The organism is Ruminococcus sp. OM06-36AC (genome assembly GCF_003438725.1).
Taxonomy (GTDB): domain Bacteria; phylum Bacillota; class Clostridia; order Oscillospirales; family Ruminococcaceae; genus Ruminococcus_C; species Ruminococcus_C callidus.
Genome location: NZ_QSTT01000015.1, coordinates 1 through 57,671, shown reverse-complemented (window position 1 = coordinate 57,671; position 57,671 = coordinate 1). Strand labels below are relative to the sequence as shown.

Genomic DNA, 57,671 nt, shown 5'->3' with positions numbered 1-57,671 from the left:
TTTTGCGGCTGGGGTTCTTGCCGGCAGCCAGATACACCGTGCAGCCGGCAATCAGCAACTCCCGACAGCGACCAGTATTTTTGACATGTACCCGTTCGGTTTGCCCGTTGACCAGTACCAGTGCAATGAATCGGTTCGGGCGTTCCAGAAAAACGGCAGGGATCACTTCTTGATATCGCATAGTAACTCCTTAGGAAAGCGGAATTTGTACCATAACTTCGCAGCCGGTATCTTCCGATAGTGTCAGTGTACCGTGATAGCTGTTGGCGATCTGTGCGGCAGTATCCAATGGTACAGGCTGGACAGATGCGGGGCCTTTTGGATTCTGCACGCGGAAGCAGAAATTGCCGTTCTCCTCCCAGAGGCGGCAGGTAATGCTTCGCTCTGCCTCTGAAACAGTTTGCACCAGCTGTTCTGCACGCTGCAATGGATTCATCAAAAGACTGCACAGATCCAACTTGGAAAAGGGCAGTGCTTCCGGCAAGTCGCATTCTACAGGAAATGCAATTTGTTTTGCCGCACATTTCGCAGCGGTCTGATGCAGGATCACATTGATGATCTCGTTGTCACAATATTGCAGCTGCAATTCCGGATTCTGAAAGTTCTCCTCCAATTCGGCGGCAAACTGTTTTGCATCGTCGATTGCATTGGAGGTGACCAATCCGAAAAAGACCTGCATCTGGTTGTTAAAGTCGTGACGCAGCTTCGCTGTTTCCCGCGAAACTTCTGCTGCCTGTTCCTGAAATTGCAGGGAAAGGGTTTCGTATTTCTCAAAAAATTGCAGCTTTCTGGTGAGCCGTTCCTCGTTCTGTAATCTTTGTATGAACCGGAACAGAAAAATACTGGAGATCATATCAAGGAAAAATGTGATTCCCACCATAAGCAGAATCAACGGAGAGGACGTGAGAACTTTATGCTGCTGAATAATGATGGTAAATGTAGCAATGATAGCGGCTTGTGCAATCGGAAAAATCAAAAGGATCAGATTTTGCTTTGTGCTTTCAAAAGTGAGATGCAGCCGCCTTTTTTGAAGAACTTTCCGAAAGAAGAATAGAAACGTGAAATAAATAACCGGCGTGGGAATATACCCCAAAAAGGAATACCAGTGGCTCCAACGCTCATCGCTCAAAATCAAAGAACAAAAATCGGTCTTGGCGATAAAATCGAGGGCAGTGAGAAGAATGACGCTGATAATATCGGAAAAAGCCATTGCAATGCCGCAGATGATGCTGTGAAATATCCGCTTGAACAGGGGCTGCTTTCGATACGCAAAGATGTAGTAGAAGAGGATTGCCGTCCAAAAGAGCAGGGAGTACAGCGACCGGGCCTTTTCCAGAATCAGATATTTCACATCGCCATACATGCCGTAAGAAACTGCGAAAAAACAGATCGTCAAAAATGCAGCATAGCCAAGCAGCAGGAGATTTGCCCGTTTGTTCGTCTTTTGGAACGCGACTTTGGCATAGGAAGCAGTAAGCCAGATCACTGCCAAAGCAGACAGCGTCAGATTCACCATTGCCCAGATGGATTCAGTTACGGACATACCACAGCAGCCTCCTCTGCAATTTTTTCTGTGTTGTTCTCTGCCGGCAGATTTAGCTGAATGGTGACTGTGAAAAACTGGTCATCATAGCTGGCGACAGCTATTCCGCCGTAAGTATTGGCAAGATGTTCTATAATTTCAATACCAAATCCGTGCTTTTCCTTGTCCGCTTTTGTAGTCTGTACTTTTCCGTTTTGAGTCTGGATCTGGTGATTTTTCCGGTTGCAGATTCGCAGGAATACCATTTCTCCGTCCTGCCAGATAGTGCAGGAAATTTCTCGTTCTGCCTCCGGAACAGCTTCCGATGCCTGAATGGCGTTTTGCAGCGGATTGATAAGCAGGCTGCACAGATCAACCTTGCGGATTCCGATGTCCTCCGCAAGAGCACAGTCTGTTTTAAATGCAATGTGCTCTTTTGCACAGGTTTCTGCGGTCTGCTGTAAAATTACATTGGTGACAGTGTTTTCACAGAAATACAGCCGTTGCTTCTGCTGCCGGAACTTGCTTTGCAATTCCTCTGCCAGCTGCATGGCATCTTCCACATGGTCAGTCTGCATCAATCCGGAAAAGACCTGCATCTGGTTGTGGAAATCTCGTTTCAGATTTTCCTGTTCGTGAGAAGCCTGTGCGATCTGTTCCTGATATTTTGCCGACAGTTTTTCGTATTCTTCATAAAAACGAACTTTCTGCTTTTCCTGTTCTTTGATGTGCATTCTTTTCATCAGATGCAGCAGCATGATGTTGGAAACAACATTCAGCAGAATCGTAACGATCAGCACCACCAGAATCTTCGGGGAAGTGCTGATCGTGCCGAATTGCTGTAAAATTGCGATCAGGGTGTAAATGGCAAAAAACTGTGTCACCGGAAAAATCAGCAGCCAGAACGTCTTAGCTGAATACAGCTGTGAACGGATCTTGAGAAACAGCTTTTGGAACACAAACGCCAGACCAGCCATAATTAACAGTTCCGGCAGTATGAGAAATGTGCGGTACCAGAGATGCCAGTTTTCATAGTTGCAACCAATGCTGTAGACATTGGTTCCGGCAAGATTGTCTATGGCAGCCATGGCGATGATCTGTATGGTATCTCCCAGAAGGATGAATAAAAATGACATCGTTGCGAGAAAAAAACGAGTCAGGAGTTTTTCTTGGGGAAATCCCGTTAGGAAAAACAAGAGAAAGATGCACCAGTGCAGAGCAGTGAACCCGTTGCGGTGTGTCTGAATGATCCAACAGGAAGCATCTCCGTACAAAACCCACGGGATAATTGCGAAGATCAGATCGATCAGAAGGATGATCAAACCAGTCGCCAATGCCCAGCCTTTTCGGGGCTTTCCCACACAGATGTGGCTATACAGCAGCAAAAAGCCATATAGCAGCAGATTCGACACCGTAAAATTCATGGTGTAAAAAAAATTATCCATTTTCTATAGGACTCCTTTGTGTACGTTTTACGATTGATACAGTTCGCTTTTACGTTGCACCAACTCTGCCCGATTTTCTGCAACAGAGCGGTGCCCATATGCACTGATCGGAATGATCTCCTCCTGAATATGCACTTCCTTGGTGTCGATTCGCTGTACATAGTGCAGATTGATAGCGTAACTTTTATAGCACTGATAGAAGTACTGCGGCAGACTCTCCATGAGCTTGGATAGCTGGTAGTAGCCCTCATAGGAACCGTGAAGGGTGTGTGCTGTAACGCAGCGTCTGTCGCTGGAAAAATACAGCACTTCCGGCAGAGAGAGGTAGACCACCTGTCCCTTTTTTGGTTTGAAAGGGAACAGATCCTGACTGTCTGCCGATGCTGCCCGAATTTTTTGCAGATAATCCTGCACCGCCTTCCGGTCAAAGGGCTTTGGCAGATAGCCGAACGGGTTCACTGTTTTGCTCATAAAAATCTGCTGCAAATATTCCCTGGGGTGTCCTGTCACATAGATAAACTTCGTTTGTGAATGGGACTGTGCAATTTTTTCCGCGAAATCGATGCCGCTGCTGGTGCTTCCCTGAAAGCAGATGTCCATAAATACAGCGTCAATATGTGCATGCTGCGAAAAATAAAATTGCAGGGCATGCCAGTCCTGAAAAAAATCCACAACCAAATCGTCACCAGATTGCTCTAAGAGTTCTTTTAATTGCAGTCCGATGCGTTCCTCATCATCAAAAATCACAATTCTTAACATTTTCCAATTCCTCATAACTCAAAGTATGTTCACAAGCATTTTATGGGAACACGCTTGTGCATTTCACGTAGTTCTTTGTGGTATAATTTTAGTATAGCATAAATACTACGTTAAAAAAAGCATATCCTACGATGAAATTGTTTTGAAAATGTGTATGCAGGAGATTTTCCACAAGAGGAAGTACAAAATTATGACAAAAACAAGCCCGCTTTTGCCATTTTATATTGTCATGATCTGCGTGACATGGTATAATAAATATTCCGGAAAAATCGATAGAAATTGGAAATGTCAAGCGTATTCGGTGTGATATTGCAGAAAAAAGAGGCCGCAGAAATTTTCTGTGACCTCTTTTGCTTTTATGGCAATACCGCACAAAGATTGTGCGACAGATGCGTCGTCAAATTTTTCGTCAGATGAAACAAAAAGCGGAGTGAATACTTGATGTATTCACGAGCATTTTTGTGAAATATGACGGGAAATTTGCAAGCAGATGGCGTGCAAAGTCGCCAGACGCTCTTTGTGCGGTATTGCCTTATGTGTTTATTTCTTAGGAATGAATTTCTTTGACATAATCTACAAGATTTCCGATGCAAGCTTCAAATTCCACACCATACCACGGTGCTTCTTCGCGGGGAAGTGTCCGCAGATCCGGTAAGGTTGCCTGAATGGTGTCGGCTGTAAAGTTGACCGCAATGGAAAGAGCCTGTTCGATCGATGCCCCGCGAACCAGAGCACCGGAGAGTACGCTGGCAAAAATATCACCGGTGCCATGCATTGGCTCGGGAACATGTTCCCGATAGGCGGCGTAGTAGCTGCCGGTGGTACTGTCGTAGGCAATGGCACCGTGCTGGTCGCCGTTTCGGATACCGGTAATGACGGCGATGGGACAGCCGATCTCTGTCAACTGTTTCAGATATGTTTTCACAGTTTCCAGCGGACACTGTTCCGCATAGGGAATGCCCAGCAGCAGGGAAACTTCTGTCATGTTCGGGGCGATAACATCGGCTTTTCCGCAAAGCTTTCGCATTTCCACTGCAAAATCCGGTGTGAAGCCGGCGTACATGCTGCCGGCATCGCCCATGACAGGATCAACCACAATGACCGTATCTTCGCTGCGAAACGCATCGAAAAAGTCTGCCATGATCTGTACCTGTTCTCTGGACCCCAGATAGCCGGTGTAAATGCCGTCGAAATGCAGCTGTAATGTTTTCCAGTGTGCCGCGATCTGCGGAATGTCCGCCGTCAGATCCCGAAAAGTATATCCGGTGAATCCGCCGGTGTGTGTTGACAGAACGGCGGTAGGGATCACGGCAGTTTCCACGCCCATAGCAGAGATCAAAGGCAGGGCAACGGTGGAAGAACATTTTCCAAAGCAGGAAACGTCCTGAATGGTGACGATTCGTTTCAGCATGGTTTTCGCTCCTTACATTTCAGCTTTTGCGGGAATTTCGTTGTTGTCCTGTACATGCTGCTTGATTGCAGCGAAGCTTTCTGAACTGATGACATGTTCCATGCGGCAGGCATCTTCCGCAGCTGTTTTCGGATCTACCCCGAGAGCCACCAGCCAGTTAGAAAGCAGCGTGTGCCGTTCATAGATCGTTTCGGCAATTTTTCTGCCGGATTCCGTCAGTGTGATCTCGTTGTTTTCATTGACGCAGATGTATCCGTTTTCCCGCAGATTTTTCATGGCAACGCTGACACTGGGCTTGGAAAATGCCAGTTCGTTGGCGATGTCAATGGCATGTACTGTGCCGCGGCGGTTGTATAAGATCAGAATGGTTTCCAGATAATCTTCTGCAGATTTTTGAATTTTCAAGTGATTTCCCTCCGTTGAGCAGATTGTACGAAAGCGTGTTCACATAAAAGCAGGACAGTTTATGTGAGCACGCTATACTATTATATAAGTGGTTCTTTGTTCCATTCGCGTGAGAGATGTGAAAACGTGAAAGAAACGCCTCCGCATCAGAATTTACATTTATTATACCATAATCGATAAAAAAAAGCAAGGGCAACACCAAACAAAACTTGTGCGTAAGATGCATCGTCAGATTTTTCGGCAGATTGCATAAAAATTCCGCAGGCAGACAGTGTGTCTGGCAATGGATTTTGTGGGATATGCCCAAGCGGATCCTCTCCTAACATACAGTATTGCCCTAGGAATGGTGATGCAGATTGGCAGCGTCCCTCACCTGTAAAATCGCATTTTTTTCCAGTCGGGAAACCTGTGCCTGTGAAATGCCGATTTCCTTTGCCACTTCTGTCTGGGTTTTCCCCTGAAAGAAGCGGAGGTATAAAATATTCTGTTCCCGTGTTCCCAGCTGTCGTATGGCATTTCGCAGAGAAAGTTCTCCCAGCCAGTTTTCCATAGTATCCCGTTCGCTGATTTGATCCAGCACATACAACGCATCTCCGGATTCGGAATATACCGGCTCATAAATGGAAACCGGTTCGCTGACACTCTCCAGTGCCACCACCACATCTTCCCGCTTTGCCCCGATCTCCGCCGCGATCTCGCTGACAGTTGGCTCTTTCTGGAGATTGGTCGTCAGCCGTTCCTTTGCCTGCATTGCCTGATAAGCCAGATCACGGAGGGAACGGCTGACCTTGATCTGGTTGAAGTCCCGCAGATACCGCCGCAGTTCGCCGCTGATCATAGGCACACAATAGGTGGAGAAGCGGACTTCTTTGGAAAGATCGAAGTTGTTGATCGCTTTGATCAGCCCAACGACACCGATCTGAAACAGATCGTCAATATCTTCTCCCCGACCGGTGAATCTCTGAATCACGCTCAGCACCAGCCGCAGATTGCCCTGAATCAGCTTGTCCTTGGCTGCCTTGCTGCCGGTATCCCGAATTTCCCGCAGCAGTGCCATTTTTTCTTCTTCTTTCAGTACTGTCAGGTCAGCGGTATTGATACCGGAAATCATCACTTTTTGAAATGCCATAACACGACCTCCTTGCTGTATCCATATCTTTCCCCGATTTCCTGTTGCTTAATCTACAGAATAACTGGAAAAAATAACAAGAAAAAGAAATGATCTCTTGACATTTTTCGGCCTATCATCTATAATAAAGATACCAACAATTGATTACAAACATTTGGAGGATTATCATGGATAGACAAGAACCGCCTAAAACGCCGCAGAACGGGCAGCCGCCTGTACCACCGCCAAAAAAGGACAAGGAATTCAATTTCGGCAAGAACTTGCTGGGAATCCTTGCTTCACTGCTGGTGTTCATTGGCATTTTGCTGACGGCATGGGCATCGGGTTCCCGTTGGATACAGTTGTGCGGCATTCTGGCAGCCGGCTTGTTTCTGATGCTGCTTGGCATGCTGGCTTCCCGCAGGAAGTCGGCATACCGGACGTTTTTTCTGTCCGTTTCCGGCTGCGGTGCGGGAATCCTGTATCTGGGCATCATGTTAGGCTACTGGTATTATGAACTGCTCTCCGTGCTGGGCATGTATGCCCTGTTTTTGCTGTGGGCAGGACTGATGTACCTGCTCTCCCGCGGGAAGCTGCAGGTTTTCCAGAATATTGGTCATATCGGCATGGTGGTAGCAGTGTTTTCCCAGCTGGACAATTACACCAAGTTTCAGCTCGTATCGTTTTCAGATCGTTTTTCGGAACAGGCAAATTTTCAGCTGCTGATAATGACGTGTTACGTCTGCATCAGTGCATTGTTCTATCTGCTGACCAACCGGCAGGAACGACCGGAAAAGCACTTGTTCACGCTATATGCAAACGGGATTTGTGTGGGACTGCTTGGCATTCGCATCTTGATTCAGGCAGATCAATTCTATACGCTTTTTCGGAACGGCGTAATGCATGTACAGACAAAGGCACTTTCCATGGCGGTGTGCAGTCTGCTTCTGGCTGGTTTTCTGCTGTTTCAGTATTTCTGGGATATGCACCGCTGGCTGGAACGCCAAAAAGCTTCTGACTCCGTCTGGAGTTTCCGCTGTATTCCAACGCAGCTGTTGCTGTGGCTGTGCATGCTTGGATTCTGGCAGAGCATGCTGTCGTTTCCAGACTGGCTGGAACAGTCCGCATTGCTGCTTGGTGCAGTGTTCTGCATAGGCTTCTGGTATGCGGCACAGAAAGACCGTGTACATACTGCCGCTTACCGTCTGACATTTGGAATCGCGGCACTGACTGCGGCGGCATGCATTCTGTTCTGCGGCGGTGTGCCGCGAATCGTGGGCTGGTGCCTGTACCTGCTCCTGCTGACTGGATTCGGCAGAAGGGCGAAGTTTCCCTTTGCCATGCAGTTTTCCTATGGGCTGTTTTTGCTGGCTTCATGGATCCCGCTGCTGTCTGTGCTGAATGGCTCGTTTTGGCAGAACTTTGTGATGCTGTATAGCTTTTTCTCTCTTTGCAACTGTGTCACGATAGTACTGTGCCGCCGTTTGGAAAATAGCAGGGCATTGTCTGGCATCACGCAAATTGTCAATCTGCTCGCCATTTTTTCAATATTGTTTATGTTCGTGCCGCTTATATTGGAGAAGCTTTTCCTGCCGTGGAAACTTCTGCTCACATTGGCATTGGTTGTAGTTTTCTCTGTCAACAGCGACCGCTATTTTCGGGAACCCCGCTGGAAATCAAACGGCATGGGCGTACTGTTCTGCGGAAAATATCTGCTTCTGACATGTGTCCTGACGATTCTGTATTCTGCCACGGAGGCGGTCCTTTACGGCTGTATCTGTGCAGTAGCATTGGGCTGTGTCATTTTGGGCAGCCGTTTCGCCAATGTTGGCATACGCTACAGCGGCATCGGACTGCTGTTTTTCGTAACGCTGGCGATTTTTTCTTCCGGGACCATTTGGGAAAAACAAGCCGTACTGCTGCTCACGTGCAGTATGGCATATTATGGCGTACTGTTTTGTCATCACCGATTCCCGTTGAAAACCGGAAGTGTTTTTTCTGGGATTTTCCGATGGCTTCTGCCGATTCCGGCAGTGCTTACATTGTTGCAGGGATTGCGGATATTACAGCAGCAATTTCTGCCAGTCGGGGGAATCGTGCTTGTTTTTCTGACCATTGGGCTGCTTCTCTGTGGGCTTGGCTGGTGGGGCATGCACCGGAAGTACTGCCGCCGATTCTTCACCGTGCTGGGTGTTTCCGGCATGGCAGTTCTTTTGCAGTGGATTCTCCTGTGCAAGCAATTGTTTCCGAAAATCAGTATGCTGACCGTGTGCATTCTGCTTCTGGTCTGGGTCGGTCTGAGCAGTTTGTTTGCCAGACCGCGGCCGGACGTGTTCCAGCCGTTGACCGCGGCAGGGCTGTTCCTTTCGGTTACGCTGGGAACTGCTTTGTCGGAGGCGGACGGCGTTTGCCTGACCGCATATATTCTGCTGGGATTCGCCTTGTTGGCATGGTCGGTGCAAAAAACGCAGATCCGCTATGCGGTGACAGCAATAATTGCTCATATCCTGACGCTGCTGCCGCTGCTTGAAATTTTGGGGCGGTTGACAAAATATCCCGTTGCAGGCAACGGGACAGTTGCTGCTCCGTGGGATTATGTGCGGTGGGGAATGCTGCTTCTGTCAGTTCTGGTGCAGTTCGCATTGCTGTCCCGTCCGTTCCGCCGGAATCAATGTGCATCAGATAAAGTGCAGGCAATTTTGTATTTTTCGACATTTCTGGAATTGATGATCCTGCTGTGCTTTGGCGTGTACCAATTTGGAACACCAACCATTTCGTTTGATATAACTGTTGGGACTGTACTGCTGTCCAGTCTGCCCTATGTGAGCGGAGCTGTATTGCTTATGGGCTTTTGGTTCGCAGTACAGCGGCGGAGAATGCCGACAGTTCTGTATCAGACACAGTTTTATCTCACCGCTGCTGTTTCGGCGTTGCTCTTGCTGGAAATCCCAGCACTTCCGGTATTTGTACGAACCTGCGGTTCCGGAGCCGCAGTGCCGGCTGTCCTATTGCAGCACGTCCTGTGGTTCGCATTTCTGGCAGTGCTGTTCCTGTTTGGGAAAAAGCAGCGTATGCCTTTTTACGGAAATGCTGCCTATGGCTTGTTCCTGCTCTGTACCGGCTGGATTCTCCGGAATCTGCCCTGTTTTGCAGACCTGTCGCCGCAGCGTGCCGCAGGCTGGATTCTTTCTCTGCTCGGCATGGTCAATGGCGTGGTGCTGCTGTACCAATTGTACCGGGAAACGAGAAATGTCCGCTACTGGATTTCCTATGTGGGGAACTGGGCACTTCTGGGAATCGGCAGCTTGCTGATGCTGTTTTGTGAAACACTGCATCTGCCGGAGCGAATCGCACTGGCTCTGACATTGACACTGCTGTATTTTGCCGGCTCCATGGAACTGCTGAAAAAGAACGAAATCCGTTCCGGTATGACGGGCAGGGAAATGCTGTTCTGCGGAAAGCTGACTGCATGGCTGTTGGTATTGTTCTGCGGGTTCTCTTTGCCGAAGGTGCTGCTGAGCGTTGGCTTGCTGGTGCTGGCGGTTCTGCTGATTCTGTTCGGCTTCTGGAAATCCCGCAAACCGGTTCGCATCTATGGCTTGATATTGGTGCTGGTCAGCATCTGTAAGCTGATCCTGCTGGACATTTCCTACGGCAAGCTGGAACTGCGGGCATTCAGTTTCTTGATTTGCGGCGTGATTTGCTTCGCGATCAGCTTCTTGTACAACTGCATGGATAAGAATAATTCGAAATAGTTTGTGCAGTGTTGCCCTTGCACTTTTGTAAAAGATATGCTATACTATAAGAGCCAGTTCAGTATCTCTTACTGAACTGGCTCTAAGGAAACACTGAATAAAGCTTGTGCGTAAGATGCGTAGTCAGATTTTTCGGCAGATTGCACAGAAATTCCGCAGGCAGACTTGGTGTCTGGCAAGGGATTTCTGGGCAATCTGACGGAAAATCTGCAAGCAGATTGCGTGCAAAGCCGTCAGGCGGGCTTTATTCAGTGTTTCCCTAAGAATACAAGCACATTGCCTGCATGACAGTCGTGCAGCAGAATACGAGGAATATTATGGCAAATAAAAAGAAACCGTCCGAAAAGCAGGAATTTCTGGCACAGCAGCGGAGAGAACAACGCCGAAAAACAGCAAAGGAAGAAAAGAAAAAACACCACAAGAGAAAAATTGTTACCACCGTGGTATGCTGTGCGGCAGCTGTCGCCGTAGTTGCCGGCGGAATCACATGGTTTGTGCGGGAAAAACCGCTGACCCAGATGATTCCGGTGGAAAAGACAGAACATTATTCTGTCAATGCGGCAGAAGTATCGTTCTACGCATGGCAGATCTACAACAGCTATATCAACAGCAGCACCGGTTCTGATTCGGCGAACCTGCCGGATACAGAAAAGCCGCTGGCTGACCAGAACTACGATAACGATACCACTTGGGAAGCCTATTTCACCGATGCGGCACAGAAATACGCGGAAAACGTACTGGCGTACTGTGAAGCGGCAGACAAGGAAAATTACGAATTTCCGGAGAATATCTCCGCTATGGTGAAAGCTGCAAAGGAACAGATGGACTTCAGCACACTGCCGAGCAGCGTGACACAGGACAACGTCACCCATGCACTGGAACTGTATTTCAAGGCTCAGAGTTTCAGCACCAGCGTGGAGGAGAACATGTCTTTTACCGATGATGAACTGGAATCCTATTACAAAGAGAACGCCAAGACGATGGACGTTTGCAGTTATATGGAATTCTCTTTTTCCTATGATGATTCCGGCGACAGTACAACGATCAGCCGGAGCGAAGCGGAAGAACTTGCCCGTAGTCTGCGGCGGTGCAATACGAAAGATGAATTCCAGTCATGGGTGTATGACTACTATGCCAAGAATACGTCTTTGACAGAGGAGGACTTGCAGTCCCAATTAAGCACACTCTACAGTCATAACATCTCTTATACAGAGGGTGATGATGTCAGCGAGTGGGCATTTTCCGGCGAAGCAAAGGCAGGGGACTCCAATCTTTTTACAGATACGGATAACAAACGAATCACTGTGTGCCTGCTGTTGGACGAACCGAAGCGGGACGAATCTCACCCTGTCACAATTCGCCAGATCCTGTTCACCACAAACACCTATGAATCCTCTGACGGTGCCCACAGTGCCGCAGAAAAGGCACTGGAGGAATGGAACAGCGGGGAACAGACCGAGTCCGCTTTTGCAGCACTGGCAGACCAGTACACAGAAGATACCACCGTTTCCGGCGGACTGTACCAGAACATCACAGAGGGACAGCTTTCCTCTGCATGGCAGAACTGGTGCTTTGATGCCACACGGAAATCCGGTGATGTGATGATTCTGGACAGCTCTTATGGTTCCTGTCTGGTCTATTATGTAGAAGCCGCAGAACAAGCTGGCTGGGAAATGACTGCCACAAATGCCCTGCAAAATCAACGCTATAATGAGTTACAGGAAACCTATCAGAAAGAAGCAGACCTCAAGTCTTCTGACTGGGGCATGCGTTTTGTCACTGTCAACAATCAAAAGTAAAGGCAACAATCAAAAGTAAAGACAACAGAAAAGCCTGTCCGTGCCATTAGGTGCAGACAGGCTTTTGCTTGTTAGGGCATTAGTTGTTTCTGAAAGATCTGCCCGTTCCACGGCGAAGAAACCGGCTGCTTTGTCACAGGCTCTCGTGTGGCAGTCGCTACCGGCACATTGGTCTGCATGGCACACTGCATCTGAAAATCATGGGTGTACTGTACCACATGTGCCAGATAGACCGCATCGGCGGAATCCACAGTACCGTCAAAATTGGCATCGGCAACCAGCGAATCTGCTATGCGGTTCTGCATCAGCAATTCCACATCAGCACTGGTCAGCTGAAAGTCGCCGTTCAGGTCACCCGCCATTTTCTGTATCTGAAACGGGTGAATTGCTGTGACGAAGTAGCCCTTTTCCAATGTCTTTGCATCACCCAGGTACTCCACATACCACGAGCCGGAGTCCAGCAGATACAGGCGTTTTTGTGTGGTGTCTGCATAATCTGCCAGTACATAGTGGTCGCTGCCGGAGGCGGTCGTCATTTGCAAAATGCAGCACCAACCGGCATTGGAACTATTTTCTGCACAGACTGTGTATGCCTGCTCCATGCGTTCTTCCGTGCTGCCGGACAGCCAGACAGTTTCTTCTCGGGTCAGGTATGCCGAATAGGCATCTGCTACCTGATCCATTTTGGTGCCGCTGCCGGAAAGGATCTGGTTGGTAAAGGCGGTGTAATAGGCATGGGAATCCGAGAGCAGGTTCACGCCGGAAACCGGCAAGTGATAGCGGACGCTCATTTTGGCGAGGGCGTAATTCAGACAGCCGTCTGTATCGATTGCCGGCGTGTGGGTGTCCGGCGAAGCAAACTGCATCCATGATTCATAGGCGGCAATCGCCGGCTGTGCCGCACTGCCGCCGGAAGCAAATTCCTCCGCAGTCGTCGGCGTGGAACAGCCGGGAAAGAGAACCGCTGCGGTCAGGGCAGCGGTGAAAAGGCGATAAAATCGTTGCATAAAGACCTCCTGTTTTTACGTCATGTTTTATACGGCATAGTGCAGTATATGCCGCAATGCATGATTTCAGAACATGTGCAACACCGTATTGCCCTTTGTACAGTGCGATCTATGCTCTATTTCTATCCTACCCAGTTTTCTGGGAATTGTCAATTCAGAAAATCTGGCAGATTTGCAGGAAAATTTTCAGGATACCTTTTCAAACCACAGAAAATATGGTATAATAAAGGCAATACCGCACAAAGATTGTGCGACAGATGCGTCGTCAAATTTTTCGTCAGATGAAACAAAAGGCGGAGTGAATACTTGATGTATTCACGAGCATTTTTGTGAAATATGACGGGAAATTTGCAAGCAGATGGCGTGCAAAGTCGCCAGACGCTCTTTGTGCGGTATTGCCTAAACACATATGCGAATTTGAAATCCCGAAAGTAAGGAGAGAAAGCTATGACAGAAGCAGAGTGCATTGCATTAAAACAGCAGGCATTCCGAAAATATTTTCATTCTCTGAATGAACAACAGCAGCAGGCGGTTTTTTCCGTAAACGGACCGGTTCTGGTGCTCGCCGGTGCCGGCAGCGGCAAGACCACCGCCATTATCAGCCGAATTGTCAACATGATTTATTTCGGTGACGGCTACGCACAGGCAGACGGCTACCTGCCGGAAGAAGATGCCGTCTGGCTGCAAGCCTACATTGACGGAAAAGAACCGGAAGACGTGGAACGCCTGCGGGAGATACTGGCAATTGCTCCGATCCGTCCGTGGAACATTCTGGCGATCACCTTTACCAATAAGGCTGCTGGAGAAATGCGGGCACGTCTGGCAAGCACCCTGGGAGAGGAACTGGCATTTTCCGTGCATGCCTCCACATTCCACTCTGCCTGTGTACAGATCCTGCGGCGAAGCATCGAACGGTTAGGATACGGCAGTGACTTTGCCATTTATGATGCGGACGATTCCCGAAAGCTGATGAAAAGCTGCCTTGCAGACTGCAATGTTTCCGAAAAGCAGTTCCCGCCGCGGGGTATCGTACAGGAGATCAGCAACGCCAAAGATGCGATGATCTCGCCGGAGGAAATGTGGGAAGATGCCGGAGAAGACTACCGCAAGCAGACGGTTGCCAGACTGTATGCGGCGTACCAGCGGCATTTGCGGGAATCCAACGCTCTGGATTTTGACGATATTATTTACCTGACTGTGGAACTGTTCCGGCGGTTTCCGGAGGAACTGGCAAAGTATCAGTACCGTTTTCCCTATGTACTGGTGGACGAGTATCAGGACACGAACCATGCTCAGTATCAGCTGATTTCGCTGCTGACTCATGCCAGCGGAAACCTTTGTGTTGTGGGTGATGATGACCAGAGTATCTACCGGTTCCGCGGAGCGACGATCGAAAATATTCTCGGATTCGAAGAAGAATTTCCGGACTGCACCGTGATTCGTCTGGAACAGAATTATCGTTCCACCCAGAACATTCTGGACGCTGCCAACAGCGTGATTGCCAACAATACCGGCAGAAAGTCCAAGCATCTCTGGACCAATGCCGGAGCGGGGGAGAAGATCACGTGGTACAGAGCAGCAGACGAATTGGACGAGTCTGCCTATGTTTCGGATACTATTCTGAAACAGGTGAAAGCTGGCGAAAAGTACAGCGACCATGCGATTCTGTACCGTATGAACGCCCAGTCCAACATGCTGGAACGGGCACTGGTACATAAGGGAATCCCGTATCGCATTTACGGCGGCACACGATTCTATGACCGCAAGGAAATTAAAGATATTCTCGCCTATATGAGCATCGTGGAAAATCCCAACGACCGTGTGCGGTTTGAACGTATCGTCAACGAGCCTAAGCGGGGCATCGGCAATGCTACCCTTGCCCTGCTGCTGCAAATTTCGCAGGATCTGCACCTTTCTCCGCTGGAGGTCCTGCAGAATGTGGAACAGTATCCGGCACTTTCCAAGAAAAAAACGGCACTGAAAAAGTTTGCAGAACTCTGGGAGGCGTTGATCACCGCAGAACGGGAACAACCGCTGGAACAGTTTCTGGATACGATTCTGGAGAAAACCGGCTACCATGGCATGCTGGAAAGCATGGGTGAGGAGGGCACGTTCCGTCTGGAAAACATCGAGGAATTGAAAACCTCGATCCTGACCTACCAGAACGAAGCTGAAGAAGCTTCTCTCGGCGGATTTCTGGAAGAAATTTCTCTGTACACGGACGTGGACAAATACGAACCGGATCAGGATACGGTGATGCTGATGACAGTGCATTCCGCCAAGGGTCTGGAATTCCGGAATGTTTTTCTGGTGGGTATGGAGCAGGGTGTTTTCCCCGGAAATCGCAGCCTGAGCACACCGCAGGATCTGGAGGAGGAACGCCGTCTGGCTTATGTAGCACTGACCCGTGCCAAGGAGACGCTGACGCTGACTACTGCTGCCAGCCGTATGCTGTTTGGTATGACCATGCGAAATCCACCCTCGCAGTTTCTGGAAGAAATCGACAAGTCACTGCTGGAAGAAAAAACTTCCCGGCGGCAGTCCAAGCGGGGGATTCCGGCAGGCAATGCGGAGTCTGTGCAATCTATTTCTTTGTTGCAGCAGCAAATGGCTGCGTCCAAGAAACGGGTGTATCAGGCACAACCCAAGGAATTTCACGTAGGTGAACGGGTAAGACATGCGGTTTTCGGCGACGGCACCGTGCTTTCAATTACCAAAATGGCAAATGATGCAATGCTGGAAGTCGGATTCGATCAGGTCGGCACCAAACGGTTAATGGCAAGCCACCCAAAAATCAAAAAGCTGGAGGAATGATTCTTGAAAAACGGTTATCGTATCACAGATGCTCATGCCCATGTGTTTCCGGACAAGATCGCGGAAAAGGCAACAGAGGGGATTTCTCATTTTTATGATCTGCCGATGCAGTACCATGGCAGAGTGGCGGAAATGTTAGAGAATGGCACGGCTGCTGGTATCGATCATTTTCTGGTCTGCTCTCCGGCAACTACCGTGACACAGGTGCACTCGATCAACAGCTTTCTGGCATCTTGTGCGGCGGCATACCCCATGTGCACCGCTTTCGGAACGCTGCACCCTTATGCGGAAAACGTGGAGGCAGATTTTCAGCAGCTGCGATCCCTACAGCTTCGCGGTGTCAAGTTGCATCCGGATTTCCAGAATTTTCCCATTGATGATCCGCGGGCATATCCCATGTACGAGATGATCCAGAGTTCCGGTTTGCCGATCCTGATGCATATGGGTGATGCCAAGTCCGACTTTTCCCACCCGTACCGTCTGGCAATGATTTTGCGGCAGTTCCCGAAATTGCGGATCATTGCAGCACATTTCGGCGGCTGGGGGCAGTGGAAAGAGGCAAACGCCATTTTGCAGCCGGATGAACGGCTGCGGTTCGATACCAGCAGCAGCCTGCCGTTTTTGCCGCCGGAGGAGATTCGAAAGCTACTGTCCCACTTCGGGGCAGAGAACTGCTTCTTCGGGGTAGACTACCCCATGTGGGATTATAGAAAGGAACTGGAACGCTTTTTTGCATTGGAACTTTCGGATTCGGAAAATCGTGCAATTCTTTCCGAAAATCTTGAGGCATTTTTGGACGAATCCTACAGCTGATTTGATAATCAAAGAAATTTCAGAGAATGCTTATCTCAGAAAAGAAAAAAGTAGAATACTTTTCGTAAAATTAACTTTTCATTTTCTGTGTTTTGTGGTATACTAATAAAAGATAAGCATATGAAAGAATCTATACAACCAAAAGGATGCGTGAATTACTTATGAGAAAGACAAAGATTGTTTGTACGATCGGACCGGCGACCGATGACGATTCCGTTATGCGGCAAGTTATGCTTTCGGGCATGAACGTCGCTCGTTTTAACTTTTCCCACGGCGACCACGCCACACACGAAAAACGGTTTGAGCAGATCTCCCGCCTGCGGGAAGAACTGGGTCTGCCTATTGCCACACTGATGGACACCAGAGGACCGGAGATTCGGCTGGGCAAATTTGTAGATGATAAGCCAGTCACCATTGAAACCGGCGACACCTACACACTGACTACTGATGATGTTCTCTGTGATGATAAGGTAGGCAGCATTTCTTTCAAGAACCTGCCCCGTGATGTCAAGCCGGGCGTGCACATTCTGGTGAATGACGGCGTAATTGAAATGGTTGTGGAAAAGGTGACCGTCACTACAATTGTCTGCCATGTCATTCACGGCGGTGTTCTTTCGAACAATAAGGGAATCAACGTGCCGGGGGTACAGCTGTCTATGCCATACCTCAGTGAAAGCGATAAAAACGACTTGGAATTCGCAGCGAAAATGGGATTTGACTTTATCGCTGCCAGCTTCGTGCGGACTTCTGCGGATATTGACTATCTGCGGAAGTATACCCAGAGTCTGGGCTGGTTCGATGTCCGCATCATTGCCAAAATCGAAAATGTGGAAGGCGTTCGGAATATCGACGAGATTCTGGAAGCTTCTGACGGCATCATGGTTGCCCGCGGCGATCTGGGCGTAGAAATCCCCTTTGAGCAGATTCCGTCTGTCCAGAAGCAGCTGATTCGCAAGGGCTATCAGGCGGGCAAGCAGGTCATCACTGCAACCCAGATGCTGGAATCTATGATTACCAATCCGCGTCCGACACGTGCCGAGATCACAGACGTTGCCAACGCGATCTATGACGGTACCAGTGCGATCATGCTTTCCGGCGAAACCGCTGCCGGTGCCTTTCCGGTAGAGGTTGTCCGCACCATGGATCTGATTGCACGTACCACCGAAGATGACATCGACTATAAGGGCATGCATTCTGCAAGCCGTACCAAAAAGAACGCGGACATTGCCAATGCGATTGCCCACGCGACAGTTACCACAGCACACGATCTGGACGCAGCTGCCATTCTGACAGTAACCATGTCCGGTGTCACTGCCAGAGAAATTTCCAAGTATCGTCCGTGCTGCCCGATCATCAGCTGTACGGTAAGCGAACGGGTACGCCGGCAGATGAATTTGAGCTGGGGCGTTTATCCGATGCTGGTCGATGAAGTTTCCAATACCGACTCGCTGTTTGATGCATCGATTCACGCTGCCCTCCGTTCCGATTTGGTCAACAAGGGGGATATTGTAGTAATCACTGCCGGTGCACCGGTAGGCGTTTCCAATACCACCAATATGATGAAGGTAGAACGTATCTGATTTCAAAAATCATAAAATGATACAAAAAACCGGCACAAGATGCTTTCACACCATCTTGTGCCGGTTTTGCTTGTTATGGCAATTATCACCGGATATAAAGGCAACATGCAGTTTTACATGCTGTCACCTCAGTTTATCAGTCAGTTTCCTTGTCGTCTGTTGCCGGAAGCACTTCCAGCACGATACAGGTAATATTATCCACGCCACCGTTCTGTAGTGCAGCCTGCACCAGCACTGCGGCTTCATTGAAATAATTTTCGGAGAGAAGCTCTGCAATTTCTTCGTCCGAACACATATTGGTCAGTCCATCGGTGCACAGCACAAACTTTGTGCCGACTTCCAACGGCAAGGGGGGTCTGCTGTCCGCATTTAACCCTGTCTTTTTGCGGTCGGAGCCGATGAACAATGTCAGCCGATGCTGATCGGGACTGTGCTTGGCTTCTTCTTCTGTATAGATCGCAGCTTCTACTTTTTGGTTGGCAACGGTATGGTCGCGGGTGAGCAGCGTCAGCTGATCCGTCTGATAGCGATAGATCCGGCTGTCCCCCAGATAATATAACTTCACCGCGTCTCCCAGAAAATAAAGCATGGAAAAAGTAGTTCCGCCGGTTTGGCAGTGCTTTTCTGTGAGCATGTCGCAAATGGCGTTGTTTGCCTCCGTGGTATAAGAAGAAACCAGCTGATCCAGCATACGTGTCCCGTCTGCGTGTTTCAGCTTTTTCTCGTATTTTCGGAGTGTCTGCACCGCAATTTCCGATGCCACTTCGCCATACGCTGCTCCGCCCATACCATCGAACACCGCAAAACTCATGCCGTCTGCGTAATGAATGGTATAGGAAGCAGAAAAATCGTTCCGGAATATGTCGTTCATATACAACCCTTCCAGATAGAAGTTGTCCTCATGATTGCCCCGCACTTTTCCGATGTGTGTTGCAACAGAAACACGCAGGTTGTAGTTCTTGATTCCGGAATGATAAAAGGGTTCTGATGTTTCTCCGGGATAATTTCCGCCATAGTAAAAAAATGGATTAGAACTTCGCGATTGCTCCGGCTCTGTATTTTTATGATTGAAAAACATCATAGAATCTCCTCATTCTTCAAAGCGGCTGTGGGGGAGCCGCTTCTGAAATTGGTATGACCTCAATTGTCATCATACCATATTCCGCGGGAAAAGTAAACACTTTTCCGTGAAAATTCCGAGAGAAGCCATGATTTTTCTCACATGGTACAGTTTTTTGAAAAAATATTGTGCAATACTTCCAAAATATAAGACCATTTTCTTTGTGTCAGGTACAATTGCAGCAGCAATCCAGAATCAGGTTCAGCAAAATATTTGCCGCACAGCAGCGAACACAGCCGCTGTCATCGAAGCCGCCGCCCATATAAGGCTGCTGCATTTGCTGGTAGGAGAAACCAGGGGATTCCAGCTGCTGTACCAGTTTCTGATATTCATAATTGTTGGGTTCCATTTGTGCAGCGGTTCTGGCATACTGGAGAGCCATAGCGTTGTTGCCGGCACCAGAATGTGCTACAGCAGAAACATAGTACCACTGGGCATTTCGGTTGCTGATGCCTTCCAGTACGCGGACAGCTTCGGTAAATCTGCCGTTGCGAATGAAGTTTACGGCAGCCTGCAAGTGAACGCTGTTCTCGTCGCCAGCTCCCGCAGAGGTGTTCCGGTTGTAGAAGTCGCCATATCCGCCGGAGTTCTTGTGCTGGCGTTCGTCCATGATCGTCTGGTATGCCTGCTGGATCTGCTTGAACTTTTCTTCATACATTTTTGCATTGGGTTTGTCCACGTTGGCATCGGGGTGATATTTCCGGCTAAGGGCACGATAAGCCTTTTTCACTTCCTGATCGGTTGCGGTGCGGGGAATCCCCAGTACTTCATATGGATCCATGTTTTATTTCTCCTGTTCTTTCTTTTTCTGATAAAACTTTGTCCAGACACCGGCATATAAAATATTCCGCAGGATCTCTTCGTAGTGCAGAATGGGCAGCCGTTCAAATGCCGCCGCACAGGAAGACATCATCATTTGCAGCAGAGCCTCGCAGTTCTGCGAAAACTGCGGCTCGGTGGTGTCTGTCTGGTGAAAAGGGTTGTAGCACTGTTTTTTTCGGTCGTGTTCAAGATCGTCATAAGCGTCCAGCAGATAGATGAACTTTCCCAGATAAAATCCCACCTGCCGGAGCGTGTCTGCCCAGATGTCATCTTTCCAGACAAATAATTCGCCCAGCATGGTGCCAAAGCAGCCTGCCGGAATTTCCGGATTGGATTCGTGATTCTGCTCCATTTCGTGCAGCTTTTCCAGTTGTGTACGGACAACGCTGCACTTTTCCGGATACTGCTGTTGGATTTTCCGGTAGCTTCTGGAGAACATGCCGGCGGCGGCACGACGGGAGATCTTTCGCTCGTCGTTCCAGTCGTCCATGCACTTGTCACGAAACAGCAGAATGCTCATATCTGCGGCATAGTCTGTCACGGCACTTTGTATGTGCAGATTCTTGTGAAACGGGTGTGCAATACAGCGTTGTTCCGCCTTGGTTTCTTCCGGTTCATACAGACCGGTCAGCAGCAGGATCAGAAAAGTCATGTCATAGCTTAGCGTCCAGCGTGCCGCTGTACCGTGCCGCCGATGCAGTGCCTCACAAAGTCCGCAGTAACAGCCATGGTAAATGTCATATTCCCGAAACCGCAGTTCCGGCTTGTATGCCCGAATGTATCCGTACATCGCTTAACTCCGTTTGATAAAGTGATTGCGGCAGTTCGGACAGGTGATCTCGATCTTTCCCTTGCCCTTGGGAACACGGACTTTCTGTCCGCACTGGGGGCACTGGAAGATCCGGTGTGTTTTGTCGCCGCTTTTCTTGCCGAAGAAGCCGCGGATCGGGGCAGTCAGTTCCAGAAACTTTGCGTTTTCTGCCTGCCGGCGTGCAATATTCTTGGAAAAGATGCGGAAATAGGAATACACCAGCACTGCAATGGCAAGCAGATTAAAGATGCTGTTTGCCGCACTGCTTTTGCTGGAAAAAATGGCGACCAGCAGGAAAAACAGAAATACCCCGAAAAGGAATTTGTTCAGGGTATCGTTCCCGCCGTATCTGCCACGCATGAATTGCATCAGCCGTTCTCTGAAATTGGACATAGGGAAAACCTCCTTTTGTAAGGAAACAGGGTTGCCAAAAGTGTATTTCATATTATTATACCACACTCTTGCAGGAATGAAAAGCGGATTTTCCAAATTTTCATGCAATTTTCAGAAAAGGCAGTGCAATGCTTGTACGGAAGCTGATGTAAAAAATGCAGATGAAGCGTTTTATCGCAGTAAAGCGACTTTTTTCAAAGAATATTCAGAAATGCTTCTTGAAGCCGGAAAAGATTTCATGTTACAATAGAATTGCAATCAAATGTAAAGCAGCATGATGAAAGGAATGTGGTAAAGCATGGAATGGCTGGATATTTATGATGAGCACGGCAACCGAACCGGAAAAACAGCAGAACGCGGCACCTTTTTGTCTAAAGGGGAATATTTCCTGTGTGCCCATGTGATTCTGGAAAACACGGACGGTCTGTTCCTGATTCAGCAGCGTTCAGACACAAAGGCAACACGCCCCGGACAGTGGGACATTACTGCCGGTGCAGTGGACTGCGGTGAAGTCAGTCTGGACGGTGCTTTGCGGGAGGCGAAAGAGGAGGTCGGACTGACGCTTCCCAGAGAGAAGATGCAGTTCCTGTTTCGGGACAAACGCCGCAGCTGTTACCATGATGTGTACTATATACAGATTCCTTTTTCCCTGCAAGACTGCACCATGCAGGAATCAGAAGTACAGGACCTGCGGCTGGTGACACAGGAGGAACTGCTGGACTTGCTGGAACAAATGTCCCACCGTTCCCCGAATTATAAGCGGCGGCTGACAGAATTCCTGTCCCACCGGAGCTGAAATTGATCTTCTGAAACACCGTGAAAATGGAAAATCCTGATTTGTTCTCATATTTTTTTGAAAATCGAAAAAAATATCCGGATTAGGGTATTGTAAAATGTCAGAAAAGGTGGTATAATAAATAAAGGCGTGCCAAAGGAGAAAAGATTTTAGGAAAATACTGCCATAGTCTGTGCGGTGTTGTCCTGGGGGAACGCCGAATATAACAGCCGATATTTATATGGACGGCTGTGGAACGGAAAGGATCGCTATGAAAAAAATTTCAATTGTGGTACCGTGTTATAATGAACAGGAAGTATTGCCACTTTTTTACATAGAAATTCAGAAAGTGATGCAGCAGATTCAGGAAGAACATGCAGATACCGAATTTGAACTGTTGTTTATCAATGACGGCTCCCGTGACGGAACACTGGCAAAGCTGCGGGAACTGGCGAAGCAGGACGAACGCGTTCGCTACATTTCGTTTTCCCGTAATTTCGGAAAAGAATCTGGTATGTACGCTGGCTTGGAAAATGCCACCGGAGATTATGTGGTCATCATGGACGCGGACTTGCAGCACCCGCCGGCATTCCTGCCGAAAATGTATAACATTGTTTTAAGTGGCGAATATGACTGTGCCACGACCCGCCGCGTCAGCCGAAAAGGGGAGCCGAAATTGCTTTCGTGGTTCTCCCGCAAGTTCTACAAGATCATGAAGCGGATTTCGCAGACGGAAATTGTGGACGGTGCACAGGATTTTCGCTTTATGACACGGCAGATGGTAGACTCCATTCTGGCTATGAAAGAGTATAACCGGTTTTCCAAAGGCATTTTCAGCTGGGTGGGATTCCGCACCAAATATATTGAATACGAGAATGTGGAACGTGCTGCAGGTACCAGCACGTGGTCTTTCTGGAAACTGTTCCGCTATGCACTGGACGGCTTCTTTGCGTTTTCCACGGCACCGCTGACAATTTCTTCGATCCTCGGCGTGGCAAGCTGCCTGATTGCATTTATCATGATTATTGTCATCATCATCAAAAAGCTGGCATTCGGTGATCCGGTACAGGGCTTTGCCACTTTGATCTGTGCAATTTTCTTCATGGGCGGCTTGCAGCTGTTCTGTGTGGGCATTGCTGGTCAGTATCTGGCAAAAACCTATCTGGAAACCAAAAAACGCCCGATCTATCTGGTACAGGAAACTGAAAAAGATGCCCGCAAGGATATGGATACCGCGGCAGGAGAACAGTAAATGAACAAACATACCCGTCTGGCGGTAGGCATTCTCGTATTGGTTCTGGTGCTTCTGATCGTGGCAACTGTCAGCTTTTCGATAAACATCTCCAAAAAGTCTGCCGGCTCTCAGAACAGTACTTTTGACACGGGAACGAATTCCAACGGCAATGTCATTGTAGAGGGGAACGATCATCTCTACGGCGTGTCCGATGCGGCAGGCAACCTGATTCTGGAACCGGAATGGAAAGAACTGCATTTTATCGGTTCGGATTACCTTTCTGCCGTACAGGAAAATGCTGACAGCAATTGTGTTGGCGTGCTGGATCTGGACGGCAACGTGGTCGCTCCTTTCGTCTATGACCATGTGGAGGCGTTGACAGATTCCTATTATCTGGCGGTGCTGGCGGAAAACCAGCAGGTGGTGTTGTATGACCACGATTTCCGTGCAGCAGATGCTATGGTCTGGGACAGCAGCACATGGGAAAAACCATTGCTGACAGTCACCAGTGGGGAAGATTTGTTTCAGTTCTCTCTGGAAAAAGAGATCCTCCAGCTGGTACAGTGTGACCTTGCACGGAAAACGGAAAAGATTTCGTTTTCTGTCCATGCTGAAAAAGTACATGCCGGGCTGCTGCTGCCGGAAGAATGGAGCAGCAGTGCCGATCAGACAGCGGCGTTTCTGGATATGGTGAAAATGCAGGATTTTTCCAAACTGCAGGACCTTACCGGACAGGATCATGAGAATGCTGTTCTGGGCAATATCGCTCCGGCGGATACTAAGGTGACCCGTATGGATTCTGACGTGTATTTGCAGGCAGAACAAAACGAGGCGGGAAAACTGATTCTGACATGGCAGATCGGGCTGACGCTCCGCAATGCGGAAAATACGTCGGAAAATAAGACACTGACGTTCAAGATGGAAAAGAACGGAAAAGAAACATGGGTGATAACAGAGGCGAAGCTTTCTTGATTCGCATTCTGCTTTCATAAACCGGCGGGGCATACTGCCTTGCCGCAACAGCACACCGGCTTGCAACAAGCGGTGTGTAACTCTGATTCAGGAGGAATACATATGTCAAAAAAAGTAGCAGTGATCATGGGCAGTGACAGCGATCTGCCGGTAGTAAAGGGTGCACTGGACGAACTGGACAAGTTCGGGATCCCGTATGAAGTGCATGTCATGTCCGCACACCGGACACCGGCACTGGCTGCGGAATTTGCCGGAAACGCGAAGAAAAACGGCTTCGGCGTGATTTTGTCCGCCGCAGGAAAGGCTGCACATCTGGGCGGCGTTCTGGCAGCACATACCACGCTGCCGGTGATCGGCATTCCGGTCAAGTCTTCTACACTGGACGGGCTGGACGCATTGCTGGCAACCGTACAGATGCCGAAGGGCATTCCGGTGGCAACTGTCGCAATCGACGGGGCAGCCAATGCCGCAATTCTGGCAGCACAGATGCTGGCACTGTCTGATCCAGAAATCGACGCAAAGCTGGAACAGATGAAAGCAGACATGGAACAGGGCGTAAAGGCAAAAGACGCAAAAATTTCAGCAGAATACAGCAATTGCTGATTTCATAATGATATAAATTTAATTTTTTTGGAGGAACAGAAAATGGCTGATTGGAAAAAAACAGAACAGCTCTATGAGGGCAAGGCAAAGAAAGTATTCGCAACCGAGAATCCGGAAGTTGTGATCGTAGACTATAAGGACGATGCAACTGCATTCAACGGCGAGAAGAAGGGCACAATCGTTGGCAAGGGTGTTATCAACAACCGTATGTCCAACTACATCATGAAGCAGCTGGAAAAGGAAGGCGTTCCGACTCATCTGGTAGAGGAACTGAGCGACCGCGAAACTGCTGTAAAGAAAGTTTCTATCGTACCGCTGGAAGTTATTGTCCGCAACGTTGCAGCCGGCAGCTTCTCCAAGCGTATGGGCGTAGAAGAAGGCAAAGATCTGCTGTGCCCGATTCTGGAATTCAGCTACAAGTGCGACGAACTGAACGACCCGTTTATCAATGATGACTATGCACTGGCATTGGGTCTGGCAACACAGGAAGAAATCGACACGATCAAGAATTACACCCGCAAGGTCAACGAAGTTCTGAAGAAGTTCTTCCTGTCTATCGGCATTCGCCTGATCGACTTCAAGATCGAATTCGGTCGTCTGTCTGACGGTACAATCATTCTGGCAGATGAGATCTCTCCGGATACCTGCCGTCTGTGGGACGTAAAGACCAACGAGAAGCTGGATAAGGACCGTTTCCGCAGAGATATGGGCGGTACAGAAGAAGCTTATCAGGAAGTTATGAAGCGGATCTTTGGAGAATAATTCATGGGTGGCTTTTTTGGTGCAGTTTCAGCAAACGACTGCGTTCTCGACGTATTTTATGGGACGGACTATCACTCACATCTGGGGACACGACGCGGTGGTATGACATCCTATTCTGCGGAACTGGGATTCCAGCGGAATATTCACAGCATTGAAAACTCGCCTTTCCGGACAAAGTTCGAAAAGGACGTGGAGAAAATGCGGGGCAATATCTGCATCGGCTGTATCAGTGATACAGATCCCCAGCCGATCATGGTGCGTTCCAAACTGGGGCTTTATGCAGTTTGCTCGATCGGCATTATTCAGAATGCAAAGGCACTTTCCGAAGAACTTCTGGAAAGCGGCTGTGCAAACTTTGAAACCATGAGCAGCGGTAACATCAACTCCGGCGGTCTGATCGGTGCGTTGATCGCACAGAAGCCGACCTTCGTGGAGGGGATCCGCTATGCTCAAAGTAAAATTGAAGGTACCATGTCTTTGGTCATCATGACAGAGGATTCCATTATCTGTGCAAGAGATCGGGCAGGAAAGCTGCCGATCCTGATCGGAAAGCGTTCAGACGGCTACTGCTTCTCGTTCGAATCCTTTGCATACCAGAAACTGGGGTATGAAACCTGCCACGAACTGAAGGCAGGGGAGATCACCTGTCTGACCAAGGACGGCTACGAAGTTCTCTATGAGGGAACGGAGAAGATGAAGATCTGTACCTTCCTCTGGACGTATTACGGGTATCCCACCGCCTGCTACGAGGGCGTGAATGTAGAAGTGATGCGTACCAAAAACGGTGAGATCATGGCGGAGAACGATATGAAAAACGGAAAGCTTCCGGACGTGGATTACGTCTGCGGCATTCCGGATTCCGGTGTTCCTCACGCCATTGGTTACGCCAACCGAAGCGGCATTCCATTTGCAAGACCGTTTATCAAGTATACACCCACATGGCCGAGAAGCTTCATGCCAGCCAATCAGTCCATGCGGAATCGGGTTGCAAAAATGAAGCTGATTCCTGTTCCGGAACTCATTCGGGGCAAGAAACTTCTTTTCGTAGATGACAGCATTGTTAGGGGCACACAGATGCGGGAAACGGTTGAGTTTCTCTATGAAAACGGTGCGAAGGAAGTCCACATGCGGTCTGCCTGTCCGCCGATTATGTACGGCTGTAAATATCTGAACTTCTCCAGAAGCACTTCGGAGATGGAACTGATCGCACGCCAGATCATTGATGAAAATGAGGGCGTTGCCGGTTTGCAGCATATTGACGAGTACAGCAACTCTAACACAGAGCGTGGAAAGCTGCTTCGGGACGAAATCTGTCGGCGTCTGCAACTGACGTCATTGGAATTTCAATCGCTGGAAGGCACGATTCGTGCCGTAGGAAAACCCGACTGTCAGCTCTGTTCGTATTGCTGGAACGGAAGGGAATGATTGTATTGAAGACAGGACTGCATGAGGAATGCGGTGTGTTTGGTGTCTATTCACCGCACACCACAGACGTTGCGGCGATGACATATGTTGCACTGTATGCACTTCAGCACAGAGGGCAGGAAAGCTGCGGGATCGTAGTAAATGATCGTGGCGTTTTCTCGCATCATAAGGATCTGGGATTGGTGCCGGAGGTATTTAACCGCAGTCAGATCGAAAAACTCGGACAAGGGAACATTTCGATCGGACATGTGCGGTATTCCACAACCGGAAAGCCGAGCCGTTCCAATGCACAGCCCATTGTGGTCCGCCATGTAAAAGGTCCCATGTCGATTGCCCATAACGGTAATCTGGTCAATGCACATGAGCTGCGGAGAAAGTATGAACTGCGTGGTGCGATTTTTCACACCACCAACGATACTGAAGTGATCTCCTATGCGGTGACGGAACAAAGACTGGAGCGTTCTTCTATTGAAGAAGCTGTGGAATACGCCATGTATGACCTGAAAGGTGCTTATTCCCTGGTCGTTATGTCCCCGCAGAAGTTGATCGCTGCCAGAGATCCCAACGGCTTCCGTCCTCTCTGTATGGGACTGCGGAAAGACGGCAGTATCGTATTTGCTTCGGAAACCTGTGCACTGGACAGCGTAGAGGCTGAGTTCGAACGGGAACTGGATCCCGGCGAAATTGTTATTGCAGACAGCGACGGCGTTCGTTCTGTCCGGACACACTGCGGACAGAAGCCCTCTTTGTGCGTGTTTGAGTATGTGTACTTTGCTCGTCCGGATTCTGTCATCAATGGCTGTACCGTACACGATGCCCGTATTCGTGCCGGAAAGCTGCTCTGGAAAGAGCATCCGGTAGAAGCGGATGTAGTTATCGGTGTACCGGACAGCGGACTGGATGCCGCACTGGGACTGTCACAGGCTTCTGGAATCCCATATGAAGTCGGCTTTATCAAGAACCGCTATGTCGGCAGAACCTTTATCCAGCCCAATCAGAAGATGCGGACGGATTCCGTGCGGATCAAGCTGAATGTGGTAAAAAGCGTTGTGGCAGGCAAGCGTGTCATTCTGGTAGATGACAGTATTGTCCGCGGCACGACCTGCCAGCGGATCGTCAGTCTGCTGCGGGAAGCTGGTGCAACAGAAGTGCATATGCGGATTTCCTGTCCGCCGTTTACAAATCCGTGCCATTTCGGCGTGGACATTGACAGTAAGGAAAACCTGATCGCATGCCAGATGACCATTCCGGAGATCTGTGAACATATCGGAGCAGATACACTGGGGTATCTGAGCATAGAAGGTGTGCAGTCGCTGGCAACGCCGGACATGACACCGCAGACAGGTTTTTGTACAGCATGTTTCACCGGCAATTATCCTATCGAAGTGCCGAAGGAAATGCCGAAAGATAAATTTGAAAAGAAGATAGGCGAATGATCGGGAAATTGCGAAAGGCGGTTTCCTGCGGCGGTTCCGTATCGGATTCGCCCGACAAACTTTGGAGGTAACACATAAATGGAAAGCTATTCGGAAAGCTATAAAAAGGCAGGCGTAGACGTCACTGCCGGTTACAAGGCAGTGGAGTTGATGAAGTCCCATATTGCCAGAACCATGACAGCAAATGTGCTGACAGACATTGGCGGCTTCGGCGGTCTGTATGCACTGGATGTGGCAGGAATGCAGCAGCCGGTACTGGTTTCCGGTACAGACGGCGTAGGAACAAAGCTGAAAATCGCCTTTCTCATGGATAAGCATACTACCATTGGTATCGACTGTGTGGCAATGTGCGTCAATGATATTATCTGCTGCGGTGCAAAGCCCCAGTTTTTCCTGGACTATATTGCACTGGGCAAGAACGTTCCGGAAAAGGTCGCATCGATCGTTTCCGGTGTGGCAGAGGGCTGCGTACAGTCCGGCTGTGCACTGGTCGGCGGCGAAACTGCCGAGATGCCGGGCTTCTATCCGGAAGATGAATACGATGTTGCCGGTTTTGCCGTTGGTGTCGTAGATAAGAGCAAGATCCTGAACATGGACAGCCAGAAGGAAGGCGATGTGCTGATCGCAATGCAGTCCAGCGGCGTACATTCCAACGGATTCTCTCTGATCCGGAACGTATTCACAGTCAACGAACAGAATCTGGCTCGTCACTTCTCTGATCTGGGCACCACACTGGGCGACTGCCTGCTGACACCGACCAAGATCTATGTCAACGCGATTCAGCAGTTGCTGGCAGAGGTACAGCCGAAGTCTATCGCTCACATCACCGGCGGCGGTTTCTATGAGAACATTCCGCGGGCACTGAAGAAGGGGCTGTCTGCAAAGATCGACCGCAGCGACGTGCAGGTTCTGCCGATCTTTGACCTGATCGCAAAGACTGGTAAGATTCCGGAACACGACATGTTCAACACCTTTAATATGGGTGTCGGCATGATGGTATGCGTGGCTCAGGAAGATGCAGATAAGGCGATCCGCATTCTGAATGCAGCAGGGGAACATGCCTATGTGCTGGGCGAACTGGTTGCATCTGATGAGGGCGTGATCCTCAAGTAATAGAAAGAGGCAGAGCAAAATGAAAAATATTGTTGTGCTGGTTTCCGGCGGCGGAACGAATTTGCAGGCATTGATCGATGCACAGAAAAACGGGAAGATTCCGAACGGAAAAATCACCTGTGTGATTTCCTCCAATCCGGACGCATACGCACTGACCAGAGCCAAAGAAAACGGCATTGGCACCCGCGTTATCGTCCCGAAAGAATTTGCATCTCGTGAAATGTACAGCAAGGCACTGCTGGAAGCACTGTTTCAGGAATATGCCGATCTGATCGTACTGGCAGGCTTCATGACCATTCTGGATCAGTCGATCATTCGGGCATATCATAATCAGATCATCAACGTGCACCCGTCTTTGATCCCATCCTTTTGCGGAGAGGGATTCTACGGACTGCGTGTACACGAGGCAGCTTTGGCACGGGGCGTAAAGTTTACCGGTGCGACGGTGCACTTCGTCAACGAAGTCGCCGATGACGGGCCGATCATTTTACAGCAGCCCGTTGCCGTATTTCCGGACGACACACCGGAAGTGCTGCAAAAGCGTGTCATGGAACAAGCAGAGTGGCAGATTCTGCCGCAGGCAGTGAACCTGTTCTGCAACGGACAGTTAGAAGTTCGAGAGAAAACCGTATTCATTAAGCAGTAAAGGCAATATCAGTAGGAGGAAATTATGAAGATTGCATCATTGCAGCAGAAATTGCAGCAGAATTCTTATCCGGGTCGCGGCATTGTGCTGGGACGTTCGGAGGACGGAGCGTATGCGGTTTCTGCATACTTTATCATGGGAAGAAGTGAAAACAGTCGGAACCGCGTTTTCGTAGAAGACGGTGCAGGTATCCGCACACAGGCATTTGACCCGTCGAAAATGGTAGACCCGAGCCTGATCATCTACGCACCGGTTCGCGTTCTGGGAGATTATACCATTGTGACCAATGGCGACCAGACAGACACTGTGTATGATTTGATGCAGGCTGGGAAAACTTTTGAGGAATCCCTGCGGACCCGTGAGTTCGAACCGGACGCACCGAACTATACTCCGCGTATCTCCGGACTGATCGACCAGAGCAATAATGGCTTTTCCTATGCACTGTCTATTCTGAAGAGTGCAGACGGCGATCCTTCCTCCTGCCAGAGATATACATTCTCCTATTCTAATCCCATTGCCGGCGTTGGACATTTCATTCACACCTATGAGGGTGATGGAAATCCGCTGCCGAGCTTTTCCGGCGAACCGCAGAAAATTGCGGTTTCCGGTGACATCGATGCGTTCACAGAAATGCTGTGGAACAGCCTGAATGCGGAGAACAAGGTTTCTCTGTTCGTTCGGTACATCGACCTCAAGACCAAGAAAACTGAAACCAGAATCGTAAACAAGAATCAGTAAGGAGGCACTTTCATGGCTAGTGAAATGCAATTAAAATACGGCTGTAATCCGAATCAAAAGCCGTCCCGCATCTATATGGAGGACGGCAGCGATCTGCCGATCACTGTACTGAACGGCAAGCCGGGCTATATCAATCTGCTGGACGCTTTCAATGGCTGGCAGCTGGTATCGGAACTGAAAGAAGCAACCGGCATGTGTGCGGCAACTTCTTTCAAGCACGTTTCTCCGGCAGGTGCCGCAGTTGGTGCACCGCTGTCTGATACCCTGAAGAAGATCTATTTCGTAGATGATCTGGGTGAACTCTCTCCGCTGGCGTGTGCTTATGCCCGTGCCCGCGGTGCAGACCGTATGTCTTCTTACGGTGACTTTATCGCTCTGTCTGACGTTTGCGACGTGCCCACTGCAAAGATGATCCAGCGGGAAGTTTCCGACGGTATCATTGCACCGGGCTATGAGCCGGAGGCACTGGAAATCCTCAAGTCCAAGCGGAAGGGTACCTATAATATCATTCAGATCGATCCGGCATACCGTCCGGCAGAACTGGAACGGAAGCAGGTATTTGGCGTTACCTTTGAACAGGGACATAACTTCCTGAAGATCGACAAGGAAATGCTGTCCAATGTTGTTACCGACAACAAGGAAATTCCGGAAAAATATCAGAGAGATCTGCTGATTTCCCTGATTACGCTGAAGTATACCCAGTCTAACTCTGTATGCTATGTCAAGGACGGTCAGGCAATCGGTATCGGTGCCGGACAGCAGTCCCGTATCCACTGCACACGTCTTGCCGGCAATAAGGCAGACATCTGGTGGCTGCGTCAGCATCCCAAGGTTATGGGCTTGCAGTTCGTAGACGGTATCCGCCGTCCGGATCGTGACAATGCAATTGACGTGTACATTTCTGATGAATATATGGACGTGCTGGCAGAAGGTGCATGGCAGAATACATTCAAGGTAAAGCCGGAAGTGTTCACCAAGGAAGAACAGCAGGCATGGCTGGCACAGAACACAGAGGTTTGCCTCGGTTCTGACGCATTCTTCCCCTTCGGCGACAACATCGAACGTGCTCACAAGAGCGGCGTGCAGTATATCGCAGAGCCGGGCGGTTCGATTCGTGATGACCATGTTATTGCAACATGCAATAAGTACAATATGGCACTGGCGTTCACAGGCATTCGTCTGTTCCATCACTGATCGCAGGAGGAAGACAGCATGAAGATTTTAGTGGTTGGCGGCGGCGGACGGGAACACGCCATCGTCATGAAACTGGCAGAGAGCCCGCAGGTCGAGGCACTTTACTGTGCACCGGGCAACGGCGGCATTGCCAAGTATGCGAAGTGTTTTCCGGTAAAGGCAACCGATATTGACGGTATGGTCAAGCTGGCAAAGGAACTGGCAGTGGATCTGGTGTTTGTTGCACCGGACGATCCGCTGGTACTGGGCATGGCAGATGCGATGCAGGCAGAGGGCTTTATGACCTTTGGACCGAAGAAAAACGCAGCGATCCTGGAGGGCAGCAAGGTGTTCTCCAAGGAACTGATGCAGAAGTATCACATTCCGACTGCGGAATATCGTGTATTTGACAAGCCGCAGGAAGCTGAAGCTTACCTGAAAGAGAAGAACGAATATCCCACAGTTATCAAAGCAGACGGTCTTGCACTGGGAAAAGGCGTTGTCATTGCCCAGAATGAACAGGAAGCTTTTGATGCGATCGCATCGATCATGGAAGACAAGATCTTTGGGGAAAGCGGTTCTAAGGTTGTCATCGAAGAATTCCTGACTGGTCCGGAAGTTTCTGTGCTTAGCTTCACAGACGGCAAAACTGTCAAGCCGATGGTTTCTTCCATGGATCACAAGCGTGCACTGGACGGCGATCAGGGTCTGAACACCGGCGGCATGGGCACTGTTGCCCCGAACCCGTACTACACACCGGAAATTGCACAGCAGTGTATGGATACCATTTTCCTGCCCACCATTCGTGCGATGCAGGAGGAGGGCAGACCGTTCACCGGCTGTCTGTATTTCGGACTGATGCTGACACCCAAGGGACCGAAGGTCATCGAGTATAACTGCCGGTTCGGCGATCCGGAAACACAGGTAGTTCTGCCGCTGCTGGATACCGATCTGGTAGACATTATGCTGGCGATCTGGAACGGTACATTGGATCAGCTGGACATTCAGTGGAAAGACGGCTGTGCAGCCTGCGTAGTTATGGCAAGCGGCGGCTATCCGAAAAAGTATGCTACCGGTCTTCCGATCGCTGGTCTGGACGAAAACGGACAGACTGCAAACTGCTTTGTTTACCATGCAGGCACCAAGCTGGACGGGGACACATTCCTGACAGCCGGCGGTCGTGTGCTGGGCGTTACAGCAACTGCGGCAACTCTGCCGGAGGCACTGGACACTGCTTATGCAGGCGTTAAAACCATTTCGTTCCAAGATGCACATTACCGGAAGGACATCGGACAGCGTGCACTGAAGGCACTGTCTTAATACATTATCAATTGTAATGGAAAATCAACACTCGGAGGCGTTGTATGAATTGTCGTTTACCTGTACTGCGGGAAAAAACTGCAAAGTTAACAACGTCGCCGGGTGTTTATTTGATGAAAGATCAGAAGTCTGAGATCATCTATATCGGAAAAGCAAAGAATCTGAAAAATCGTGTGACAAGTTATTTTCGGGAGTCAGCTGACCATACCCCCAAAGTGGCAAGTATGGTGGAGCATGTATATGACTACGATTTTATTGTCACCGACTCGGAATATGAAGCCCTTGTTCTGGAATGCAGCCTGATCAAACAGCATCAGCCGAAATATAACATTCTGCTGAAAGATGACAAGGGGTATACCTATCTCTGCTTTTCCGAGGAGCCATATCCCAGACTGACGGTAGAGAAAAACAAGAAGAAAGCCGGCACCTATCTGGGACCTTATATGAGTGGCTATGTGGCACGGGAAGCTGCCAAAGAGGCAAACCGTGTATTTCAGCTGCCTACGTGCCGCAAACGTTTTCCGGAGGATTTCAAAAAGACACGCCCCTGCCTGAACTATCACATCAAGCAGTGCATGGGCGTTTGCCGCGGCTGCATTTCGCAAAAAGATTACGCAGAAGTGATTCAGCAGGCGAAAGCGTATATCCAGATGGGCAGCACGGATTCCGTAAAGCGAATGCAGGAGGAAATGGAGCGTGCAGCAGAAGCACTGGACTTTGAACGTGCGGCAATGCTGCGGGATCGGATCGCCGCAGTGACCAAAGCCGGAGAAACCCAGAAGATCATGGACGCGGCTCTGGAAGAAGCCGACGTGATCGCCATGGCGGAACATATGGGTACCCAGTGTGTGTCCATTCTGCGGTATCGCGGCAGACGGCTTTTTGATAAGGAAACGTTCTTTTTTCAGGAAAACGCCTCCCGCGAAGAAGTCATGGACTCCTACCTGACACAGTACTACGAACATCACCGCGGAGAGATTCCCAAAAATATCGTGCTGGAATTTGCCATGCCCGATCCGGAGATGTACGAGCAGCTGTTCACCAATTTTGCCGGCAGACGGGTGCATATCACCGTTCCCCAACGTGGAACGCTGTGCCAGTTCGTGCAGCTTTCCCGCAATAATGCCAACGAAGAACTGGCGATTCGTTTCAACCGGACGGGCAGGGAAGTGCAGGCACTGGAGGAACTGGGAGCCGTGCTGGGATTACCCCAGCCGCCGCAGTATATCGAAGCCTACGACATTTCCAATCTCTCCTCCACCTCTATGGTCTGCGGCATGGTGGTATTTGAAAACGGCAGACCGCTGAAAAAAGCCTATAAACGTTTTCGCATGAAAGAGCATGTCACACAGGACGACTATGCCTGTATGAAAGAAGCCCTGACCAGACGGCTGAAACATTATCTGGCACAGGACGAGGAGGGCTTTTCCAGACTGCCGGACTTGATTCTGCTGGACGGCGGACAGGGACATGTGAACACGATTGCACCGGTAATCAGCGGCTTTGGGTTGCACATTCCGGTGTTCGGCATGGTGAAAGACCAGAAGCACCGCACCCGTGCCATTTCCAGTGCCGGCGGGGAGATCTCCCTTTCTGCCAATCGTTCTGCATTCCACCTGCTGACGCAGATACAGGACGAAGTGCACCGTTACTCCGTAGCGTATATGCACAGCATTCACGTCAAGTCCTCATATCAGATGAAACTGACAAAAGTCCGTGGCATCGGGGAGAAAAAGGCACAGAAGCTGCTGCTCCGGTTCAAGACACTGGTGAATCTGAAACAGGCAACACTGGAGGAACTGGAAACCACTGCCGGCATCAATCGGACAACTGCTGAGGAGCTCTACGGCGTGATTCAGGAGATGACCGGCGGAAATTCTACAGGGTAAATAAAGGCAATACCGCACAAAGAGCGTCTGGCGACTTTGCACGCCATCTGCTTGCAAATTTCCCTTCAGAGCCTGTTTCGTATCTTCCCGCACGCATCTTGCGTGTATATTTTCCGAGATATTTCGGGAAAATACTCGAAAATCCACAAAGGATTTTCTCCGTTTTTCCCTTCATCTCTCAAAAAATCTGACGACGCAATCTGCATACGTCAGATACGAAACAGACTCTCATATTTCACAAAAATGCTCGTGAATACATCAAGTATTCACTCCGCTTTTTGTTTCATCTGACGAAAAATTTGACGACGCATCTGTCGCACAATCTTTGTGCGGTATTGCCTAAAAGCGGTATCGTAAGCTTTGCAAAAAAATACTGGACATTTGCCGCATTTCGTTGTATAATAAAAAGAGTGTGTTGCCCTGGGGAACATGCTTTGAGAAAATCACATGTCATGCGGGAAATCCCCATGACATCTGCAAAGGAGAGATCGGTATGCGTGTAATTGCCGGCAGTGCAAGAGGAAGAAGACTGAAAACATTGGAAGGCATGGACGTGCGTCCGACTACCGACAAAGTGAAGGAAGCCATTTTTTCGGCAATTCAGTTTGATTTGCCTGATGCGGCAGTGCTGGACTTGTTTGCAGGCAGCGGGCAGATGGGAATCGAGGCGTTGAGCCGCGGTGCGGCATCAGTGGTATTTGTAGATCGTTCCGCACGTTCCCTACAGGTGACACGGGAAAATCTGGAATCGGTACAGTTTGCAGAACAGGCACAGCTGCACCAGACAGAGGCACAGTCGTTTTTGCAGTCCACTGCTATGCAGTTTGACATTGCCATTCTGGACCCGCCGTATCGAAAGGGCATGCATGAAAAGCTGCTGCCGCTGTTGGCAGAACATATGGCGGATAATGGCATTGTCATCTGCGAACACGAAACCGGTTTGGAAATGCCCCAGTCTGTAGGCGTTCTGGAACAGAAAAAGCAGAAAAAGTACGGTGCTATTACAGTCACCACCTACATTTGCAGAAGGGACTGAAACACATATGGAACGAATTGCGGTTTGTCCGGGAAGCTTTGATCCCGTTACAGTGGGACATCTGGATATTATCACCCGTGCATCGAAGCTGTTCGATCAGGTGATCGTGCTGGTGTCCAAGAACATCATGAAGAATAACGCCTGCTTTTCGCCGCAGGAACGCAGGGACATGATCCTGTGTGTCACACGGGATCTGCCCAATGTGACAGTAGATATTTCTGACGGACTGCTGGCGGATTACGTCAAAGACGCAGGAGCAACGGCGATCGTCAAAGGCTTGCGTGCGGTGAGTGACTTCGAATACGAGTTCCAGATGGCACTGGCGAACCGGAAACTGTACGCCGGAGCCGAAACCGTCTTTCTGACTACAACTTCAGAGAATATGTACCTGAGTTCCAGCGTGGTGAAACAGATTGCTGCATTTGGCGGTGACATCAGCCACTTTGTGCCGCCGGAAATACTGGATATGATTGTAAAACGATTGGTAAAGGAGAAGCTGTCATGAATATAGAAGAAATTTTAGATGATATGGACGACCTGCTGGATCGTTCCCGCCCGATTCCGTTTGCCGCACATAAGGCTGTGATCGATGCAGACCGCATGCGGGAACTGCTGAATTCTGCACATCTGAATATTCCGGCAGAGATCAAGCGTGCAAAGCTGATCGATTCTGACTGCGACCGCATTATCAATGAAGCCAGAGAAAAGGCGGAAGCAATCATACAGGACGCGGAAACCCGTGCAAGCCGCATGATTTCGGAACAGGCGATTTTGCAGGAAGCCAAAAAGCGTGCACTGGATATGCTGACAAAGGCACAGAACGGCTCCAATGACATTAAAGATGCTGCGGAAAAATACGTCAATCGTTTGCTTGATGAAGCACAGGATTATTTCCGGAACAACTTACAGGAAGTACAGCAAACGAAAGACAAGATTAACAGCGTAAAAAAGTAAGAAAATAAAGAAAAATCCGAAAATTTATATTTTCTCTTATAAATAGACATATCTTTTTGCTATACTTAAATTATGAAAATCATGAAGCAAATTTATGCAGAGATGCACCGGAAAAAGTTTGTTTCATAAGGTTTCTTGAAAAGAAAGCCAAAGGAAGGACGGGATAGATTCATGGATAAAATTGATGCCATGTTAATCACATTGTTACAGGAAAATGCCAGAGCACCATTGAAGCTGCTTGCTTCGAAGGTATTTTTGTCGGCTCCGGCGGTTTCTTCCAGAATCGATAAGTTGGAAAAGCAGGGAATCATTCTGGGATATAATACCGTAATTGACAGGCAGAAGCTGGGCTATCATATTACCGCTTTCATCAATCTGGAGCTGTCGGCAGACCAGAAGTCGGAGTTTTATCCGTTCATTAACAGCTGCCCCAACGTGCTGGAGTGCAACTGCATTACCGGTGTGTACTCCATGCTGATCAAGGTGGCATTTCCGTCCACGCAGGAACTGGATACGTTTATCGGAAAGATTCAGCGTTTCGGAAACACCTCCACCCAGATCGTGTTCTCCACGCCGGTGCCGCATCGGGAAATTATCGTGGAACCGAATTCGTGAGGGCATTTGTAAAAATACGTTTTGTACAGCCGCAGTGTGCGTATCACATTGCGGCTTTTTTGCATTTCTTTGCGGAAAAATTGACTTTTTGCGATTTAGCTGGTATAATAGGAGTGACTCTATTTTTCACGAGCGTGAACCACTTTTTCAATTACGGGAGGTGCATGGAATTTGCTGCATATTCTTATTGGCGGTGCCGGCTGCGGAAAGTCCACATGTCTGATTCAGCATTTGCAGAAGCAGCTGAAGGCAGGCGAACAGATTCTGACTTTGGTGCCGGAGCAGTTTTCCTACGAATTTGATCAGAAACTCTACCGGATCCTCGGACCGGTTGCATTTAACCAGCTGGAAACCCACAGCTTCAAATCTCTGGCACGTGCGGTATTCCAGCGGTTCGGCTGCGTGCCGGACGGCAAGACCAACGCGGACGAACTGACAAAAATGGCATTGCTGTATCAGGCGGTGTTGCAGGTTTCGGAACGGGAGAAAAAATTGCAGCTGTTGGGAAAACAGTGCCGGCAGGCTTCGTTTGTCAGTGAATTGGCAATGATGTTTACCCAGTTTCGCCGCAGCGGAATCCCGCCGGAACAGCTGTACAATTCCAGTGCGGAACTGAACGGCAGATTGCAGGAAAAGATGCTGGACGTGTTTGAGATCTATCAGCGGTATGACCAGCTTCTGGAACAGCACCAGCTGAAAGATACAGAAACGGACTTATCCGAAGCGGCTGCGATTGCCAATGGTCATGATGCATTTCTGGGTGATGTGATCTTTCTGGACGAATTCGAGAGCTTCACAGAAGATGAGTACCAGATGCTGTCTGTGCTGCTTTCGTCCGGCAAGGATTTGTATATCGCACTCCGCATGGAGCATACCCGAAAGGAACCGTTCTCGCTGTTTGCCGCCGTGCAGGAAACATTTTGCAAGATTCAGGATATGGCAAAAAAGCTGCGGATTCCGGTGGAAACGGAAGTGTGCGATACCCCGTACCGATTTCAGGCAGCTGAACTCAGCTGGCTGAACCAACACGTTTTCCGGAATACCCAGCCGTTTTCCGGAGAAGCACCGCACCTGCATATTTTGGAAGCACAGTCGCCCACAGAGGAAGTGGACTACGTCTGTGCAACTATTCGGCGGCTGCTGGCGAAAGATCACACGCTCCGCTGTCGGGATATTGCCGTGCTGTCCAACCAGATGACTGATTACCGGAGCATTCTGGAAACGGCAATGGAACGCTATAAACTGCCTTACTACATGGACGAAAAAGAGTCAATGCTGTACACGCCCTTGCTGGTGTATCTGCATACGCTGCTGGGCATTTTGCGGCAAACCCGTCCGGACACAGAATTGCTGATGCGTCTGGGAAAGACCAGTCTGACTTCCTGCTCCGTCGAAGAAATTTCCGATCTGGAAAACTACTGCTATATGTGGCAAATTGACGGAAAAACGTGGAATACGCCCTTTGCTGCGGGGAATTTTGCATCAGCAGAAGCGGTTCGTCTGAAATTATTGACCCCATTGCAGGAACTGCGGGAAAAACTGAAAGGGCAGCATACCGGTGCGGAATTTTGCAGCATGCTGTACCAGTTCCTGACAGAACAGCAGGTGGAGGAGCAGTTAAACCGTCAGCTGAAAATAATTGCAGATGAGCAGAAACGCATGCAGACTTCCGAGGAGTGGGCACTGGTCTGGAATAGCTTTATCGATATTCTGGAACACCTGTCTACGCTGTACCGGACACTGGAAATGGAATTCTCGGAGTTCAGCACAGTGTTTGCGGCGTTGACCGGCAACATTCAGCGTGCTACGCCGCCGCGGACACTGGACGCTGTGCTGATCTCACAGGGCAGCACCGCACGTCTGAATGCTCCGAAAATCGTTTTCCTGCTGGGTGTCTGTGAGGGAACATTTCCTGCATTTCCCGGCGGCAGCATGGTTTTTTCGGAACGGGACTGCGAATTCCTGCCGGAAGACGTGCGGCTGTCTGTGGCAAAGCCGGCGGAAAGCCAGATGGCAGATGCACGTCTTGCTGCGTATAAGCTGCTGTCCTCTGCCTCCCATGCACTGTATCTGACCTATCCTGTGGTAGACGTGACTCATCAGAAGTGTTACCCGTCTGCGGTGATCGCACAGATACAGCGGACGTTTCCGGAGGCGGAAACCCTGCATCAGAATTGTGCATCGCTGGAACCTTCGTATTACAGCGTGACGATGCATGCGGCGTATTATCAGTATGTGCAGAATTATGCGGCACATAACACCGACACAGCCAGCATAGAACAACTGCTGCTGGATGATGCGTCATTTGCCGAGAAACTGAAACGTCTGGGGAAACTTGCCGAGCAGCGTTCAGAAGATGCCCCGCTGTTTTCGATTTCCAGTCCGGAACTGATGCAGCAATATCTGGGCAATACCATGCAGCTTTCCGCATCTTCGCTGGAACGCTATCAGAAGTGTCCGTTCCGGTATTACTGCAATGACATTCTCCGGCTGTACCAGCGGCAGAAGGTGCAGATGAACGCTGCCAACTACGGCAGCATGGTGCACTATTGTCTGGAACAGCTGCTCCGAAAATACGACAAGAAAAGCTTTCTGGCACTCACTGCGGAACAGCTGCAACAGGAGATACAGACATCTGCGGCAGTGTACTGGCAGGAGAACATGGGCGGTGATTTTTCCAAGAGTGAAAGAGAACAGGCGGCATATCACCACGCTGTAGAAGAAGTTCTGCCGGTGTGCCAGCATTTGCAGGAAGAATTCCGGCAGTCTGCATTTGTGCCGTACTGCACAGAACTGCAAATTTCTTCCGAAAATCCGAACTTTCCGCCAATTTGTCTGCACACCGAGGCGGGACAGACGGTAAAGCTGATCGGTAAGATTGACCGTGTGGACATCTGTCAGGACGGCGACCAGCAGTGGGTGCGTGTCGTAGACTATAAGACCAATGGAAAGATCTTTGAACTGGGAAATCTGCTCTATGGACTGGACATGCAGATGCTGATCTATCTGTTTTCCATTTTGTCAGAAGGAACTGCACTGGCGGGGTCAAAGCCGGCAGGCGTGCTGTATCTGCCTGCCGGAAAGGTGAAGTGCAACCTGAAGCGGGAAGATGCTGTATCACCTGCTGCAAAACGCAACCAGTCCTATCAGATGAACGGCGTTCTGCTGCAAGATGCACACCTGCTGCGGCTTATGGAGAAAAACGGCGACGGCGTGTACCTGAACGGAAAGCTGAATGCCACTGGCGGTCTGGAACTCAACAAAGGCATATTCCTGACGACAGGGCAGATGAAAGGTCTGCGGCAGTACGTACTGGATCAGCTGATATACATGGCAGAACGGGTGTACCGCGGGGAGATCGATGCTCTGCCACTGGATATGGGCAGCAAGACGGTATGTGAATACTGCGACTTCTCCAATATCTGCGGTACAAGCAGCCTTTGCCGGAAACGTCTGCGGCTGGGAAGTGCGACCGTTCAGAAAAGTGAAATGATGAGGATTCTGGAAGAACTGGCAGAGGAGGAAAAACACTGATGGATTGGACAGAACAGCAAAAAGAAGCAATCACCCGACGGGACAGCGGTCTGATCGTTTCTGCGGCAGCGGGCAGCGGAAAAACATCGGTGCTGGTGGAACGTCTGCTGCGGATTCTGATGGACGAATCACCGGAGAACAAAGTTCCCGCAGATCATATGATCGTGGTAACATTCACCAATGATGCGGCAGCAGAAATGCGTTCCCGTCTGTATCAGGCACTGGATCAGAAATTGCAGGAACAGCCGGAAAATACGTGGCTGTACCAGCAGCAGATCCGCCTGCAAAACGCCCATATCTGCACGATCAGTTCTTTCTGCTTTGAACTGATTCGGGAAAATCTGGGCGATCAGGGGATCACCGCAGGCTTTCGCATCTTGAGTGAAACCGAAAGCAAAATGATGACTTCCAAAGCGGCGGACGTGGTACTGAACCAGTGGCACACAGACCGTGCAGAAGATATGCAGCTGTTGTGGAACAGTTTCTGTGAAAAAGACGACACCGATCTGGAAAGGCTGCTGCTGGAACTGCACAAGTTTTTGGGCACAGTGCCGTTCCGTGAAAACTGGGTACAGCAGGTGCAGCAGGAACTACAAAAGCCGCTGGAGGATTCTGCCTATTATCAGATGCTGTCGGCAGGCATGGAACAAAATCTGCAAATGATTCTGCGGCTGGCAAATGAAGCGGCAGATACTGCTTCGGAACTCTACGAATCTGTTACGGATAACAAGGCGTTGGCGTGGATCGAAGCAGACGTGCACATGCTGGAGCAGACGCTCCGCATGGTGCAGCAGGAATCAGATGCAGAAAAACTGCTGGAACCTTACGCAAAGCTGAAACAGGAACGGACAGGGAAAAGATTTTCCAGCAGCAAAAAGGGCTTGCTGAACGAAGAAGCCCTTGCACGTGCCAAATCACTCCGCGAAATGTATAAAGGCATGATAGAAGATGTGGCGTTGCAGATAGAAACCATTTACCCCTATACGGCGGAAGATCTGGCACAGACGGCACAGCTGATGCCGCTGCTGCTGGAACTGGAAGAACAGATTTCCGCGGAAATCTGGAAAGAGAAAGTGCGGCAGAATGCCTTGTCCTTTGACGATGCGGAACGCATGGCACTGGAACTTCTCGCAGTGCCGCAAAAAGACGGCAGAATTTTTCCGTCCCCGCTGGCAGAGGAGTTGCAGGCATACTATCAGCTGATCATGATCGATGAATATCAGGATTCCAACAACAAGCAGGACGATATTTTCAAGCTGCTCTCCCGCAATTGCGTTGAACCCCAGACCAGAGCCTTACGTTACGGGGAAAACGTTTTTCTGGTAGGCGATGTCAAGCAGTCGATCTATCGGTTCCGCCTGGCAAATCCGCAGAACTTCAGTGATGCCATTGCCTCTGCCGGAAAGCCGGACAGCGTGTGCAATCCCATTGTACTGAACCAGAATTTCCGAAGCGTTCCTGCGATTCTGAACTTTGTCAACTTCGTCTGCGGCAACCTGATGACGGGATCCTGCGGCGATGTGACCTATAACGAAGCGGAGGCGTTGTATGCCGGCTCTGCTATTTCCGAGATCCTGCCGAAAGAGCAGCAGAAAGTCTGCGTGGCAGTTCTGGAACCGGATAAAGAATACGATGCAGAAATGACTTATGTCGTTCGGAAAATCCGGCAGATGATTGCAGAAAATGCACCGGTGGTGCAAAAGGACGGCACAACTCGCCCCTGTCAGTATCGGGATTTCTGCGTGCTTCTGCGAAATAATGATACCTGTGCGGCATATGCCCACGCTCTGGAAGAAGCCGGCATTCCGGTGCAGAGCCCGGAGGAAAAGGGCTATCTGAAAGCACGGGAGATCAGCATTCTGATCGACATGCTTCGTGTGCTGGACAATCCTACACTGGATACGCCGCTGGCGGCAGTGATGCTTTCTCCGATGTTCTGGTTTACGCCGGAAGAACTGATGCAGATTCGTATGCTTGCCAAAAAGTCCAAGCTGTTTCACGCGGTGCAGATCGCCATTGGTGTGGCAGAAGAGTCCGCATCGGAAAAGCTGGATTCAGTATTGGTGGAGAAGTGCCGGCATCTGTATGACACCGTACAAAAGCTGCGGCAGGACTCCGGCATGATGACGCTGGAATCTCTGATTCGGCGAATCTATGACACCACGGATTTCCTGTCTGTAATGCAGCTGGCAAAAGACGGGGAACGAAAGCGGGCAAATCTGCGTCTGCTGCTGCAATACGCCAAGCAGTATGAGGAGAACACCGATGCATTTCACGGCAGTGTTTCCGGCTTTCTGCGGTATATTGACTGGCTGCTGGAAAATAACGATGACTTTCAGCAGTCGTCCGTTTCCGCCGGTGCGGAAAACGCTGTGGCAGTAAAGACCATGCACGGCTCCAAAGGACTGGAATATCCCTTTGTATTCCTCGGCAATCTGGAAAAGGCTATGAAGCACAGGGACGGCGAAAAGAGTGCCCTGTTTTCCGAGAGAGGGCTTGCCGGATTCTGCGTGAAAGACCCGACGACCTATGTCCGTGCCAAAACTGTGCCGTTTGCAGTTTTGTGCCAGGAAGGTGAAAACGCCTACAAAAGTGAAGAACTGCGTCTGCTGTATGTGGCAATGACACGTGCAAAACAACAGTTGTTCCTGCCGCTGGAATGGAAAAAATCCTATCTGGGGAAAAGCGGCTGTCTGACCAAGTGCAGTGCAATGATCTTGCCGGAGGGGAAACTGCCTGTCTATCTGGTACAGTCAGTGAGCAGCATGGCACAGTGGATCTGGATGTGCCTGTTCCTGCGGCATGATGCGGAATTGGCAGATGCATGTAATTTCCCGCCGCAGTACTGGAAAACGCCGGCGTGGAGCGAAAACCTGCAAATTGCCTATGAATTCGAACTGCCGGAGGAAACTGAAACGGAAGAATTGCAGGCAGAGGTGACGGCTCCGCCGGACGAGGAAACACTGGAAGAATTGCGTCGGATCACGGCGTTCCAGTATGTATCGCCGGACTGCGAACGGGAGTCCCTGCTTAGCGTTTCGGCAATTCAGGAGGCAAGACAAAATCGTGCTCCTGTCTGGAAACGTCCGGATTTCCGGCAGAAAGAGGGCAGGCTTACCGGTGCGGAACGGGGTACAGCAATCCATACCTTTTTCCAGTACGCCGATTTCCGGAAAGCGGAAGCCGATGTTCCTGCGGAAATCCGGCGGCTGCAAACATACGGCTTTTTGACACCGGAGCAGGCGGCTGTCGTAAAGCCGGAGATTCCGGAAGCATTCTTCCGCGACCAGCTGTATCAGCGGCTCCGCCGTTCCCGCATGGTACTGCGGGAAAAGAAATTTCTGGTGCAGTGTCGGGACTTGCAGGCATATCCGGAAGCTGCGGCGATCCTGCACCGCTATGAAAACTCCGACAGTATCCTGAAAGGTATCATAGACCTGGCATTTCAGGAGGAGGACGGCTTCGTGCTGGTGGACTATAAGACCGATACCGTTTCTTCGCCGGAGGAACTGGCGGACAGCTATCGGGAACAGCTGCTGCTGTACCGCGGTGCATTACAGTGCATCACGGGAATGCCGGTGCGACAGTGCTATCTGTACAGCACACATCTTCAGAAAAGTATTGAGGTAAAATCATGATGATCAATTTAACAGATATGAAAACCGTCCGTTCGATTCTGGGACGGCACGGGTTTCACTTTTCCAAGAAGCTGGGGCAGAACTTTCTGATCGACTCCTCTGTCTGCCCGCGAATCGCCGAGGAGGGCAACGCTGCGGCAGGTTATGGTGTGCTGGAGATCGGTCCGGGTATCGGCACCCTGACACAGCAGCTGGCACTGCGTGCCGAAAAGGTGACTTCCGTGGAACTGGACCAGCGGCTGCTGCCGATTCTGGAGGAAACTGTCGGGGAATTCGAAAACCTGCACATTCTGCACGGCGATATTTTGCAGTTCGACGTGCCGCAGCTGCTGGAACAGGAATTCGCTGGTCTGCACGTGGCAGTCTGTGCCAATCTGCCGTATTACATTACCACGCCGATCCTGATGCACCTGCTGGAAAGCGGAGCAAACATTGATTCCATTACGGTAATGGTGCAGAAAGAAGTGGCAGAAAAATTGCAGGCTCCGGTGGGTACCCGCAATTCCGGTGCGATCACTGCCGCGGTGAACTATTATGGAACAGTAGAGATGCTGTTTACTGTGCCGCGGGACAGCTTCCTGCCGCCGCCGAATGTGGATTCTGCTGTCATTCGCATCGATGTGCAGAAACGCTATGCCGACCAGACACGCGATCCCCAGCACTTTTTCTCCATGCTGAAACACGGTTTTTCCCAGCGGCGGAAAACGCTGGTGAATGCACTGTCCGCAACGATGCACTATGAAAAACCGGTTCTGCTGGAAGCCCTGCATGCCATGGAACTGCCGGAAACGGTACGTATGGAGAACCTGACCATGGAGCAGCTGGTGGAGCTGAGCAATCGGTTGTCCGGAGCAACTGCGGAAAAAGTGTAAATTTTTCGGAAATTGCAGAAAAGCACTGGACAAGAGCCGGAAAATGTGGTATACTAGTAAAAACCAAACGAGTGCGTTGGATATGCACTCGGAAAGAGCGATTCCTTTAAGTTGATCCCGTGAGATTGACAAGGCGTTTCATAAACCGGATAAGATCCCTTCTGCATGTACGGTATGTTGATGCAGAAGTTGTTGTACGCACTTGCCTGTCTGAAACGGGTAAGTGCTTTTTTTGTGAATGATCTCTTAGGAGGTGTGTATGGAACAAAAAGCGATCATCATGGACGAAAGTGCCATTCGCCGTGCAGTGGCACGGATTACGTATGAGATTCTGGAACGGAATCGTGGAGCCGAAAATCTATGTATTGTGGGCATTTTGTCCCGCGGCGTTGTGCTTGCAGAACGGATTGCCCGTAAAATATACGAGTTGGAACGTGCAGAGGTGGAATTCGGTGCACTGGACATCACCCCATTCCGCGATGACCGCATTGCCGATGCCACACATTCCGCAAAGAGTACCATTCATTTTCCGGTACAGGACAAGCGTGTTGTCATTGTAGATGATGTGCTGTACACCGGTCGTAGCTGCCGTGCTGCCATTGATGCGATTCTGGCGATCGGCAGACCGCAGTGCATGCAGCTGGCAGTACTGGTGGATCGCGGACATCGGGAACTACCCATTCGTCCGGATTATATCGGAAAGAACGTTCCGACTGCACAGAGCGAAACCGTTCGGGTTTCCGTGCGGGAAATTGACGGAACCGACTGTGTTGTGATTTATCAGAACACTGATGCAGAAATGAGGAAAGAATGAAGCAAACCATTTTGATTCGTGATGTACAATTGGTGCAGGGCGGCATTTCGCCCCGTTGTGACATGCTGATTCAGGACGGCGTGATCGCAAAGCTGGGAAAAGATCTGAACGAATCTGCCCACTTTGTCATTGACGGCTCCCGCCTGACAGCACTGCCAGGGCTGTTTGATATGCATGTGCATCTGCGTGACCCCGGGCAGACACATAAAGAGGACATCTTCACCGGTTCCGCAGCGGCACTGGCTGGCGGCATCACCGGCGTGGCATGCATGCCGAATACCTCGCCGGCAATCGACAACGTAGACACTGTCCGCTATATCTGTGAAAAAGCAGCTTATACCGGCGTGGAGATTCACCCCGTGGGCTGCATTACCAAGGGGCTGAAAGGCGAGGAAATGTGCGACTATGCGGCGTTGAAAGATGCCGGCATCTGTGCCATTTCCGACGACGGCAGACCAGTAGAGTGTGCAGAAACCATGCGGCAGGCTTTGATTCAGGGCGATGCACTGGGGCTGCCGGTTATTTCTCATTGTGAAGATCTGTCCATTATCAACGGCGGCATTGTGAACCGCGGCGTGGCTTCGGAAACGCTGGGTGTCAGAGGCATGGATCGGGCTTCGGAAGACTATATCACCGCACGGGAGATCATTCTGGCGGCTTCTGCCAATGTGCCGATTCATATCGCTCACGTCAGCACTTACGGCAGCGTGGAGATCATTCGTCACGCCAAAGCACAGGGTGTCAAGGTGACCTGTGAAACCTGTCCGCACTATTTCCTGATGACAGAGGAAGCGGTGCTCTGCGGTGATGCGGATTACCGTATGAATCCGCCTCTCCGGACGGAAAAAGACCGCAAGGCAGTGCTGGAGGGACTTCTGGACGGTACCATTGACTGTATCGTTACTGACCATGCTCCTCATGCTCCGTCGGAAAAGGCGGATTTCCGTTACGCTCCCAACGGCGTGATCGGCATGGAAACCTCGCTGGCAGCTTCGCTGAAACTGGTGCATGCCGGTCTGATGACCCTGCCGCAGCTGGTACAGAAAATGGCAGAGAATCCCCGCAAGATTCTGGGCTTGCCGCAGCATCAGCTGGCAGTAGGTGAGCCGGCAGATCTGACGCTGGTAGATCTGGATTATCACTGGACAGTAGATCCGGAAAAAATGCACTCCAAAGCGAAAAATGTGATCTGGAAGGGCAAAACACTGGTGGGCAAACCGGTGTGTACCATCACAGACGGCATCATTCGCTATCAGGATACAGAGTATTTAGAAGAAAGGAACCGATGCAATGGCTTTTGACAGACTTATCAAACGAATTGACGAACTGCACAATCCGTCCGTAGCCGGACTGGATCCACGTCTGGAATACGTGCCGCAGTTCATACAAGATGCCAGCTTTGTGAAGCTGGGACATACACTGGAGGCAGCTGCTGATGCAATTCTCCAGTTCAACAAGGCGTTGATCGATGCCCTGTACGATGTGGTTCCGGCGATCAAGCCGCAGGCTGCATACTATGAAATGTACGGCTGGGCAGGTGTCCGCACACTGGCGGAAACCATTCGCTATGCACAGAGCAAGGGCATGTTCGTCATGACAGACGGCAAACGCAATGACATTGGTGCGACCATGACTGCATATGCCACCGCACATCTGGGAAAAGTAGATGTGGACGGCGTGGAACTGGAACCCTTTGGAGCAGATGCACTGACAGTCAACGGCTATCTGGGAACAGACGGCATTCAGCCGCTGCTGGACGTTTGCGAAAAATATGACAAGGGTATTTTCGTGCTGGCAAAGACCTCGAATCCGTCCAGCGGAGAACTGCAGGACAGACTGATCGACGGCAAGCCGGTCTATGAGATCATGGGCGAAATGTGCGAAAACTGGGGCAGCAGGCAGATCGGTGCCTATGGCTATTCCGCAGTGGGTGCTGTGGTAGGTGCGACCTATCCGGAACAGCTGGCGGAACTCCGGAAAAAGCTGCCGCATACGCTATTCCTGGTGCCGGGATACGGTGCACAGGGCGGCGGTGCACAGGGCGTTGCCGGTGCATTTGATGAAAACGGCAGAGGTGCGATTGTCAACTCCTCCCGTGCCATTATGTGTGCATGGAAGAAGGAAGAAAACTGTCCGGAAACGGCTTTTGCAGAAGCTGCCAGAAGAGAAGCAATCCGTATGCGTGATGATATTACCGCATATTTATAATTTTTCAGGGCAACGCCGGTGCATTGCAAGGTGCATCGCAGGCTCTTAGATCGGAAAGGACTGGTGTCATGTCATTATTGGAACGAGGCGATAACGCCTATCTGCTTCTGGCAGACGGAACGATTTTTGAAGGTTTGCATTTTGGTGTCAAGGGAACGGCAATCGGTGAGGTAGTCTTTACCACCGGTATGACTGCTTATCAGGAAACACTGACCGACCCCAGCTATTATGGGCAGCTGGTCACACAGACATTTCCGCTGATCGGCAACTATGGTGTCAATGCAGCAGACAGCGAATCTGCACGTTCTTATATCCACGGTTACATTGTGCGGGAATGGTGCAACACCCCGTCGAACTTCCGTATGGAAGGGGATATTGACGGATTCCTGAAAGAACAGAACATTGTGGGCATCTACAACATCGATACTCGTAAGCTGACCCGTATCATTCGGGAAGTCGGCGTTATGAACGGCGTGATTACAACAGAAGACGTTTACGCCAAGAAAGAAGAGCTGCTGGAACAGGTTCGGAACTACACCATTCAGAATGCAATTCTCAGCGTGACCGGCGACGAGCCGAGAACTTATCGTGAGGGAACACCGAAGTATAAGGTTGCTCTGTACGATTTCGGTTACAAACGCAATATCCGGAACGAACTGGTAAAACGCGGCTGTGAAGTCGTAGTTCTGCCGGCAGCCACCAGTGCAGAAGAATTAAAGGCGATGCACGTAGACGGCATCATGCTTTCCAATGGACCGGGGGATCCGTCCGAAAATCAGGCGATCATCGACAATGTGGGCGAGATCGCAAAGCTGGGCATTCCGATCTTCGGCATCTGTCTGGGACACCAGCTGCTGGCACTGTCGCAGGGATGTCGGACAGAAAAGCTGAAGTACGGTCACCGCGGTGCCAACCAGCCGGTTATCGACCTGAACAGTCACCGGACTTATGTCACCAGCCAGAACCACGGTTATGCAGTTGTAGGAGAAAGTCTGGATCCGGAAGTGGGAACCGTTTCTCATATCAACGCCAATGATAAAACCTGTGAGGGAATTCGTTATCACAAGATCAATGCCTTTACGGTGCAGTTCCATCCGGAAGCACACGGCGGACCGCTGGATACCGCATATTTGTTTGACGAATTCGTTGCTGTGATGGAAAAGGAGAAGAAGTAAGTTATGCCATTGAGAAGTGATATTAAAAAGGTTCTCGTGATCGGTTCCGGTCCGATCATCATCGGACAGGCTGCGGAGTTCGACTATGCAGGAACACAGGCTTGCCGTGCACTGAAACAGGAAGGTCTGGAAGTTGTCCTCATCAACTCCAATCCGGCAACGATCATGACAGATAAGGCGATGGCGGATAAGGTCTATATCGAACCGCTGACGCTGGACGTGGTAAAGCGGATCATTCGGATCGAAAAGCCGGACAGCCTGCTGTCTACCATGGGTGGTCAGACTGGTCTGACCTTGTCCATGCAGCTGGCGGAAGAAGGCTTTCTGGAAGCCAACGGTGTCAAGCTGTTGGGTGCTGACCCGCTGACCATTCATAAGGCAGAAGACCGTCAGGCATTCAAGGATACCATGGAAAAGATCAACCAGCCCTGTATCCCGTCAAAGGTCGTAGAAACCATTGAAGATGCCGTAGATTTTGCCAAGATCATCGGCTATCCGGTTATCGTGCGTCCGGCATTCACACTGGGCGGCACAGGCGGCGGTATCGCAGACAATGAAGAAATGCTCCGCGACATCACCAAGAACGGTCTGCGTCTTTCTCCGATCACACAGGTTCTGATCGAAAAGTGCATCAGCGGCTGGAAAGAAATCGAGTTTGAGGTGATCCGTGACCGCAAGGGCAACGTCATCACCGTCTGCTCCATGGAAAATTTCGATCCGGTCGGCGTACACACCGGCGATAGTATCGTTATCGCCCCGACTGTAACTCTGACAGATCGGGAATACCAGATGCTGCGTACCGCTGCGATCAACATTATTTCCGAACTGAAGGTAGAGGGCGGTTGTAACTGTCAGTTTGCACTGCACCCCACCAGCATGGAATATGCAGTCATTGAAGTAAACCCCCGTGTATCCCGTTCTTCTGCACTGGCTTCCAAGGCGACCGGTTACCCGATCGCAAAGGTTGCCGCAAGAATCGCGATCGGCTATACACTGGACGAAATTGTCAATCAGGTTACCGGCAAGACCTACGCCTGCTTCGAGCCGGCTCTGGACTACGTCGTTGTCAAGTATCCGAAGTGGGCATTTGATAAGTTTGTCTACGCAAAGCGGACACTGGGCACCCAGATGAAAGCGACCGGTGAAGTCATGGCAATCGGTACCAGCTTCGAAGAAGCCATTATGAAGGCTGTTCGTTCGACGGAACTGGGCGTAGATTCCATGAACATGAAGAAGTATGAAAAGATGCCTCTGGAAGAAATTATGGAGCGGCTGCAGGTCGTAGACGATGAGCGTGCATTCCAGCTGTATGAGGCAATGAAGCGTGGCAAGACGGTAGAAGAACTGCACGAACTGACCATGGTAGACTGCTGGTTCCTGAACAAGCTGATGAACCTGATTGAACTGGAACGGGAAATGGCTGCCAAGCCGCTGACCGAAGATCTGTACCTGCTGGCAAAGCAGTACGGCTATCTGGACGCGACCATTGAACGTATTTCCGGCAAGAAGTGCCCGATGCACCGCCATGCTGTATATAAAATGGTAGATACCTGTGCAGGCGAATTCAAGGCAGAAACGCCGTATTTCTACTCCACCTATGATGACGAGAACGAAGCGGAAGAATTCATTGAACGTCAGCACAGCGACAAGAAAAAGATTATCGTATTCGGTTCCGGTCCGATCCGTATCGGTCAGGGTATCGAGTTCGACTACTGTTCTGTACACTGCGTATGGACTCTGAAAGAAATGGGCTGTGAAGCGATCATCTGCAACAACAATCCGGAAACCGTTTCCACCGACTTCGACACCGGCGACCGTCTGTATTTCGACCCGCTGACAAAGGAAGACGTTGCCAATATCATCAACACCGAAAAGCCTTACGGCGTTGTGGTACAGTTTGGCGGACAGACTGCCATTAAGCTGACACGGTATCTGGCAGATATGGGTGTTAATATTCTGGGTACTTCCGCAGACGATATTGACGCAGCCGAAGACAGAGAGCGTTTTGACGAACTGCTGGGCAGATGCAGCATTCCGCGTCCGGCTGGTGAAACCGTCATGACGACTGAGGAAGCCCTCAAGGCTGCCAACGATCTGGGTTATCCGGTTCTGATGCGTCCGTCTTACGTACTGGGCGGTCAGAATATGATCATCGCACATTCGGACAAGGATATTGAAGAATATATGGCGATCATCACCAGCCATATGATTGAAAATCCGGTGCTGATCGATAAATATATGATGGGTACAGAAGTCGAAGTTGACGCGATCTGCGATGGCAAGGACTTCCTGATTCCGGGTATCATGGAGCACGTAGAGCGTGCCGGTGTCCACTCCGGTGACTCGATCTCCATTTATCCGGCACAGAACCTCAGCGAAAAAATTACTGATACCATCGTGCGTTATACCGGACTGCTGGCAAAGGAACTCCACGCAGTTGGTCTGATTAACATTCAGTACGTGGTATACAATAACGAAGTTTATGTAATCGAAGTAAACCCGCGTTCGTCCCGTACCGTGCCGTATATCAGTAAGGTAACTGGTATCCCCATGGTAGACATCGCAACCAAGATCATGCTGGGTGAAACCCTCCAGAGTCTGGGCTACAAGTCCGGTCTGTATCCGAAGGGCAAGTACGTTGCCGTCAAGGTACCGGTATTCAGCTTCGAAAAGCTACAGGACGTAGACACCATGCTCGGACCGGAAATGAAGTCCACTGGTGAGTGTCTGGGTATTGCCACCAATCTGGAGGACGCACTGCTCAAGGGTCTGATCGCCGCAGGCTATGACCTGAAGAAGGAAGGCGGCGTGCTGATTTCTGTCCGCGACAGCGACAAGCAGGAAATCATTGAGATTGCAGACAAGCTGGCACGTATGGGCTTCGAACTGTACGGTACAAGCGGTACCGCAGCCGTGCTGAACCATAACATGATCGCCACCAATCTGGTAAAGAAAATCTCTGACGGAGAACCGAATACCATTACACTGCTGGAAAGCGGCAAGATCCACTATATGATCTCCACTTCGGCAAAGGGTCGTCTGCCGGCAAGAGATAGCGTAAAGATGCGTCGGAAGTCTGTAGAACGTTCGATCTGCTGCCTGACTGCGATCGATACAGCCAAGGCTCTGGCAAACGTGCTGGAGTCTGGCCGCAGCATTGATGATGTAGAAATGGTCGATATTACAAAGATCTGACTTTAAAAATCACGCAAACCGTGGCGGACGGGGAGATTTCCCGCCCGCCCTTTTTGCTGTTGAAAGGAGAAATTGTCATGGCATATGAACAGATGCTGGTGCCGGTTCTGGAAAAGCAGGCACTTGCTAAAAATATTTATCGCATGGTGCTGCAATGCCGTTCCATTGCACAGCAGGCAGCGTGCGGACAGTTTGTGCACCTGCTGCCTGTAGGCTGCACGCTGCGTCGCCCGATCTCGATCTGTGAGATTAACAAAGCTGCCGGAACCCTGACCATTGTGTTTGAGGTAAAAGGCACTGGTACCGATGCTCTCGCCAATGTGCGGGCAGGGGAAAACGTGGACATTCTCGGACCGCTGGGACATGGCTTCACCATTCTGCCGGAGGCAAAACATGTGGTAGTCGTTGGCGGCGGTATCGGCAATCCGCCTATGCTGTCGCTGGCACAGGTGTATGGCGAACGTGCCACAGCAATATGTGGTTTCCGTTCGGCAAATATTGTCACATTGCAGGACGAATTCCACGCATCTGGTGCGGAAACCATTCTCTGTACCGATGACGGCACTGCCGGCAGACAGGATTTGGTTACAGAGCCGCTGAAAGAGCAGCTTGCAAAGGGTGATGTAGACATGGTATATGCCTGTGGCCCACGCCCCATGCTGAAATTCGTGGCTGCCGCCGCAAAGGAATACGGCGTTCGCTGTGAGGTTTCCATGGAAGAACGCATGGGCTGCGGCATTGGTGCCTGTCTGGTATGTGCATGCCAGCTGGAACGGGAAGGCAAATCCGTGATGGGACACGTCTGCAAAGACGGTCCGGTATTTCCGGCAGAGGAGGTTGTTTGGTAATGGCAAATTTAGCAGTAAATGTAGCCGGCGTATCCTTTAAAAATCCGATCATTCCGGCATCAGGCGTATTTGGCTATGGCAGAGAGTACGAGAAACTGTTCCCGCTTTCGGAACTGGGCGGCATTGCCACCAAGGGTACAACCGGACAGCCCCGTCCGGGCAATCCGGCTCCCCGTATCGCCGAAACTCCCAGCGGTATGCTGAACTCGGTAGGGTTGCAGAATCCGGGAATCGACGCGTTTCTGGAACGGGAACTGCCGAATCTCCTGACAAAGGATACTGTGATTCTGGCAAATATTGCCGGTTCTACCGTAGAGGAATGCGTTTCCATTGCGGAAAAGCTGGACGAAACCGATGTGCATATGATCGAATTGAACATCTCCTGCCCTAACGTGAAAAAGGGCGGGGCAGCGTTTGGCGTGCACTGTGAGAGTGCGGAAATGATTACCGCAGCAGTGCGTAAGGCAACCAAGAAGCCGCTGATCGTAAAGCTTTCTCCCAATGTCACCAGCATTACCGATATTGCCAAGGCAGTGGAATCCGCCGGTGCCGACAGCGTTTCCCTCATCAATACCCTTTTGGGCATGCGGATCAATATCGAAAATCGCCGCCCGATTCTGCGGAACAATGTCGGCGGCATGTCTGGCCCTGCGGTTTTTCCCATTGCTGTGCGTATGGTTTGGCAGGTCGCACAGGCGGTTTCCATTCCGGTAATCGGTATGGGCGGCGTGTCCAGCGGTACAGATGCCATTGAAATGATGATGGCAGGTGCCAGTGCCGTGCAGGTAGGAGCTGCTATTTTCACCGATCCCTATGCTCCGGTTCGCATCATTTCGGAGATGAACGACTGGCTGGACGCACATCATATTGCTTCGGTGCAGGAAATTATCGGCACCGTGCAGCCGTGGTAAGTGAGGCGTTTTATGATTATTATGGGCGTAGATTTCGGCGATGCCCGTACAGGGCTTGCCGTTTGCGATAAGGGCGAAATGCTGGCTTCTCCGGCTGGGGTGATTTCGGAAAAGGACTTTACCCAGTGTCAGGAAAAAGTCGCTGCCGCTGCTAAGGAACACCGTGCAGAACTGCTGGTGGTAGGCTATCCCAAGAATATGAATGGTACCGTGGGAGAACGTGCGGAACTGTGTCAGAAGTTCGGGGACGGTCTGAAAGAACTGACCGGTCTGCCGGTGGTGATGTGGGACGAACGCTGTACTACAGTTTCAGCACATTCCTACCTGAATGTCACCAATACCAGAGGCAAAAAGCGGAAAGCCGTAGTAGATGCTGTTGCGGCAACGATTATTCTGGAAAGCTATCTGGCATACCGGAAGAATCAGGCGGATGCCGAATAAAAAATACAAAATCCCCGAAACCGGATTTGTTCCGGTTTTCGGGGATTTTTTTATGGCAATACCGCACAATCTTTGTGCGGTATTACCTTATGTATGCTATATGCAGTTCAGTGCTTTTTCTTATAGAGATTCTTCGCGGTGCATGGGGATTTGTTCTGCTCCCAGCTTTTCCAGATTCTCATGAATGCTGCGGTTGTCTGCCTTTTTGATCATGTTTTCTCTGGCACGTTTGAACTTGTTCACTTCACCGTGGCGGCTGGGGCCGCCTACACAGCCGCCGTCGCAAGCCATGCCCTCGATAAAGTCGCCGGAGAATCTGCCCATTTTCAGCATCAGCAGGGCACGCTTGCAGGCATCAGTGCCGTTGCAGCGTTCCACATTGACTTCGTCGGTCACGCCCTGTTCTTTCATGCCTTCCAATACGGCATCTGTCACACCGCCGCTGTTGCCGAACCATTTGCCGAAAGTGCTGGACTGCTGATTGGTTTCCTCTGCTTCGTGAATGGTAACGCCCTTGGCACGGATAATGGCACGGATCTCGCCGTAGGTCATGGCGTAGTCCGCACTGCCCTCAATGTGCTGGTCGATGACTTCGCTCTTTTTGGCGATGCAGGGACCTACAAAAACAGTTACCGCTTCCGGATCCTTGGACTTGATCCAGCGGGAAACCGCACACATGGGAGAAACGGTAGTGGAGATATTGTCGATCAGATCCGGATAGTGCAGACGAATCAGATTGACAAAGCCGGGGCAGCAGGAGGTTGTCAGCTTTTTGCCCTCCCGATATGCTTCCGCCCACTCCGCTGCTTCGGCATAAGCGGTCATGTCACCGCCCAGTCCGACTTCTACCAGATCGGTAAAGCCCACTTCCTTCAGAGTGTTCCGCCAGCTTTCGAAAGTAATGCCTTCGCCGAACTGTCCTTCTGTAGAGGGAGCAAACATGGCATAGACATGTTTGCCGTCCACTAGTGCCTGACAGACATCTACCAAGCAGGACTTAGAACTGATCGCACCGAACGGGCAGCTATGGATACATCTGCCGCACTGGATACATTTTTTCTCGTCAATGATGCAGATGCCGTTTTCGTCCATGGAAATCGCTCCTACCGGACAGCTCCGGCGACATGGGCGAATCAGGTCTGCAATGGCGTTGTAGGGACATGCTGCCGCACACTTGCCGCATTCCCGACATTTCTGCGGGTCAATGTGTGCCCGCGTACGGCCAATATCGATTGCTCCGAAATGACAGGACTGCTGACAGGCTTTCCCCATGCACTTCTGGCAGTTGTCTGTGACAACGTAGCGGGAAATAGGGCAGTCCTCACATGCCGCCTGTACGACTTGTACCACAAGGTCGTTGTGTGATCCCTGCGGAGCCTTCCCCTCTGCAAGGCGGATTCGCTGCCGGACAATTTCCCGTTCTTTGTAGACACAGCAGCGGTATTTTGCTTTCGGACCGGGCATCATGCGATAGGGCAGCTCGTCTTTTTCTGTTTCAAATTTTCCGGCGAAAACCAATTTTGCGACTTCGCACAGAATATCATGTTTGATCTGAATGATCGTACCATCATTTGTTACCATATGGACCTCCGTTGCAGTTGTTGCAAGTCTTCTTTTTCTATTATACCATGAAATTTATCGTTTGTAAAGACAAGATTGTTAGGACAAATTTGCAGCAAAAATGCCCCAGCCGTAAAAAGCAGCAGGGGCATCAAAACATAATTTATTTCTAGTACTTTGTAACATTTAAATATTGCATAAAATATTAATGTGTGGTATA

The 57,671-nt window shown here is 50.2% G+C and carries 47 protein-coding genes (1 of these 47 running past the window's edge); 33 read left to right on the top strand and 14 right to left on the bottom strand.

The features are described from left to right. The 7 genes from sfsA to sigG form a co-directional block, all read right to left on the bottom strand. Positions 1-181 carry the 5' portion of a DNA/RNA nuclease SfsA gene (gene sfsA / locus DXB92_RS10025; protein ID WP_117733762.1) on the bottom strand. It extends 527 nt beyond the left edge of the window, so 181 of the gene's 708 nt are visible here — the first part of the coding sequence; its start codon is at positions 179-181; its stop codon lies beyond the left edge, outside the window. Positions 182-190: 9 nt separating this feature from the next. Next, positions 191-1,543 (bottom strand): hypothetical protein, encoded by a 1,353-nt coding sequence (locus tag DXB92_RS10020; protein ID WP_117733761.1) that lies wholly within the window; start codon positions 1,541-1,543, stop codon positions 191-193. Further along, entirely contained in the window at positions 1,534-2,967 is a 1,434-nt protein-coding gene (locus DXB92_RS10015) for a GHKL domain-containing protein (RefSeq protein WP_117733760.1), read from the bottom strand. Before DXB92_RS10015 ends, DXB92_RS10020 begins: the two co-directional genes overlap by 10 nt. A 27-nt stretch (positions 2,968-2,994) precedes the next feature. Next, complete coding sequence (locus DXB92_RS10010; protein WP_181977019.1) at positions 2,995-3,726, bottom strand: LytTR family DNA-binding domain-containing protein; 732 nt, start codon at positions 3,724-3,726, stop codon at positions 2,995-2,997. Between the two features lie 547 nt (positions 3,727-4,273). Beyond that, entirely contained in the window at positions 4,274-5,137 is an 864-nt protein-coding gene (locus DXB92_RS10005; protein ID WP_021682474.1) for a pyridoxamine kinase, read from the bottom strand. Positions 5,138-5,149: 12 nt separating this feature from the next. Then, entirely contained in the window at positions 5,150-5,542 is a 393-nt protein-coding gene (locus DXB92_RS10000) for a metal-dependent transcriptional regulator (protein ID WP_021682473.1), read from the bottom strand. Between the two features lie 337 nt (positions 5,543-5,879). Beyond that, positions 5,880-6,671, bottom strand: a complete 792-nt coding sequence (gene sigG / locus DXB92_RS09990) for an RNA polymerase sporulation sigma factor SigG (RefSeq protein ID WP_117733757.1) — start codon at positions 6,669-6,671, stop codon at positions 5,880-5,882. A gap of 167 nt (positions 6,672-6,838) precedes the next feature. On the opposite strand from sigG, the gene DXB92_RS09985 reads away from it, so the two are divergent. Both DXB92_RS09985 and DXB92_RS09980 read left to right on the top strand, forming a co-directional pair. Then, on the top strand, positions 6,839-10,405 hold the full coding sequence (locus DXB92_RS09985) for a DUF2339 domain-containing protein (RefSeq protein WP_117733756.1): 3,567 nt from the start codon (positions 6,839-6,841) through the stop codon (positions 10,403-10,405). A gap of 317 nt (positions 10,406-10,722) precedes the next feature. After that, positions 10,723-12,204, top strand: coding sequence for a peptidylprolyl isomerase (locus DXB92_RS09980; RefSeq protein WP_181977018.1), 1,482 nt, complete (start codon positions 10,723-10,725; stop codon positions 12,202-12,204). Positions 12,205-12,275: 71 nt separating this feature from the next. Here DXB92_RS09980 and DXB92_RS09975 read toward each other — a convergent pair whose 3' ends face one another. Beyond that, positions 12,276-13,211, bottom strand: a complete 936-nt coding sequence (locus DXB92_RS09975; protein ID WP_117733754.1) for a dockerin type I repeat-containing protein — start codon at positions 13,209-13,211, stop codon at positions 12,276-12,278. Between the two features lie 447 nt (positions 13,212-13,658). Between DXB92_RS09975 and DXB92_RS09970 the strand changes: the two genes are divergently transcribed. The 3 genes from DXB92_RS09970 to pyk all read left to right on the top strand — a co-directional run bounded on the left by DXB92_RS09970 (position 13,659) and on the right by pyk (position 18,418). Further along, entirely contained in the window at positions 13,659-16,025 is a 2,367-nt protein-coding gene (locus DXB92_RS09970) for a UvrD-helicase domain-containing protein (protein ID WP_117733753.1), read from the top strand. A gap of 3 nt (positions 16,026-16,028) precedes the next feature. Continuing rightward, a complete protein-coding gene (locus DXB92_RS09965) occupies positions 16,029-16,838 on the top strand; it encodes an amidohydrolase family protein (RefSeq protein WP_021682466.1) in 810 nt (269 codons plus the stop codon). A 161-nt stretch (positions 16,839-16,999) separates the two neighbouring features. Further along, positions 17,000-18,418, top strand: a complete 1,419-nt coding sequence (gene pyk / locus DXB92_RS09960) for a pyruvate kinase (protein ID WP_040647697.1) — start codon at positions 17,000-17,002, stop codon at positions 18,416-18,418. Positions 18,419-18,554: 136 nt separating this feature from the next. Here pyk and DXB92_RS09955 read toward each other — a convergent pair whose 3' ends face one another. From DXB92_RS09955 to DXB92_RS09940, 4 genes are all read right to left on the bottom strand, one after another. Next, a complete protein-coding gene (locus tag DXB92_RS09955) occupies positions 18,555-19,499 on the bottom strand; it encodes a protein phosphatase 2C domain-containing protein (protein ID WP_021682464.1) in 945 nt (314 codons plus the stop codon). A 205-nt stretch (positions 19,500-19,704) separates the two neighbouring features. Further along, positions 19,705-20,319 carry a J domain-containing protein gene (locus DXB92_RS09950; RefSeq protein ID WP_021682462.1) on the bottom strand — a complete coding sequence of 205 codons (615 nt, stop codon included), beginning with the start codon at positions 20,317-20,319 and terminating at the stop codon, positions 19,705-19,707. Positions 20,320-20,322: 3 nt separating this feature from the next. Next, on the bottom strand, positions 20,323-21,150 hold the full coding sequence (locus tag DXB92_RS09945; protein WP_117733752.1) for a DUF5685 family protein: 828 nt from the start codon (positions 21,148-21,150) through the stop codon (positions 20,323-20,325). A gap of 3 nt (positions 21,151-21,153) precedes the next feature. Then, a complete protein-coding gene (locus DXB92_RS09940; RefSeq protein ID WP_040647689.1) occupies positions 21,154-21,564 on the bottom strand; it encodes a hypothetical protein in 411 nt (136 codons plus the stop codon). A 298-nt stretch (positions 21,565-21,862) separates the two neighbouring features. Between DXB92_RS09940 and DXB92_RS09930 the strand changes: the two genes are divergently transcribed. The 28 genes from DXB92_RS09930 to ruvX all read left to right on the top strand — a co-directional run bounded on the left by DXB92_RS09930 (position 21,863) and on the right by ruvX (position 55,891). Next, positions 21,863-22,360 carry an NUDIX domain-containing protein gene (locus tag DXB92_RS09930; RefSeq protein ID WP_117733750.1) on the top strand — a complete coding sequence of 166 codons (498 nt, stop codon included), beginning with the start codon at positions 21,863-21,865 and terminating at the stop codon, positions 22,358-22,360. Positions 22,361-22,610: 250 nt separating this feature from the next. Next, positions 22,611-23,591: a glycosyltransferase family 2 protein gene (locus tag DXB92_RS09925; RefSeq protein ID WP_040647687.1), complete on the top strand. Its 981-nt coding sequence runs from the start codon at positions 22,611-22,613 to the stop codon at positions 23,589-23,591. Continuing rightward, positions 23,592-24,545, top strand: coding sequence for a WG repeat-containing protein (locus DXB92_RS09920; RefSeq protein ID WP_117733749.1), 954 nt, complete (start codon positions 23,592-23,594; stop codon positions 24,543-24,545). Between the two features lie 102 nt (positions 24,546-24,647). Beyond that, positions 24,648-25,148 (top strand): 5-(carboxyamino)imidazole ribonucleotide mutase, encoded by a 501-nt coding sequence (gene purE, locus DXB92_RS09915; RefSeq protein ID WP_021682455.1) that lies wholly within the window; start codon positions 24,648-24,650, stop codon positions 25,146-25,148. A gap of 42 nt (positions 25,149-25,190) precedes the next feature. Further along, entirely contained in the window at positions 25,191-25,910 is a 720-nt protein-coding gene (purC, locus tag DXB92_RS09910) for a phosphoribosylaminoimidazolesuccinocarboxamide synthase (protein ID WP_021682454.1), read from the top strand. Positions 25,911-25,913: 3 nt separating this feature from the next. After that, positions 25,914-27,335 (top strand): amidophosphoribosyltransferase, encoded by a 1,422-nt coding sequence (locus DXB92_RS09905; RefSeq protein WP_117733748.1) that lies wholly within the window; start codon positions 25,914-25,916, stop codon positions 27,333-27,335. Beyond that, positions 27,332-28,771 (top strand): amidophosphoribosyltransferase, encoded by a 1,440-nt coding sequence (gene purF / locus DXB92_RS09900; RefSeq protein WP_117733747.1) that lies wholly within the window; start codon positions 27,332-27,334, stop codon positions 28,769-28,771. The genes DXB92_RS09905 and purF overlap by 4 nt, the downstream gene beginning before the upstream one ends. A gap of 78 nt (positions 28,772-28,849) precedes the next feature. After that, positions 28,850-29,884 (top strand): phosphoribosylformylglycinamidine cyclo-ligase, encoded by a 1,035-nt coding sequence (gene purM / locus DXB92_RS09895; protein WP_117733746.1) that lies wholly within the window; start codon positions 28,850-28,852, stop codon positions 29,882-29,884. 19 nt (positions 29,885-29,903) lie between these two features. Continuing rightward, positions 29,904-30,530, top strand: a complete 627-nt coding sequence (gene purN / locus DXB92_RS09890) for a phosphoribosylglycinamide formyltransferase (RefSeq protein ID WP_117733745.1) — start codon at positions 29,904-29,906, stop codon at positions 30,528-30,530. 24 nt (positions 30,531-30,554) lie between these two features. Beyond that, positions 30,555-31,268 carry an IMP cyclohydrolase gene (locus tag DXB92_RS09885; RefSeq protein ID WP_117733744.1) on the top strand — a complete coding sequence of 238 codons (714 nt, stop codon included), beginning with the start codon at positions 30,555-30,557 and terminating at the stop codon, positions 31,266-31,268. 12 nt (positions 31,269-31,280) lie between these two features. Beyond that, a complete protein-coding gene (locus DXB92_RS09880) occupies positions 31,281-32,462 on the top strand; it encodes a phosphoribosylaminoimidazolecarboxamide formyltransferase (RefSeq protein WP_021682448.1) in 1,182 nt (393 codons plus the stop codon). Between the two features lie 18 nt (positions 32,463-32,480). Then, the gene (gene purD, locus DXB92_RS09875; protein WP_117733743.1) at positions 32,481-33,761 is read left to right on the top strand and encodes a phosphoribosylamine--glycine ligase; all 1,281 of its coding nucleotides are present in this window, start codon (positions 32,481-32,483) and stop codon (positions 33,759-33,761) included. Between the two features lie 44 nt (positions 33,762-33,805). Continuing rightward, positions 33,806-35,650 carry an excinuclease ABC subunit UvrC gene (gene uvrC / locus DXB92_RS09870; protein ID WP_117733742.1) on the top strand — a complete coding sequence of 615 codons (1,845 nt, stop codon included), beginning with the start codon at positions 33,806-33,808 and terminating at the stop codon, positions 35,648-35,650. Positions 35,651-36,143: 493 nt separating this feature from the next. After that, a complete protein-coding gene (rsmD, locus tag DXB92_RS09865; RefSeq protein WP_021682444.1) occupies positions 36,144-36,686 on the top strand; it encodes a 16S rRNA (guanine(966)-N(2))-methyltransferase RsmD in 543 nt (180 codons plus the stop codon). Positions 36,687-36,693: 7 nt separating this feature from the next. Beyond that, complete coding sequence (gene coaD, locus DXB92_RS09860; protein ID WP_021682443.1) at positions 36,694-37,191, top strand: pantetheine-phosphate adenylyltransferase; 498 nt, start codon at positions 36,694-36,696, stop codon at positions 37,189-37,191. Next, positions 37,188-37,640, top strand: a complete 453-nt coding sequence (locus DXB92_RS09855; RefSeq protein WP_117733741.1) for a vacuolar-type H+-ATPase subunit H — start codon at positions 37,188-37,190, stop codon at positions 37,638-37,640. The genes coaD and DXB92_RS09855 overlap by 4 nt, the downstream gene beginning before the upstream one ends. Positions 37,641-37,811: 171 nt before the next feature. Continuing rightward, positions 37,812-38,255 (top strand): Lrp/AsnC family transcriptional regulator, encoded by a 444-nt coding sequence (locus DXB92_RS09850; RefSeq protein ID WP_021682441.1) that lies wholly within the window; start codon positions 37,812-37,814, stop codon positions 38,253-38,255. 171 nt (positions 38,256-38,426) lie between these two features. Further along, positions 38,427-41,789: a PD-(D/E)XK nuclease family protein gene (locus DXB92_RS09845; RefSeq protein WP_117733740.1), complete on the top strand. Its 3,363-nt coding sequence runs from the start codon at positions 38,427-38,429 to the stop codon at positions 41,787-41,789. Further along, positions 41,789-45,427 (top strand): helicase-exonuclease AddAB subunit AddA, encoded by a 3,639-nt coding sequence (gene addA / locus DXB92_RS09840; RefSeq protein WP_117733739.1) that lies wholly within the window; start codon positions 41,789-41,791, stop codon positions 45,425-45,427. Before DXB92_RS09845 ends, addA begins: the two co-directional genes overlap by 1 nt. Beyond that, a complete protein-coding gene (gene rsmA, locus DXB92_RS09835; protein ID WP_242986640.1) occupies positions 45,424-46,299 on the top strand; it encodes a 16S rRNA (adenine(1518)-N(6)/adenine(1519)-N(6))-dimethyltransferase RsmA in 876 nt (291 codons plus the stop codon). Before addA ends, rsmA begins: the two co-directional genes overlap by 4 nt. Positions 46,300-46,558: 259 nt before the next feature. After that, positions 46,559-47,113, top strand: a complete 555-nt coding sequence (gene pyrR, locus DXB92_RS09830; protein WP_117733737.1) for a bifunctional pyr operon transcriptional regulator/uracil phosphoribosyltransferase PyrR — start codon at positions 46,559-46,561, stop codon at positions 47,111-47,113. Continuing rightward, a complete protein-coding gene (locus DXB92_RS09825) occupies positions 47,110-48,414 on the top strand; it encodes a dihydroorotase (RefSeq protein WP_117733736.1) in 1,305 nt (434 codons plus the stop codon). Before pyrR ends, DXB92_RS09825 begins: the two co-directional genes overlap by 4 nt. Then, positions 48,404-49,321 carry an orotidine-5'-phosphate decarboxylase gene (pyrF, locus tag DXB92_RS09820; RefSeq protein ID WP_021682435.1) on the top strand — a complete coding sequence of 306 codons (918 nt, stop codon included), beginning with the start codon at positions 48,404-48,406 and terminating at the stop codon, positions 49,319-49,321. Before DXB92_RS09825 ends, pyrF begins: the two co-directional genes overlap by 11 nt. Positions 49,322-49,389: 68 nt before the next feature. Then, entirely contained in the window at positions 49,390-50,496 is a 1,107-nt protein-coding gene (locus DXB92_RS09815; RefSeq protein WP_021682434.1) for a carbamoyl phosphate synthase small subunit, read from the top strand. Between the two features lie 3 nt (positions 50,497-50,499). Further along, positions 50,500-53,691, top strand: a complete 3,192-nt coding sequence (carB, locus tag DXB92_RS09810; RefSeq protein ID WP_021682433.1) for a carbamoyl-phosphate synthase large subunit — start codon at positions 50,500-50,502, stop codon at positions 53,689-53,691. Between the two features lie 77 nt (positions 53,692-53,768). Further along, entirely contained in the window at positions 53,769-54,539 is a 771-nt protein-coding gene (locus DXB92_RS09805) for a dihydroorotate dehydrogenase electron transfer subunit (RefSeq protein WP_040647683.1), read from the top strand. Beyond that, positions 54,539-55,450: a dihydroorotate dehydrogenase gene (locus DXB92_RS09800; protein ID WP_117733735.1), complete on the top strand. Its 912-nt coding sequence runs from the start codon at positions 54,539-54,541 to the stop codon at positions 55,448-55,450. Before DXB92_RS09805 ends, DXB92_RS09800 begins: the two co-directional genes overlap by 1 nt. A 12-nt stretch (positions 55,451-55,462) precedes the next feature. Further along, positions 55,463-55,891, top strand: a complete 429-nt coding sequence (ruvX, locus tag DXB92_RS09795) for a Holliday junction resolvase RuvX (protein WP_117733734.1) — start codon at positions 55,463-55,465, stop codon at positions 55,889-55,891. A gap of 120 nt (positions 55,892-56,011) precedes the next feature. Here ruvX and DXB92_RS09790 read toward each other — a convergent pair whose 3' ends face one another. Beyond that, complete coding sequence (locus DXB92_RS09790; RefSeq protein ID WP_117733733.1) at positions 56,012-57,472, bottom strand: 4Fe-4S dicluster domain-containing protein; 1,461 nt, start codon at positions 57,470-57,472, stop codon at positions 56,012-56,014. Beyond that, positions 57,466-57,671 (bottom strand): hypothetical protein (locus DXB92_RS13985; RefSeq protein WP_207658594.1); only part of this gene is annotated, 206 nt, incomplete at its 5' end. The genes DXB92_RS13985 and DXB92_RS09790, both read right to left, overlap by 7 nt.

What these genes read in the sequence shown, in the direction of transcription:
- DXB92_RS10020 (WP_117733761.1), bottom strand. Translation starts at nt 1,543, where the DNA reads ATGTCCGTAACTGAATCCATCTGGGCAATGGTGAATCTGACGCTGTCT.
- DXB92_RS10015 (WP_117733760.1), bottom strand. Translation starts at nt 2,967, where the DNA reads ATGGATAATTTTTTTTACACCATGAATTTTACGGTGTCGAATCTGCTG.
- DXB92_RS10010 (WP_181977019.1), bottom strand. Translation starts at nt 3,726, where the DNA reads ATGTTAAGAATTGTGATTTTTGATGATGAGGAACGCATCGGACTGCAA.
- DXB92_RS10005 (WP_021682474.1), bottom strand. Translation starts at nt 5,137, where the DNA reads ATGCTGAAACGAATCGTCACCATTCAGGACGTTTCCTGCTTTGGAAAA.
- sigG (WP_117733757.1), bottom strand. Translation starts at nt 6,671, where the DNA reads ATGGCATTTCAAAAAGTGATGATTTCCGGTATCAATACCGCTGACCTG.
- DXB92_RS09985 (WP_117733756.1), top strand. Translation starts at nt 6,839, where the DNA reads ATGGATAGACAAGAACCGCCTAAAACGCCGCAGAACGGGCAGCCGCCT.
- DXB92_RS09980 (WP_181977018.1), top strand. Translation starts at nt 10,723, where the DNA reads ATGGCAAATAAAAAGAAACCGTCCGAAAAGCAGGAATTTCTGGCACAG.
- DXB92_RS09975 (WP_117733754.1), bottom strand. Translation starts at nt 13,211, where the DNA reads ATGCAACGATTTTATCGCCTTTTCACCGCTGCCCTGACCGCAGCGGTT.
- DXB92_RS09970 (WP_117733753.1), top strand. Translation starts at nt 13,659, where the DNA reads ATGACAGAAGCAGAGTGCATTGCATTAAAACAGCAGGCATTCCGAAAA.
- pyk (WP_040647697.1), top strand. Translation starts at nt 17,000, where the DNA reads ATGAGAAAGACAAAGATTGTTTGTACGATCGGACCGGCGACCGATGAC.
- DXB92_RS09955 (WP_021682464.1), bottom strand. Translation starts at nt 19,499, where the DNA reads ATGATGTTTTTCAATCATAAAAATACAGAGCCGGAGCAATCGCGAAGT.
- DXB92_RS09950 (WP_021682462.1), bottom strand. Translation starts at nt 20,319, where the DNA reads ATGGATCCATATGAAGTACTGGGGATTCCCCGCACCGCAACCGATCAG.
- DXB92_RS09945 (WP_117733752.1), bottom strand. Translation starts at nt 21,150, where the DNA reads ATGTACGGATACATTCGGGCATACAAGCCGGAACTGCGGTTTCGGGAA.
- DXB92_RS09940 (WP_040647689.1), bottom strand. Translation starts at nt 21,564, where the DNA reads ATGTCCAATTTCAGAGAACGGCTGATGCAATTCATGCGTGGCAGATAC.
- DXB92_RS09930 (WP_117733750.1), top strand. Translation starts at nt 21,863, where the DNA reads ATGGAATGGCTGGATATTTATGATGAGCACGGCAACCGAACCGGAAAA.
- DXB92_RS09925 (WP_040647687.1), top strand. Translation starts at nt 22,611, where the DNA reads ATGAAAAAAATTTCAATTGTGGTACCGTGTTATAATGAACAGGAAGTA.
- DXB92_RS09920 (WP_117733749.1), top strand. Translation starts at nt 23,592, where the DNA reads ATGAACAAACATACCCGTCTGGCGGTAGGCATTCTCGTATTGGTTCTG.
- purE (WP_021682455.1), top strand. Translation starts at nt 24,648, where the DNA reads ATGTCAAAAAAAGTAGCAGTGATCATGGGCAGTGACAGCGATCTGCCG.
- purC (WP_021682454.1), top strand. Translation starts at nt 25,191, where the DNA reads ATGGCTGATTGGAAAAAAACAGAACAGCTCTATGAGGGCAAGGCAAAG.
- DXB92_RS09905 (WP_117733748.1), top strand. Translation starts at nt 25,914, where the DNA reads ATGGGTGGCTTTTTTGGTGCAGTTTCAGCAAACGACTGCGTTCTCGAC.
- purF (WP_117733747.1), top strand. Translation starts at nt 27,332, where the DNA reads ATGATTGTATTGAAGACAGGACTGCATGAGGAATGCGGTGTGTTTGGT.
- purM (WP_117733746.1), top strand. Translation starts at nt 28,850, where the DNA reads ATGGAAAGCTATTCGGAAAGCTATAAAAAGGCAGGCGTAGACGTCACT.
- purN (WP_117733745.1), top strand. Translation starts at nt 29,904, where the DNA reads ATGAAAAATATTGTTGTGCTGGTTTCCGGCGGCGGAACGAATTTGCAG.
- DXB92_RS09885 (WP_117733744.1), top strand. Translation starts at nt 30,555, where the DNA reads ATGAAGATTGCATCATTGCAGCAGAAATTGCAGCAGAATTCTTATCCG.
- DXB92_RS09880 (WP_021682448.1), top strand. Translation starts at nt 31,281, where the DNA reads ATGGCTAGTGAAATGCAATTAAAATACGGCTGTAATCCGAATCAAAAG.
- purD (WP_117733743.1), top strand. Translation starts at nt 32,481, where the DNA reads ATGAAGATTTTAGTGGTTGGCGGCGGCGGACGGGAACACGCCATCGTC.
- uvrC (WP_117733742.1), top strand. Translation starts at nt 33,806, where the DNA reads ATGAATTGTCGTTTACCTGTACTGCGGGAAAAAACTGCAAAGTTAACA.
- rsmD (WP_021682444.1), top strand. Translation starts at nt 36,144, where the DNA reads ATGCGTGTAATTGCCGGCAGTGCAAGAGGAAGAAGACTGAAAACATTG.
- coaD (WP_021682443.1), top strand. Translation starts at nt 36,694, where the DNA reads ATGGAACGAATTGCGGTTTGTCCGGGAAGCTTTGATCCCGTTACAGTG.
- DXB92_RS09855 (WP_117733741.1), top strand. Translation starts at nt 37,188, where the DNA reads ATGAATATAGAAGAAATTTTAGATGATATGGACGACCTGCTGGATCGT.
- DXB92_RS09850 (WP_021682441.1), top strand. Translation starts at nt 37,812, where the DNA reads ATGGATAAAATTGATGCCATGTTAATCACATTGTTACAGGAAAATGCC.
- addA (WP_117733739.1), top strand. Translation starts at nt 41,789, where the DNA reads ATGGATTGGACAGAACAGCAAAAAGAAGCAATCACCCGACGGGACAGC.
- rsmA (WP_242986640.1), top strand. Translation starts at nt 45,424, where the DNA reads ATGATGATCAATTTAACAGATATGAAAACCGTCCGTTCGATTCTGGGA.
- pyrR (WP_117733737.1), top strand. Translation starts at nt 46,559, where the DNA reads ATGGAACAAAAAGCGATCATCATGGACGAAAGTGCCATTCGCCGTGCA.
- DXB92_RS09825 (WP_117733736.1), top strand. Translation starts at nt 47,110, where the DNA reads ATGAAGCAAACCATTTTGATTCGTGATGTACAATTGGTGCAGGGCGGC.
- pyrF (WP_021682435.1), top strand. Translation starts at nt 48,404, where the DNA reads ATGGCTTTTGACAGACTTATCAAACGAATTGACGAACTGCACAATCCG.
- DXB92_RS09815 (WP_021682434.1), top strand. Translation starts at nt 49,390, where the DNA reads ATGTCATTATTGGAACGAGGCGATAACGCCTATCTGCTTCTGGCAGAC.
- carB (WP_021682433.1), top strand. Translation starts at nt 50,500, where the DNA reads ATGCCATTGAGAAGTGATATTAAAAAGGTTCTCGTGATCGGTTCCGGT.
- DXB92_RS09805 (WP_040647683.1), top strand. Translation starts at nt 53,769, where the DNA reads ATGGCATATGAACAGATGCTGGTGCCGGTTCTGGAAAAGCAGGCACTT.
- DXB92_RS09800 (WP_117733735.1), top strand. Translation starts at nt 54,539, where the DNA reads ATGGCAAATTTAGCAGTAAATGTAGCCGGCGTATCCTTTAAAAATCCG.
- ruvX (WP_117733734.1), top strand. Translation starts at nt 55,463, where the DNA reads ATGATTATTATGGGCGTAGATTTCGGCGATGCCCGTACAGGGCTTGCC.
- DXB92_RS09790 (WP_117733733.1), bottom strand. Translation starts at nt 57,472, where the DNA reads ATGGTAACAAATGATGGTACGATCATTCAGATCAAACATGATATTCTG.